General features: G+C 63.1%; 55 protein-coding genes and 1 tRNA gene (2 of these 56 only partly in view). 21 read left to right on the top strand and 35 right to left on the bottom strand.

Annotated features, from left to right (window positions below; genetic code table 11):
* Positions 1-1,154, bottom strand: partial view of a hypothetical protein gene (locus C444_RS15495; protein WP_004593946.1) — the 5' portion only. The gene continues 157 nt to the left of window position 1, outside the view; only the first 1,154 of its 1,311 coding nucleotides appear in the window; it begins with the start codon at positions 1,152-1,154; its stop codon lies beyond the left edge, outside the window.
* A 126-nt stretch (positions 1,155-1,280) separates the two neighbouring features.
* On the opposite strand from C444_RS15495, the gene C444_RS15490 reads away from it, so the two are divergent.
* Positions 1,281-1,829 carry a hypothetical protein gene (locus tag C444_RS15490; RefSeq protein ID WP_004593945.1) on the top strand — a complete coding sequence of 183 codons (549 nt, stop codon included), beginning with the start codon at positions 1,281-1,283 and terminating at the stop codon, positions 1,827-1,829.
* Between the two features lie 94 nt (positions 1,830-1,923).
* Positions 1,924-2,391, top strand: a complete 468-nt coding sequence (locus tag C444_RS15485; protein ID WP_004593944.1) for a DUF5812 family protein — start codon at positions 1,924-1,926, stop codon at positions 2,389-2,391.
* 25 nt (positions 2,392-2,416) lie between these two features.
* Here the strand turns inward: C444_RS15485 and C444_RS15480 are convergent, their stop codons facing one another.
* Complete coding sequence (locus tag C444_RS15480) at positions 2,417-2,731, bottom strand: hypothetical protein (protein ID WP_004593943.1); 315 nt, start codon at positions 2,729-2,731, stop codon at positions 2,417-2,419.
* A gap of 100 nt (positions 2,732-2,831) precedes the next feature.
* Between C444_RS15480 and secF the strand changes: the two genes are divergently transcribed.
* Positions 2,832-3,719, top strand: coding sequence for a protein translocase subunit SecF (secF, locus tag C444_RS15475; protein WP_004593942.1), 888 nt, complete (start codon positions 2,832-2,834; stop codon positions 3,717-3,719).
* Positions 3,716-5,335 (top strand): preprotein translocase subunit SecD family protein, encoded by a 1,620-nt coding sequence (locus C444_RS15470; RefSeq protein ID WP_004593941.1) that lies wholly within the window; start codon positions 3,716-3,718, stop codon positions 5,333-5,335. The genes secF and C444_RS15470 overlap by 4 nt, the downstream gene beginning before the upstream one ends.
* 150 nt (positions 5,336-5,485) lie before the next feature.
* Here C444_RS15470 and rnhB read toward each other — a convergent pair whose 3' ends face one another.
* The 3 genes from rnhB to C444_RS15455 form a co-directional block, all read right to left on the bottom strand.
* Positions 5,486-6,121 carry a ribonuclease HII gene (rnhB, locus tag C444_RS15465; protein ID WP_004593940.1) on the bottom strand — a complete coding sequence of 212 codons (636 nt, stop codon included), beginning with the start codon at positions 6,119-6,121 and terminating at the stop codon, positions 5,486-5,488.
* 57 nt (positions 6,122-6,178) lie between these two features.
* Entirely contained in the window at positions 6,179-7,456 is a 1,278-nt protein-coding gene (locus tag C444_RS15460) for a tRNA pseudouridine(54/55) synthase Pus10 (protein ID WP_004593939.1), read from the bottom strand.
* A gap of 85 nt (positions 7,457-7,541) precedes the next feature.
* Positions 7,542-8,651: a mechanosensitive ion channel family protein gene (locus tag C444_RS15455; protein ID WP_004593938.1), complete on the bottom strand. Its 1,110-nt coding sequence runs from the start codon at positions 8,649-8,651 to the stop codon at positions 7,542-7,544.
* Between the two features lie 89 nt (positions 8,652-8,740).
* On the opposite strand from C444_RS15455, the gene C444_RS15450 reads away from it, so the two are divergent.
* On the top strand, positions 8,741-9,553 hold the full coding sequence (locus C444_RS15450) for an undecaprenyl-diphosphate phosphatase (protein WP_004593937.1): 813 nt from the start codon (positions 8,741-8,743) through the stop codon (positions 9,551-9,553).
* A 55-nt stretch (positions 9,554-9,608) separates the two neighbouring features.
* A complete protein-coding gene (locus C444_RS15445; RefSeq protein WP_004593936.1) occupies positions 9,609-10,475 on the top strand; it encodes a CheF family chemotaxis protein in 867 nt (288 codons plus the stop codon).
* 215 nt (positions 10,476-10,690) lie between these two features.
* On the opposite strand, the gene C444_RS15440 is transcribed toward C444_RS15445, so the two are convergent.
* The 8 genes from C444_RS15440 to acs (C444_RS15405) form a co-directional block, all read right to left on the bottom strand.
* Positions 10,691-10,915 carry a hypothetical protein gene (locus C444_RS15440; RefSeq protein ID WP_004593935.1) on the bottom strand — a complete coding sequence of 75 codons (225 nt, stop codon included), beginning with the start codon at positions 10,913-10,915 and terminating at the stop codon, positions 10,691-10,693.
* Between the two features lie 216 nt (positions 10,916-11,131).
* On the bottom strand, positions 11,132-11,347 hold the full coding sequence (locus tag C444_RS15435) for a hypothetical protein (protein ID WP_004593934.1): 216 nt from the start codon (positions 11,345-11,347) through the stop codon (positions 11,132-11,134).
* A 52-nt stretch (positions 11,348-11,399) separates the two neighbouring features.
* Positions 11,400-11,873, bottom strand: a complete 474-nt coding sequence (locus tag C444_RS15430; protein WP_004593933.1) for a universal stress protein — start codon at positions 11,871-11,873, stop codon at positions 11,400-11,402.
* Positions 11,874-11,877: 4 nt separating this feature from the next.
* Positions 11,878-13,548 carry a sodium:solute symporter family transporter gene (locus C444_RS15425; RefSeq protein ID WP_004593932.1) on the bottom strand — a complete coding sequence of 557 codons (1,671 nt, stop codon included), beginning with the start codon at positions 13,546-13,548 and terminating at the stop codon, positions 11,878-11,880.
* Complete coding sequence (locus C444_RS15420) at positions 13,545-13,979, bottom strand: DUF4212 domain-containing protein (protein WP_004593931.1); 435 nt, start codon at positions 13,977-13,979, stop codon at positions 13,545-13,547. Before C444_RS15420 ends, C444_RS15425 begins: the two co-directional genes overlap by 4 nt.
* Before the next feature lie 45 nt (positions 13,980-14,024).
* Entirely contained in the window at positions 14,025-16,019 is a 1,995-nt protein-coding gene (gene acs, locus C444_RS15415; protein ID WP_004593930.1) for an acetate--CoA ligase, read from the bottom strand.
* A 70-nt stretch (positions 16,020-16,089) separates the two neighbouring features.
* A complete protein-coding gene (locus C444_RS15410) occupies positions 16,090-17,781 on the bottom strand; it encodes a bacterio-opsin activator domain-containing protein (protein WP_004593929.1) in 1,692 nt (563 codons plus the stop codon).
* A gap of 140 nt (positions 17,782-17,921) precedes the next feature.
* Entirely contained in the window at positions 17,922-19,865 is a 1,944-nt protein-coding gene (gene acs / locus C444_RS15405) for an acetate--CoA ligase (protein WP_004593928.1), read from the bottom strand.
* Between the two features lie 165 nt (positions 19,866-20,030).
* On the opposite strand from acs (C444_RS15405), the gene C444_RS15400 reads away from it, so the two are divergent.
* From C444_RS15400 to glmS, 3 genes are all read left to right on the top strand, one after another.
* A complete protein-coding gene (locus C444_RS15400) occupies positions 20,031-20,891 on the top strand; it encodes a CheF family chemotaxis protein (RefSeq protein WP_004593927.1) in 861 nt (286 codons plus the stop codon).
* Between the two features lie 158 nt (positions 20,892-21,049).
* The gene (gene glmU, locus C444_RS15395; protein ID WP_004593926.1) at positions 21,050-22,240 is read left to right on the top strand and encodes a bifunctional sugar-1-phosphate nucleotidylyltransferase/acetyltransferase; all 1,191 of its coding nucleotides are present in this window, start codon (positions 21,050-21,052) and stop codon (positions 22,238-22,240) included.
* The gene (gene glmS, locus C444_RS15390; RefSeq protein WP_004593925.1) at positions 22,240-24,030 is read left to right on the top strand and encodes a glutamine--fructose-6-phosphate transaminase (isomerizing); all 1,791 of its coding nucleotides are present in this window, start codon (positions 22,240-22,242) and stop codon (positions 24,028-24,030) included. Before glmU ends, glmS begins: the two co-directional genes overlap by 1 nt.
* A 750-nt stretch (positions 24,031-24,780) precedes the next feature.
* On the opposite strand, the gene C444_RS15385 is transcribed toward glmS, so the two are convergent.
* Together C444_RS15385 and aglF are read right to left on the bottom strand one after the other, a co-directional pair.
* Positions 24,781-26,196: a sugar transferase gene (locus C444_RS15385; RefSeq protein ID WP_004593924.1), complete on the bottom strand. Its 1,416-nt coding sequence runs from the start codon at positions 26,194-26,196 to the stop codon at positions 24,781-24,783.
* Between the two features lie 314 nt (positions 26,197-26,510).
* Entirely contained in the window at positions 26,511-27,266 is a 756-nt protein-coding gene (gene aglF / locus C444_RS15380; protein ID WP_004593923.1) for a UTP--glucose-1-phosphate uridylyltransferase AglF, read from the bottom strand.
* An 88-nt stretch (positions 27,267-27,354) separates the two neighbouring features.
* On the opposite strand from aglF, the gene aglM reads away from it, so the two are divergent.
* The gene (gene aglM, locus C444_RS15375; RefSeq protein WP_004593922.1) at positions 27,355-28,662 is read left to right on the top strand and encodes a UDP-glucose 6-dehydrogenase AglM; all 1,308 of its coding nucleotides are present in this window, start codon (positions 27,355-27,357) and stop codon (positions 28,660-28,662) included.
* Positions 28,663-28,667: 5 nt separating this feature from the next.
* Here aglM and C444_RS15370 read toward each other — a convergent pair whose 3' ends face one another.
* The 8 genes from C444_RS15370 to C444_RS15335 form a co-directional block, all read right to left on the bottom strand.
* A complete protein-coding gene (locus C444_RS15370) occupies positions 28,668-29,162 on the bottom strand; it encodes a hypothetical protein (protein WP_004593921.1) in 495 nt (164 codons plus the stop codon).
* Positions 29,155-29,628, bottom strand: coding sequence for a hypothetical protein (locus tag C444_RS15365; RefSeq protein ID WP_004593919.1), 474 nt, complete (start codon positions 29,626-29,628; stop codon positions 29,155-29,157). Before C444_RS15365 ends, C444_RS15370 begins: the two co-directional genes overlap by 8 nt.
* 68 nt (positions 29,629-29,696) lie before the next feature.
* Positions 29,697-30,458 (bottom strand): hypothetical protein, encoded by a 762-nt coding sequence (locus C444_RS15360; RefSeq protein ID WP_049909553.1) that lies wholly within the window; start codon positions 30,456-30,458, stop codon positions 29,697-29,699.
* A 380-nt stretch (positions 30,459-30,838) separates the two neighbouring features.
* Positions 30,839-32,440: an STT3 domain-containing protein gene (locus C444_RS15355; protein ID WP_239641312.1), complete on the bottom strand. Its 1,602-nt coding sequence runs from the start codon at positions 32,438-32,440 to the stop codon at positions 30,839-30,841.
* A 49-nt stretch (positions 32,441-32,489) separates the two neighbouring features.
* Positions 32,490-33,485 (bottom strand): NAD-dependent epimerase/dehydratase family protein, encoded by a 996-nt coding sequence (locus tag C444_RS15350; protein ID WP_004593917.1) that lies wholly within the window; start codon positions 33,483-33,485, stop codon positions 32,490-32,492.
* Positions 33,478-34,410 (bottom strand): NAD-dependent epimerase/dehydratase family protein, encoded by a 933-nt coding sequence (locus C444_RS15345; RefSeq protein WP_004593915.1) that lies wholly within the window; start codon positions 34,408-34,410, stop codon positions 33,478-33,480. Before C444_RS15345 ends, C444_RS15350 begins: the two co-directional genes overlap by 8 nt.
* Before the next feature lie 2 nt (positions 34,411-34,412).
* On the bottom strand, positions 34,413-35,585 hold the full coding sequence (locus tag C444_RS15340; protein ID WP_004593913.1) for an NAD-dependent epimerase/dehydratase family protein: 1,173 nt from the start codon (positions 35,583-35,585) through the stop codon (positions 34,413-34,415).
* A gap of 123 nt (positions 35,586-35,708) precedes the next feature.
* On the bottom strand, positions 35,709-35,960 hold the full coding sequence (locus tag C444_RS15335) for an NUDIX hydrolase (RefSeq protein ID WP_004593911.1): 252 nt from the start codon (positions 35,958-35,960) through the stop codon (positions 35,709-35,711).
* Positions 35,961-36,113: 153 nt separating this feature from the next.
* On the opposite strand from C444_RS15335, the gene C444_RS15330 reads away from it, so the two are divergent.
* Positions 36,114-36,186: transfer RNA gene (locus tag C444_RS15330), tRNA-Pro, on the top strand.
* 167 nt (positions 36,187-36,353) lie between these two features.
* Here the strand turns inward: C444_RS15330 and C444_RS15325 are convergent.
* A complete protein-coding gene (locus C444_RS15325) occupies positions 36,354-37,871 on the bottom strand; it encodes a hypothetical protein (RefSeq protein WP_049909552.1) in 1,518 nt (505 codons plus the stop codon).
* A 124-nt stretch (positions 37,872-37,995) separates the two neighbouring features.
* Here C444_RS15325 and trmY point away from each other — a divergent pair, with 124 nt between their 5' ends.
* Positions 37,996-38,592 (top strand): tRNA (pseudouridine(54)-N(1))-methyltransferase TrmY, encoded by a 597-nt coding sequence (trmY, locus tag C444_RS15320; protein ID WP_004593907.1) that lies wholly within the window; start codon positions 37,996-37,998, stop codon positions 38,590-38,592.
* 131 nt (positions 38,593-38,723) lie between these two features.
* Positions 38,724-40,832 carry a hypothetical protein gene (locus C444_RS15315; protein WP_004593905.1) on the top strand — a complete coding sequence of 703 codons (2,109 nt, stop codon included), beginning with the start codon at positions 38,724-38,726 and terminating at the stop codon, positions 40,830-40,832.
* Positions 40,833-40,847: 15 nt separating this feature from the next.
* Here the strand turns inward: C444_RS15315 and C444_RS23000 are convergent, their stop codons facing one another.
* On the bottom strand, positions 40,848-40,973 hold the full coding sequence (locus tag C444_RS23000) for a hypothetical protein (protein ID WP_275039451.1): 126 nt from the start codon (positions 40,971-40,973) through the stop codon (positions 40,848-40,850).
* Between the two features lie 94 nt (positions 40,974-41,067).
* Between C444_RS23000 and C444_RS15310 the strand changes: the two genes are divergently transcribed.
* From C444_RS15310 to tgtA, 3 genes are all read left to right on the top strand, one after another.
* Positions 41,068-41,613, top strand: coding sequence for an NUDIX hydrolase (locus tag C444_RS15310; protein WP_004593903.1), 546 nt, complete (start codon positions 41,068-41,070; stop codon positions 41,611-41,613).
* A gap of 44 nt (positions 41,614-41,657) precedes the next feature.
* Positions 41,658-41,915, top strand: a complete 258-nt coding sequence (locus C444_RS15305) for a hypothetical protein (protein ID WP_004593902.1) — start codon at positions 41,658-41,660, stop codon at positions 41,913-41,915.
* A 119-nt stretch (positions 41,916-42,034) separates the two neighbouring features.
* Complete coding sequence (tgtA, locus tag C444_RS15300; protein ID WP_004593899.1) at positions 42,035-43,507, top strand: tRNA guanosine(15) transglycosylase TgtA; 1,473 nt, start codon at positions 42,035-42,037, stop codon at positions 43,505-43,507.
* 24 nt (positions 43,508-43,531) lie between these two features.
* Here the strand turns inward: tgtA and C444_RS15295 are convergent, their stop codons facing one another.
* Together C444_RS15295 and C444_RS15290 are read right to left on the bottom strand one after the other, a co-directional pair.
* Entirely contained in the window at positions 43,532-44,407 is an 876-nt protein-coding gene (locus C444_RS15295; protein ID WP_004593897.1) for an NAD-dependent epimerase/dehydratase family protein, read from the bottom strand.
* A gap of 61 nt (positions 44,408-44,468) precedes the next feature.
* The gene (locus C444_RS15290; protein ID WP_193363360.1) at positions 44,469-45,614 is read right to left on the bottom strand and encodes an alginate lyase family protein; all 1,146 of its coding nucleotides are present in this window, start codon (positions 45,612-45,614) and stop codon (positions 44,469-44,471) included.
* 370 nt (positions 45,615-45,984) lie between these two features.
* On the opposite strand from C444_RS15290, the gene arcS reads away from it, so the two are divergent.
* From arcS to C444_RS22415, 4 genes are all read left to right on the top strand, one after another.
* Positions 45,985-47,772 carry an archaeosine synthase subunit alpha gene (gene arcS / locus C444_RS15285; protein ID WP_004593892.1) on the top strand — a complete coding sequence of 596 codons (1,788 nt, stop codon included), beginning with the start codon at positions 45,985-45,987 and terminating at the stop codon, positions 47,770-47,772.
* Positions 47,773-47,856: 84 nt separating this feature from the next.
* Positions 47,857-48,264, top strand: a complete 408-nt coding sequence (locus tag C444_RS15280; RefSeq protein WP_004593891.1) for a VanZ family protein — start codon at positions 47,857-47,859, stop codon at positions 48,262-48,264.
* Positions 48,265-48,302: 38 nt separating this feature from the next.
* Positions 48,303-49,379, top strand: a complete 1,077-nt coding sequence (locus C444_RS15275; RefSeq protein WP_004593890.1) for an archaeosine biosynthesis radical SAM protein RaSEA — start codon at positions 48,303-48,305, stop codon at positions 49,377-49,379.
* 77 nt (positions 49,380-49,456) lie between these two features.
* Positions 49,457-49,618 carry a hypothetical protein gene (locus tag C444_RS22415; RefSeq protein ID WP_167320814.1) on the top strand — a complete coding sequence of 54 codons (162 nt, stop codon included), beginning with the start codon at positions 49,457-49,459 and terminating at the stop codon, positions 49,616-49,618.
* Positions 49,619-49,648: 30 nt separating this feature from the next.
* On the opposite strand, the gene C444_RS15270 is transcribed toward C444_RS22415, so the two are convergent.
* The 8 genes from C444_RS15270 to C444_RS15235 all read right to left on the bottom strand — a co-directional run bounded on the left by C444_RS15270 (position 49,649) and on the right by C444_RS15235 (position 55,936).
* Complete coding sequence (locus tag C444_RS15270; protein ID WP_004593889.1) at positions 49,649-50,377, bottom strand: TOBE domain-containing protein; 729 nt, start codon at positions 50,375-50,377, stop codon at positions 49,649-49,651.
* 82 nt (positions 50,378-50,459) lie between these two features.
* Positions 50,460-51,224, bottom strand: coding sequence for an ABC transporter ATP-binding protein (locus tag C444_RS15265; protein WP_004593888.1), 765 nt, complete (start codon positions 51,222-51,224; stop codon positions 50,460-50,462).
* Complete coding sequence (locus C444_RS15260) at positions 51,224-51,910, bottom strand: ABC transporter permease (RefSeq protein ID WP_004593887.1); 687 nt, start codon at positions 51,908-51,910, stop codon at positions 51,224-51,226. The genes C444_RS15265 and C444_RS15260 overlap by 1 nt, the downstream gene beginning before the upstream one ends.
* A 32-nt stretch (positions 51,911-51,942) precedes the next feature.
* Entirely contained in the window at positions 51,943-52,908 is a 966-nt protein-coding gene (locus tag C444_RS15255) for a substrate-binding domain-containing protein (RefSeq protein ID WP_049909549.1), read from the bottom strand.
* A gap of 461 nt (positions 52,909-53,369) precedes the next feature.
* Complete coding sequence (gene purQ, locus C444_RS15250) at positions 53,370-54,047, bottom strand: phosphoribosylformylglycinamidine synthase I (RefSeq protein ID WP_004593885.1); 678 nt, start codon at positions 54,045-54,047, stop codon at positions 53,370-53,372.
* A 49-nt stretch (positions 54,048-54,096) separates the two neighbouring features.
* Complete coding sequence (gene purS / locus C444_RS15245) at positions 54,097-54,351, bottom strand: phosphoribosylformylglycinamidine synthase subunit PurS (protein ID WP_004518491.1); 255 nt, start codon at positions 54,349-54,351, stop codon at positions 54,097-54,099.
* 50 nt (positions 54,352-54,401) lie between these two features.
* Positions 54,402-55,061, bottom strand: a complete 660-nt coding sequence (locus C444_RS15240) for a DUF7504 family protein (RefSeq protein ID WP_004593884.1) — start codon at positions 55,059-55,061, stop codon at positions 54,402-54,404.
* Positions 55,061-55,936: a GAF domain-containing protein gene (locus tag C444_RS15235; RefSeq protein ID WP_004593883.1), complete on the bottom strand. Its 876-nt coding sequence runs from the start codon at positions 55,934-55,936 to the stop codon at positions 55,061-55,063. Before C444_RS15235 ends, C444_RS15240 begins: the two co-directional genes overlap by 1 nt.
* 120 nt (positions 55,937-56,056) lie before the next feature.
* Here C444_RS15235 and C444_RS15230 point away from each other — a divergent pair, with 120 nt between their 5' ends.
* Positions 56,057-56,682 carry the 5' portion of a formyltetrahydrofolate deformylase gene (locus tag C444_RS15230; protein ID WP_004593882.1) on the top strand. It continues 358 nt past the right edge of the window, so the window shows 626 of its 984 coding nt (coding positions 1-626); it begins with the start codon at positions 56,057-56,059; its stop codon lies beyond the right edge, outside the window.

Below are 56,682 nucleotides of genomic sequence, written 5' to 3'. Positions count from 1 at the left end.
AGGACGCAGGCAGCTTCCATCGCGTACAGGAGTTCGCCGACGCTTTCGGCGTCGAGGCGGTCGATTTCTATTTCGAGCGCCGGCCGGTCAGCCGCCGGCAGGCTCGCCACCGTCGCCTCGTACTCGGCGTCGATGAGGCCGCCGAGGTCGGTCCCGGCGAGGTACGACAGGTCCTCGTGGTCCGGGTCGGGAATCGCCACGTCGGCCCGCTCGCGCGGTCGGACGAAGGTGACGACCTTGTCGCGGTAGCCGGCGCGGTACAGCTGGAGCTGGGAGTGCTGGTCGGTCGCGCCCAGCGCCCGCGCCGGGGTCTGACCCCGCCCGTCCTTACCCAGACTCTCGGCCCAGAGCTGTGCGAACCACTCGCCGAAGGACTCTAGGCGCTCGGCGTAGGGCATGACGGCATTGACTTTCGCGCCCGCCTCTTCGAGTGTGTAGGCCATTGCGCCGTAGGCATAGGCCGGCGAGTCGTACAGCGACGGCGCGAGGTCGTCGGCCGCCTTCCGACCGCCGGCGAGCAGCCCCTCGATGTCGATGCCGAGGATAGCTGGCGGGACGAGCCCGACCGCCGACAGCGCGCTGAAACGGCCAGGGACACCCTCGGGCACCGGTAGCGTCGGCAGGTCGTGCTGGTCGGCCAGCGCCCGGAGCGGCCCGGAATCGCCGGTGGTCACGACGATGCGCTCGGTCCAGTCGACGCCGCGGTCCTCGTAGGCCTCGCGGACGACGAGGAAGTTCGCCAGCGTCTCCGCCGTCGTCCCCGACCGGGAGACGACGTTGATAGCAGTGTCAGCAAGCGAGAGGCCGCCGAGCGTCCGCCGGACGTGCTCGGGGTCGACGTTGTCAAGGACGACGTGACTGTCAGGGTCCTCAGCCAGCGCCTCGGTGATGGTTTTCGCTCCCAGTGCGGACCCACCGATGCCGACGGTGATGACCGACTCGGCGTCGGCGACGGGCGCGACAGCGTCACGGATGGTCTCGGCATCGGTTGCTTCGGGGAGGTTCAGCGACGCGTAGCCGAACTCGTCGTCATCCCGCCCCTGCTCGATTCGCTCGTGGGCCGCAGCCACCCGCTCGTCCAGCTCGTCAAGCGTCGCTTGCTCGACGCCCGGGTCGGCGACACTGGCGAGCGCGGCTCCGATATCGACGTGCATACTGGGGGTGTCGACGGGCGGGTACAAACAACTCCCGGAGAGCATGGTTGGCAGCAGGCGTGGCTCCGCTCTCACCGCTGGTCGGACAACACCGCGCTTAACCTCGCGCTCGCCTAACCCACAGGTATGACAGACGCGACGGCAGAGCAGTCCGTCACAGCCGACGCTGACAACGACCGGCCCGAACCGTACAACGGGCTCCCCGGTGCGTTCCCGTACGCCTTCCGGGCTAGCGACTCGCTGTTGTTCAAAGCCTACGTCCCGGTTGCACTGTTGCTGTCCGTGGCGATTACGCTCGTGTTCTCGTTGGGCCTGATTACGCAACTCGCCGAAACCGGGAGTGTCCGCGGCGGGACGTTCACTTTCTCGCGGAGCTTCTTCCTGTTCATTGGACTGTTACTGGTCGCGCCGCTGCTGGCCCCAGTCCTTTCTGTCGCCCGCCGCCACCGACGAACCGGGTCCTCAGTCGCCTACGACCGCGCCCTGGCCGTTTCGGCGTTCCTGTTCATCGGGTCGATATACCTCGCGCTGTTGACTTCAGCCCCGGCGGAGCTTCGTGAGCCGACACAGAGCGTTGTCGTCGGCTTCTTCTACTCGCTGCCCCCGCTTGCGGGCCTGGCACCGCCGCTGCTCGCGACACTCGGCATATATCTGACCCACCGGCTGCTGAGGTAGCGCCGCCGGCCCACGACTTGCAACTCCCACGGGATGCGACACAGTCCGGTCTCGGGTCGAAACGGGCAAGAACGCCCGCCACGAATCTGTGCCTATGACAGCTATCGAAGGGACATTTTTGGTCACGAACGCCGACGACGCGTCGGCGACGCTTCGGAACGTCGCGGACTCACAAGTGTTGACACTGTCGGACAATCCCGGCGTTGAGGCCGGCGAGGTAGTAGAGGGGACAGTCGAGCCGGTGCCGCCGATGGAGGTCACGTACACCGTCACCGAAGTCGCCGAGCGGCGACGCATCCCCGTTGAGACGGTCGATCTCGCACCCACGACACAGACGACCGAAATCGCGGCCGAACAGGCTCCCGGTGAGCTAACGACCGTCGAACGGGCCGGCGAGGGCGAGATACACGTCCTGACTGTTCCGGAAGATGAGACGGCCGAGGCCGCGGCGGATGTAGTCAAGGACGAGGCCACCGTCTCGCGGGCGGCCAGGCTCGGCGTCGACCGCGTCGAGGTCCGGACCGCAGAAGGCGTCGTCAGCGTGCGCTACCTGCCGGACTGACGCGCTCTCCATCCGCCCTCTCTTCCTATTCGGTCGGCCCAGCGGCGCTCTGGACCTGCCAGCCGCCGGCGACCCCGCAGGCCTCGCGCTCGGTGTACGCGAACTCGGTGTCTTCGGTCACCGCTGGGCCGCCCTCGACGGACTCGACTCGAAGCGGGAAATCTAGCGTGTCGCCACAGCAGCCGACGCCGACAAACTCCGTCCACACATCACCCGACGCGGCGGTGTCGTGTGTTTTCCTGAGGTACGCACGGAACGGCGAGCCGTCGATTTTGTCGCGGCCCCATCCGCTGAGGTCTGCCGGATACGAGAGTTCGACCCTGATTGCGCGCTCGGACATACCAGATATACGTGATAGAGTATCATAGATGTACGGCACAGCGGATGTCAGCGGCAGTGATTGAGAAGGCTTATTCGGGCCCGTCTCACATCGTTCGGTCATGTTCGAGTTCGAGGTCCCGGAAGTCGATTACACCCGGTATTCGAACCGCCAACTGGTGGCGGTTCCCCTGGCGGTGCTCGTCCTCTCGCTCGCCGTCATCGGCGGCTGGTGGGCGGTCACCGGGGCACCAGTCGACCGGGGCATCGACTTTACTGGCGGGACGGAATTAACGGTAGGGACAAACGCGACGCTCACAAACGAGGAAATCGAAGCCACATTTGACGAGCCGGTTGTTTCAGTACAGGGTATCACGACGACTTCGGATTCCACGTACGAGAGCCAATACGTCGTCACGTTCGACAACTCAACCAGCGTGTCTTCGGTTCGGTCCGCTGCCCAATCATCAGCAGAACTGTCGCTGCTGGGGAGCGGAACGACATCGCCGCTGTTTGGCGGTCAAAACCAGCGTCTCGCAGTCATCGGTGTCGGGGTCGCGTTCCTCGGGATGAGCCTACTCGCCTTCGCCTTCTTCCGCACATTTGTCCCGAGTATCGCCATTGTTATTTCGGCGTTTTCGGATATCATGATTCCGCTCGCGATAATGAATCTCCTGGGAATCAAGCTTTCACTGGGGATCGTCGCAGCGTTTCTCATGCTGATCGGATACTCTGTTGACTCGGATATTCTGTTGAACAACCATGTCCTCAGACGTTCAGGTGGGTTCTACGAATCGACCTACCGTGCGATGCGAACCGGTGTGACGATGACGTTAACCTCGATTGCAGCGATGACTGTGATGGCGGTCGCAGCCACAATCTTTGGGATTGGCCTGATGGCCGACATCGGCCTGATACTGGTCCTCGGACTGACGGCAGACCTAATGAATACGTACTTACTCAACGTTACGTTGCTTCGCTGGTACAAGTATGAGGGGGTGAACCGATGAGTACCCTTCGCGAAAACTGGCGAGTCGCTGTACTGGTCGTGCTTCTCTTAACCAGTGCTATCGCACTGTTTGTTCCAGGGGTCCCCCCGGGGACGAGTGCCGACGCAACTAATCAGGGGAGCACATCCGAGCAGCTAACGAACCTCAACTACGGTATTCAGCTCAGCGGTGGAACCCGTCTTCGTGCCCCCATCGTCGGCATCACCGCTGAGAACGTCAACGTCACGCAGGCGGATTCGACCCAGCTTGAGCAAACAGTGGCCGACGAACTTGACCTTGACACAGTAGACGTCCGGGTCCGACCGATCTCCTCTGAGCGAAGCACGGGGGCTGTCGAGGTCGTTACAAAGAACGTCACCCACCAGGAGCTCCGAACGGCACTTGAGAACAGCGGGTACCAGCCGACCAACGTACGTGACGGCGTAACTCCGGAGACGCGTCGGCAAATGGTCGAAGCCGTTGATGAGAAACTCCGGACCTCAGCGCTCAGCGGTGCGTCAGTCCAGATAGTCAACGTTCCCGGTGGACAACACTTCCTCAGCATTACTGCCCCAGACCGGGATCGAGAAGAACTCGTCGACCTGCTGAACGAGCGGGGGACGGTCAAAATATACGCTGTGTATCCCGGCGGTGAAAACGGCTCTTTCGTCCGCGAGGAGGTGCTCAAGCGTTCTCAGATGAGTGATATCTCAGCCGCAAACAGGGAAGGCGTTGGTTGGGCAGTGTACATCACAGTCAGCCCGGATGCTGCCGATGGGTTCGCACAGCGAATGGTTGATGCCGGATTCGGTGACGGGGCTCCCTGTGGAAACTACAACCACTCGGATATTCAGCAAACAACCGCCGGTGAGTCGGCTGACCCTGCACTTTCCAACGACGAACCCGGCTGTCTGGTCCATACGTTAAACGGTGAGGTTGTCACAGCCCGGGGCGTAACGCCGGGCCTTGGCAAGAGTTTCGCCGATGGCGACTTCGTAAACGACCCTGTGTACGTGATGCAAACCGGGAGTTCGGAAAATCCCGCTGAAACGGCCAACGAAATTGAACTGAACCTCCGGGCCGGGCAGCTTCCGGCACCTCTCGACCTCTCAGAAGACTCCGGCTCGTCGCTCGACCCGGCACTTGCCGAGCAGTTCAAGCAGAATTCGCTGTTGACCGGACTGCTGGCAGTCCTTGCGGTCAGTCTCGTGGTCTACATGCGGTACAAACGGGTTGAGGTTGTCGTCCCGATGGTAGTCACGGCGCTGTCCGAGGTGTTCATCCTCCTCGGGTTCGTCGCCTTCGTCCAGTACCCGCTGAACCTCTCCCATCTGGCCGGGTTCATCGCGGTCATCGGAACGGGGGTGGACGACCTCATTATCATCGCTGATGAAATCCTGCAGCAAGGGGAAGTCGAGACAGGACGCGTGTTCCAGAGCCGGTTCCGCAAGGCGTTCTGGGTCATCGGCGCGGCGGCGGCCACGACGATCATGGCGATGAGTCCGCTAATGGTCCTGCCACTCGGCGATCTCTCCGGGTTCGCTATCATCACCATCGTAGGCGTCCTCATTGGCGTGCTTGTGACGCGCCCGGCCTACGGTGACATCCTGCGAAACCTCGTACTGGACGAGGACTGAGACCGTCGGCTGTACGTCTTTCAAGAATTCCGCCACCGCGAGTACTTTCTCTCAATTACACCCAACAGTGTGACCGGTTCCCGCTTTCTGCCTGTTGTGCAGGACTAGTTCGTTTCGAGAACACCACGCTCACTGTCGGCCTGTCCTCGTTCAAAAGTCGCCCAGCGTCGCCTGTGACGCCGCCGCCAGCACGTCATCACACGTCGACCACGACCGGCGAGCACACGCCGGCAATTCGCCGTGGCTGTCGACGTAGTCCGCCAAGAAGGTCCGCGTCGTCGGGTCGCTGGGATAGCCCGACCCCACGTCACCGTACTCCTCGGCCAGTTCCGTGACGTGTACGTCGCGGGCCACCTTCGCAATAATCGAGGCCGCACCGACCAGCGGGTCCGTCTCGTCGGCCCCGTGTTCCGCAGTCACGGTCACGTCGGCGTCGACCGCGTCCGCAACCCGGCGACCGAACCGCGCCGCGTCTGTGTCGCCGGCGTCGACCGTCCCCGACAGTCCGTCTCGGGCCACCGCCGACAGCGCCTCGGCCTGCCCGTCGACAGTCAGCGTGTTCATGTCCGTCCCGTCGGCGTCGATGCGTTCGACCGGGATCTCGGCGACGCCAACGGCGTCCGCCGATTTGCGGATTTCCTCCGCCAGTCGCTCGCGTCGCTCCGGCTTGATGTCCTTCGAGTCGCCAACCCCATTGGGCAGGGCCGCGGGGTCGGCCCTGACGGCGGCGGCGAACATCGATCCCAGCACCGGTCCTTTCCCGGCCTCGTCGACGCCGAATCGCATGGCTATCATCTGGATGTCGGTGTAAAAACGGCTTCCGGTCGAACGACTCCAGGCGCGCTACTCTTTGAGGAACTCGTCTTTCGCGAACGGTTCGTCCTCGCCCTGCACGTCGATTACGTCGAGTGCGGTCACCACAGCGTCAGTGCCGAGCAGGCCGGCCAGGCTCGGCTCCGTGCGTCCTTCGTCGCTGGAGACGAGCTCCTTCACGTACAGGCCGCCCTCGCCGTGGATGCGGAGTTCGGCGTGGCTGTCGTCGGTCAGTTCGCCCGCGGCGTCGTACACCGTCCGCGTCCGGGTGATGTCGGCCCGTCGGTGGGTGACCCGCTGGGGGGTTTCCTGCTCGATGGTCGCCCCGTCCAGTTCCGCCAGCGCGTCTTGCAGTGCGTCGGCGTCGACCGGTGCCCCGAACTCCACGTCCATCCGGTAGGTCTTGGAGGCGTCCAGTTCCTTGACGCGCTCGACCATCTCGTGGGTCGCCAGGTGGAGGTCCGTCACTTCGACTTTGCCGTCGGCGAAGTCGTTGATATCTGCTTCGAGCGCGTCGGCGTCCACGTCGCGCTTTCGCGGTTCCATCACCTCGATGACGAACGGGCGGCCCGAATCGAGCATTCGGGCGTCGACGTCCTCGCGGCCGGCACCGTGGAACACCGCTTCTTCGCCGTCCATCGCCTCACGGACAACGGGCGCGGACAGCTGCTCGACGCTCTCGTCGTAGCGGTAGCCGCTGCCGCCACAGCCGTCGCAGGGCTCGCCCTGCCACAGCCCCGTGCCGTTGCAGTCGTTGCAGGGCCACTTCGTCTGGGGGATGTCGCGTTCGAGCTTTCGGTAGCGGCCGTAGACGAACGCTGAATTGACGTGGGTCTCCACCTCGTCCGTTGCGAGGTCGAGCGTGAGCTGGACTGCTGGACGGCCGAACTCCACCTCCGCGCCGGTCAGGTCCCCGATTCGTTTGCCCACTTCGCGGTTCAGTTCGGTCTTGAGCGCCTCGCCGGCGTCGGGTTCGAGGCCCACGTCCTCCCGGAGCAGTTCGTCGTTCTCTTCGAGCAACGGCGGCACTTTCGTCCCGACCTGGTAGGTGTCAAAGTCGTAGCCCCGGACCGCGCTGGCGGCCTGCTCGGCCCACCAGTCGAAGCGGTCGCACTCACCTTCACACACCCAGCAGTCCTCGCTGTCCTCGAAGGGGTCGTCGTCCGCAAGCGCGAGCGTCACCCGCAGGGCGTGGCCCCGTTCGGCGTTGGCCAGCCCGAAACTCCGGTCGGCGAAGAGCCGGCCGAGACAGGAATTACACAGCGGCCCGGTCGCAAGCGCCGCACGGGCGTCCTCAAGTATGCTCATTGCCTGAGCCGACGCGTCGCCACCGTAACTGCGTTTCGACCTCTCGGTCGCGTGGGCCAGGCGGAATCTGCGACCCCGCCCGCCATCACTCGCCGGTCACGCCGCCGTCGGCCGCGCCGCTCGACTGCGCTTGGTCGAACAGTTCGCCCGGAATCTCCTCGGCGGAGATTGAGACGGACCGCTGGGGGAACGGGATTTCGACGCCCTCGGCCTGGAACCGCTTGTAGATCGCGCTGTTGAGTTCGTGTGTCGCGCGGGCCGTCAGGGCCGGGTTCCCGACCCAGCACAGCAGTTCGAAGTTCAGCGCTGAGTCGCCGAACTCCCGGAACCGGACCCGCGGGTTCGGCCGGTCCTGGACGAGGTCCTCGGCCGCGGCCAGTTCGAGGAGGATCTCCTCGACCCGGTCGATATCCGTCCCGTAGGCGACGCCGACGGGGACGCGAATCCGGCGCTTGCGCCGCGGCGTCGACTCGTTGACGATGGCGGCGTTGTTGAGCTTCGAGTTCGGGACGGTGACGAGGATGTCGTCGCGGGTGCGGATGACCGTCGAGCGCACGGAGATGTCCTCGACGCGCCCGCGTTCGCCGGTCTCCAGGACGACGAAGTCACCGACTGCGTACGTTCCGTCGAGATACAGCGACAGCGAGCCGAAGAAGTTCGCCAGCGTGTCTCGGGCCGCTAGGCCGACGATGATACCCATAATCCCTGCTGAGGCCAGCAGCGGCGTCACGTCGATGTCCCACAGAATCAGCAGGAGCAGGATGCCACCGCCGGAGATGAGCGCGCTCCAGACGTTCTGGAGGATGGGAACCATCTGGCGGTCGATGTACGCTGAATCCGTCGCGAGAGCGGACGCCCGACGGCCGATGCGTAGCAACGTCACCATCCAGACGATGACGACCAGCGAGAGCGTCCCGGCCTCAAGCGAGACGGCGACGGCCGGTCGAACGTCGTAAATCTGTGCCCCGGCGTATGCACCGCCGAGGCCGACAGTGACGTACACGGCAGTGTGAATACCCCGGAAGACGATGTCGTCGACGTCGCCCTCAATGTGGGGCGTGACCCGCTTGAGCAGTCGGTCGCCGAGGACGCGGATGACCAGTGCGAACGCGACGCCGCTACCGACGAGCACCAGAAACCCCTGCCAGGCCGGCAGCCCCGACAGCAGGTCTACCACCCCGCTTCCCAGTTGCATACCTCCGTTTGGACACCAGCGCTATATATACTGTCACGTCGGCGGGCCGAACCGAACGGCCTTTGTCCCGCGGCGTCCGCTCCGTGGGTATGAACCCGATTCTCGTCGCTATTCTGCTGGGCCTGCTGCAAGGGGTGTTGGAGTGGATTCCGGTCTCCAGCGAGGGCGGCGTCGCCCTCGCGTCGACGGTGGTCACAGGCGTCTCACCCGCCGCTGCGACCCGCCTCGCACTCTTTCTCCATGCCGGGACGGCAGTTGCGGCCACGGCCTACTACCGCACCGAGGTCCGAACTATCCTGCACTCCATCCGGCAACTCTCCCGCCGCCCGTTCGCCGACGAGACAGCGGATCTCTCGTTTATCGTCATCGCGACGGCGGCGACCGCCGTCACCGGCCTCCCCGCGTACATGGCCCTCGACGCCGCTGTTTCGGAGTTAGAAGGCGGGCTTTTCCTAGCACTGGTTGGCGGCCTGCTCGTCATCACCGGCCTGCTCCAGCGCTTCGCCGCGGCGCTGTCGCTGGGTGAGCGCGAGATTCCGGACGGGATCGACGCCGTCCTCGTCGGTGTGTTGCAGGGACTGGCCATCCTTCCCGGCGTCTCCCGGTCCGGGACGACCGTGAGTGCGCTGTTGCTCCGGGGCCACGAGGGCGAGTCGTCGCTTCGACTCTCGTTTCTCCTCTCGATTCCAGCCGCGCTCGCCGCGAACGCACTGGTCCTCGTCGACGACGGCATCCCCGCAATCGACCCGCTACCGGCTGTCGTCGCCCTTGTCATGAGCGCTATCGTCGGCTATCTCACGGTTGACGCGCTGGTCCGACTAGTCCGAAAAGTCCCGTTCTGGGCTGTCTGTACCGTGTTTGGCGGACTCGGCGTCGTCGGTGGGTTGCTCGTCGCGCTGTGAGAGCGGTGCTGGAACTTATTTACCCTTCGGCGTCAAATCTCTAATATCAGCGGCCATGAGTGGTGACGAACGCAAGCTAGTCGACACGTCGGGGGACTTCCAGTACGTCGTCCGCGACGGCGACCCCGTGGCCGATCCGAAGTGGCGCTCCTGTCGACTCATCGTCACCAACAAGCGACTCGTTCTGGCGACGAACGGCTCGAAACAGCCCATTCCACACTCCAACATCACCCTTCCGTCGAACCCCGACGATCTGGTTCCCGATGGTGGGACTGGCGGCGCAACCGCGCTGGAGGTGGGTAACAACGTCCTCCTCGTTGATACGCCGAATCTGGACGACTTCGAGACGGAGTACGTCCGCGCGACGCTGCAGGGAGAGGTCATCCTCGCGCGACAGCAAGCGGTCGTCGGCGGCGTCGTTCAGGAGGACGCCGAGTGGAGCAAAGCGCGGTTTCAACTGGACGACGACGTCATTCGCCTCCAGTTCCCCGGCGGCAAGAGCATGTCCTTCGAAATCGAGGACGTCGGCACTATCGAAACCGGGACCAGTACGGTGATGGGCCAGGAGCGGGAGGTCATCGAAGTCGAACACACTGACGACCAGGGCCGCAGCGTCGAAACCCACATTTCGGGGATGGATCATCATACGCGGGCGCTGAAGACGCTGTTTACCCGCGTTATCGAGGACCGAGAGGACGATTACGAACTTTCGGAGATGGAGAGTCAGGTGTTGATGGCGCTGTACTCCGGTGTTTCACCGTTTGAAATGTCTGATTTCGTCGGAACGACGCCCGACGAGGTCGAGGAGATATACCAGAAACTGCTCGATATCGGGGCGGTTGACGAGGTCCGGGTTCGGACCGAGGTCGCGTTGAACGCACAGGGGCGAAATATGGCGAGTGAAGCAATGAGTGAGAAGTAGTGCGGCGCTACGCGCCACAGAACGAACGGCGAAGCCGTGAGTAGCGAGAGCCCGAGCGAAGCGAGGGGTCTCGAAACACGAACGGGGAACGATAGTGACCCGTGAGCAGTAGAGAGACGCGACGCGCCTCTGAACGAACGGTGCGCCAGTGTGACCCACAATGGCGATTCGTCTGCTGCGTCCCGTGGCCCGGCGAACTCGCGGGCTCCGCTGTTTTACTCGGGCAGGTAGTCGACGTCTTCGGCCTCCGTCACTGACACTCCGTCTGGGAGTTCTGACTCCGGGACCGGCGTCAGGGTGAGGACTTCGCCCGCCTCGGTCTGTACCCATTCCTGTCCTGTCGCTTGACTCCAATCGTGTGGTTCCCAGAACCCCGACTCAAAGCGCATCCAGATGTCGAGACCACTGTAGTACTCTCCCGTCGAACTTTCGTATATCATTGCTGACTCCACAGCAACTGCTGCTGTCGAACAGGTCAATGCATCTACATGGTATTATTACTACCGGCAGGGCGGAAATTCGCCGGGCTTGAGAATGGAAGGATGCTTGGATAGCACGGGTGCGACGGTGATTCGGCCACTGTATGCGTATATTTCACAGGGGTTCCGCGAACTGGCTGTGGATCCGTCACAATCGTGACTCAAGCGGAGGGCGATCTACTGCTGTTCCATCGCCATATCGAGCGACCAGAAGAAACCGTAGTACGCGACGACGCCACCGGCGAGCGTCAGGTAGTAGGCCCACTGGGGGCCCGACAGCAGGTCGAAGATGACGCTCACGGCGGTCACCCAGGCGATGGCGAACACGAGGTCGACGAACATCCCTCGTTTGTGGTCGCGCACATGGTTGCGGAGGGTGTCAACGACGCTCATCGTCGACCTCGCGTCGTCCGTAGCGGTCGTGGTCGGCTCAGTCCCATGCTAGTCACGCCTCGATATCCGTATCACCGTGGACGTCGACGACCAGCACCGGCAGCCGCGTCCGGCGCAGCACTTTCTCTGTGACGCTACCGAGGATGACACGTTTGAGGCCCGAGCGGCCGTGAGAGCCCATCACGACGAGGTCGATGTCGTTGTCCTCGACGAACTTTCGGATGGCGCGGGCCGGCTCGCCGGCGGTGACGTGCTCTTTAACATCGACGCCGTGATCGGCGGCGCGGTCGCGGACGTAGCCGGTGGCCTTGTCAGCCGCCTCTTTCACCTCGGTCATCTCGTCGAGGTTCCCCTGTCGGATGCGGTCGACCTGCTCTGTCCCCAGCGAGTAGCTGGTGGCGTCGACGTCGACGACGTACAGCGCGTGGACCGTCGCGCCGTACTTCGCGGCGATGTCGACCGCCTGATCGACCGCGTTTTCTGCGGTTTCGCTGCCGTCGGTCGGAACGAGGATGTTGTCGTACATTGGTTTAGTCGTCCGCGGGGGTACCGCCGCCAGTGTTGTCGCCGACGACGTCTGCGGCGGTCTCCTGTTGCCCCATCGGCTCGGGGCTGTGACACTGTCGAACCATCTTCTTCGTCTCCAGCGGCGGCTCGGGCGTCACCAGCGAGACGGCGATGGTGACGATGAACACGACCGGCGTCCCGATCAGCGCAGCGCCGATGGGCGGGACGTACTGGGCGTATATCGGAACGAGTGCGCCGCCTTCACCAGCGGCCGCTCCGAGCGCGCCGATGTAGTTCGGCAGGACGCTGTTGATAATCGAGGTAATCCAGATGAGCAGACCGAGCACCATCCCAGCCAGTGCGCCCTGACGGTTCGTGTTCTCCCACCAAAGACCGAGGAAGAACATCGGGAACAGGACGACGCCGGCCAGCGAGAACGCGTAGGCGACCAGTTCGCCGATGAGCGCCGGTGGGTTGAATGCGGTCACCGTCACCAGCGCGCCCATGCCGATGATCGTTCCGCGACCGATGAGCACCTGCTGGCGCTGGGTCGCGTCGGGGTTGATCAGTTCTGTGTAGATGTCGTGTGCGACCGCGGAGGAGGCCGTGATGAACAGCCCGGCGGTCGTCGCGATGGCGGCCGCCATCGCGCCGGCCGCGACGAGGCCGACGAACCACGTCGGGAGGTTCGCGAACTGCGCGGCGAGCACGACGATCACGTCGCCTTCAGCGCCGGACATGCCGCCTTCCGCGGCATAGGCGCTCGCACCGGTCGTCGCCTGAAAGAGGTCGACGCCGAAGGCCGCCATCGCTGGCGAGGCCCAGTAGAGCAGGAGGATGAAGAACAGCCCCCACACGCAGGACCAGCGAGCGACGCGCTCGCTCCGGACCGTGTAGAATCGGACGAGAACGTGCGGGAGGCCACAGGTCCCGACGATGAGCGAGAACGCTGTCGCGATCCAGAGGTAGAACGGCTGGTTCACGAACGGCGCGGAGAACTCGCGTCCGAGGTCGGCGATCAGCGCGCCGTACTCGATCTGTGGGAGCACCGTCGAGTACCCCTGTGAGAAGCCGACGACGTACACGCCTGCGAGGAACGCGACGATGAGGATCGTGTACTGGACGGCCATGTTCTTGGTCGCACCCAGCATCCCCGAAAGCGCGAGGTAGCCGACGGTGATGGTCATCATCACGACGATCATCGGGATGATATCGAGCCCGAAGACGTACTGCCCGACCAGCCCCATGCCGCGGGCCTGGCCGACGGAGTAGACGTACGCGATGAGCAGCGTGGTGAACGCCGCCAGCGCGCGGGCGGTCGGTGAGTTGAACCGGTCGCCGACGAAGTCCGGTGCGGTGTACTTTCCGAACCGGCGCATCTGTGCCGCAAGGAAGATGAGCAGGACGAAGTAGCCGGTCGTCCAGCCGACGATGAACGCCAGGCCGTAGAAGCCCGACAGCGCCACCAGTCCTGCGAGCCCCAGATACGAGGCGGCGGACATCCAGTTCGCGCCGATGGCCATTCCGTTCTCGATGTTGCCGATGCCGCGGCCCGCGACCCACATCCCCTCGGTGTCGGCCACCTTGAACACGTAGCCGATGACGAGGAACGACGCCATCATCAGAAAGACGATAATCGCCGGGACGAGCTTGAACGAGATGTCGAGCGCCTCTGCCTGTAGTGGGACCGTCACTGCTCGACACCCCCGTCAGTGGCCGCTGTCTCGCCCGCCTCGGGAGCCGTGTTATCGACGGAATCGGAATCGATCCCATACTTCTGGTCGAGACGGTCCCGGTAGCGCGTGTAGACGACCGCCAGTATGAGCGCGCCCGTCGGCGCACCGAACGAGACGAGGAAGTAGTGCAGCGGGAAGCCGAACAGGGGCGTCTGCACGGTCATCATCTCCGGGGCAAGTGCGGTCAGCGTCACCGGGCCGAACACGACCAGTGCCCAGAGCACGAAACTGCTCCAGATGATCTTCAGATGGTCGCGCATGAACGGCGTGCTCGGTCGTAACAGGTTCACCTCCCTGTCGAGGTAATCGATGTCATCGTGGGCGGCCGCCGTACCGCCATCTGATTGGATAGTTGACTCTTCTCGGTCTGCAGGCGTGTCTCTTGACATGAGTTTGGAAGCTTGAAAATTCGTGGTGCTGTTCGCTGCTACGGCTCAGTCACCCTGGACTTTGGTCTCGATATCACTGACGACGTCAGGGTTTCGCAGCGTACTCGTATCGCCCAGTTCTTCGCCGTTCGCGATGTCTTCTAGCAGGCGGCGCATGATCTTTCCGGAGCGGGTCTTCGGAAGCTCGGGCGTGAAGATGACCGCTTCCGGTCGGGCAATCGGTCCGATAGCGTCCTCAACACCGTCGATGATCGCGCTTCGAAGTTCCTCGTCTTCCTCGTAGCCGTCCTCGGTGATGACGTAGGCGTACACCGCCTCGCCCTTGATATCGTGGTCGCCACCGACGACGGCGGCTTCAGCGACACCTTCTACGCCGACGATGGCACTCTCGATCTCCATCGTTCCGAGACGGTGGCCGGAGACGTTGATAACGTCGTCGACCCGTCCGAGCACGGTGATGTAGCCGTCATCGTCGATTTTCGCGCCGTCCTCTGGGAAGTACACCCAGTCGTCGGAGTCGTCACTGTCGGTATCTGAGTACTCGGCCCAGTACTCGTTGATAAAGCGTTCGTCGTTCTTGTACAGCGTCCGGAGCATCCCGGGCCACGGTTTGTCGACGGTCAGGTAGCCAGCACGACCGGGTTCGACTTCCTCACCTTCGGTGTCGACGATACGTACGTCGTTACCTGGCAGCGGCGGCCCGGCCGACCCCGGTTTCATGTCCTTGATGCCGGGCAACGTCGTTATCATCATGCCGCCGGTTTCGGTCTGCCACCAGGTGTCGACGACGGGACACTCCTCGTTGCCGATGTGCTTGTAGTACCATTTCCAGGCCCGGGGGTTGATGGGCTCGCCGACAGTGCCCAGCAGGCGCAGGCTGGAGAGGTCGTGTTGCTCGGGGTACTGCTTGCCCCATTTCATGAACGCGCGGATGGCCGTCGGTGCGGTGTACAGTTGGTCGGCCTCGTACTCCTCGACGATATCCCAGAGGCGGTCCTTGTCGGGGTAGTCCGGCGTCCCCTCGTACATCATCGTCGTGGTGCCCAGCGCAAGCGGGCCGTAGACAATGTAGGAATGGCCGGTAATCCAGCCGATATCGGCCGAACAGAAGTACGTGTCCTCGGGTTTGATGTCCAACACTGCCTGGGAGGTCCAGGCCGCCCAGGCGAGGTAGCCGCCGGTAGAGTGTTTGACACCCTTCGGTTTCCCGGTGGTCCCGGAGGTGTACATGAGGAACAACATGTCCTCGGCATCGCGGTCGACCGGATCGACCGTTGCGCCTTCGTTGTCCGCGATGACATCCTCGAAGGCGACCTGGTTGTCCGCGTAGTCGTGGTCGAAGCCGTCGCCGTCCATCAGGCGCTCGGCGACGATGGCGCGTTCGACCTCATGGTCGACGCCGCTCAGTCCTTCGTTGGCTTTGTCGAGATGGTCGAGCGGGTCACCGCGGCGGTAGTAACCGTCGCAGGTGACCAGATATTCCGAGTCGGCGGCGTTCATCCGCGTCGCGAGCGCGTCCGCGGAGAAGCCGGCGAACACGACGGAGTGGGGTGCGCCGATGCGGGCACAGGCCAGCATGGCGATGGGGAGCTGCGGAATCATCGGCATATACATCGTCACGATATCGTCCTCGCCGACGCCCATCTCCCGCAGGCCGGCCGCGAACTCGTTGACTTTCCGGTGGAGTTCCTCGTAGGTGTAGGTGATGTTGTCCTCTTCGACTGGCTCACCTACCCATTCGATAGCGGCCTCGTCGCCGCGTTCGTCGAGGTGCCGGTCCAGACAGTTCGCCGAGGCGTTTAGCGTCCCGTCCGTGAACCACTCGTAGAACGGCGGGTTCGAGTCGTCGAGTACTTGGTTGTAGTCTTCCTTCCAGTCGAGAAGGTCGGCGGCCCCCTCCCAGCACTCCGGCCAGTTCTCTTCAAACTCGTCGTAGATACCCTCGTCTGTGACGTTCGCCTGCTCGACGAACGACTCCGGGGGCTCGAAAACCTCCTGCTCCGCAAGCCGCGCTTCTAGCTGGACATCTTCATCTGACATGGTCTATCATCGATATTTCACAGCGGCCATATAAACTGGGGGTCTAACTACGATAACACGAAACAGGGTGTCAGTTGTCGACCGGCCGCCGCGGTTCCGTCGGCCGGTCGTCGAAAAACGCGGTAAGGACCTTCTGCTGGGCCTTCCGGAGGTGGTTGTGCAACGTCGGTGACGAGACATCAAGCGAGTCTGCCAGCTCCTCGGCGGTCGAGCCGCGGGGCCACTCGAAGTAGCCGCTGTGGTAGGCCGCCTGGAGAACGGTCTCTTGCCGGTCTGAGAGAGTGTCGGTTAGTCGGTCACGGAATCCAGTGTCCGTCTCAGCCGGCCGTTCTGTCTCCCGCTTCGCTGCTAACGATGTCTCCCTGTAGGCGTCAGTGACGGCGTTGACCGTTGGTCTGATATCGGCCTCTCCGGGGAGCTCGACTGCGATAGTTGCGACACCGTCAGTGGCTGTCACAGACCGGATTCGCCCGCCACTCTCGACCAACTGGAGCGCAGGCGTATCGGTGACGATGACCTCCAGCAACACGCCGTCGCTGTGCTCTTCGAGGAGTCTAGCGTCGGCCACGCCGTCGTCGTCGTCCGCATACGAGAGTATCGCGTCAGCCGAGGCGCCTTCGACCATCAGGTAGTACAGCAGCGACTGGCCTGCAACGGGGACGACGCCGGACAGCTCGACCGTACACTGTAGTGCCTCGGAGACGCCGGCGGTAAAGGCTCGCTCGTCCCCACAGTGGAACTCCAGCTCGGTCACCGTGTCGGCAAGTAGGAGGCGCTTACGCTCGGCAGCGACCTGTGCGTGGCCGACCTGTACACCGAGCGCGGACAGTACGGCACGTTCGGTGTCAGTAAGGCCCTCACCCGCCGCGATTCCGACGACACCGGAGACGGTGTTTTCTCTGACGAGTGGGACCAGAGCAACTGGTCCAGTGTCATCGTCGACGACACGAACCTCACCAACGTCAAGCAAAGCGGTAACTGACTCGATGTGGGCCTCGATCTGCTGCTGGACAGCCGTTTCCGAGATTTCTGCCGTCACGCGCGGTGTCAGTCCGTCGCCGGTCCGCTCGGCGAGCCAGGCGAACTCGAAGCCCGCTGTCTCTGTTAGGTGGTCACAGACCGTTGCCGCCATCGCCTCACTGGTCGCGGCGGTCGCAAGCGCCTCGCTGACCGCCGTAATCCAGTCGATGGTTCGTTGCGGCTCACTTGCGGCCGCCTGCCCGCTGGACCCGTCGACGGCTGCGATGATAGTTTCGCGGTCTGGCTCGTCAAGCAGGGGGTCCAGCCGGTCGAGTCGGTCCCAGCCACCGAGTGCACAGACGACGTCCGGCGGAACGCCATCGTCCAGCAGGCTTGCTGCGAACCGCCATCGGAGGTCGCGTGATGAAACCTCCTTCAGGTGTGGTGTCGTCTCAGCGGCTCGGTCGGCTACCTCATTGACCAGCATCTGGAGCCGACGTGGGGAGACGGAAAACAGCGGCTCGTCGTCGTCCATTCCGGCCGAATTCGTGTACTTCCGCATGTCGTGTTCGACCGAATCCGGGAGGTACGTCTCGCGGACTACTTCGCCGCCCTCCCGAACAGCCAGCAGGCGATATCCCTCGAACTCGGTGATATCGGTCAGCCGCACGGCCGTCATCTCTGCCGGGCGGAGTCCGACCTCCGCGCCGAGCCGGAGCACGAGATCGGACCGGTGTGTCTCAGCTGCGTGCCGGAGCTGTTCGTACCCTCGCTCACCGATCCGGTCCGCTGCGCCGTCCATGTGTTTCGGCAATTCACAGAATATCGAAATAAGTATTGCGCCTCTGGCGCGGATACCAACGAAAATCAAACAGTAACACGGTCACTAAAGACACCACTGCCGCGATTACGCTTCGGGGGAATAGAAAAAGACGAAACGACTCAGTCCCTTCTCGTCGTCGACTGGATTTCGCCGAGGATTTCGGGGTTACGGAGCGCGCTGGTATCGCCCAGTTCCTCGTCGTTCGCCACTGCGGTTAGCAGGCGGCGCATAACTTTGCCCGAGCGTGTTTTGGGGAGGTCGGGCGTGAACACGATCTCCTTTGGGCGAGCGATACCGCCGATAGCGTTGACGATAGCGTCTTCGATGGCTACTCGGAGTTCACTCTCAGTGTAGCCGTCCTCCGGGGAGGCGAACGCGTACACCGCCGTTCCGGTCGTCTCGTCGTCGGCACCGACGACGGCGGCCTCTGCGACGCCGGTAACGCCGGCGACTGCCGACTCCAGTTCCTTGGTGCTGAACCGCCGCCCGGCGACGTTGATCGCGTCGTCGATCCGACCGAGGAACGTGATGTAGCCATCATCGTCGACTGAGACGCTGTCTTCGGGGTAGTACCGCCACCCTTCGGCGTTGTCCGGGACGCTGCCCCAGTCTGTTCCGTCCAACAGCGCCCGCGGCATCCCAGGCCAGGGTCGCGTCACGACGAGTTCACCGGCCGTGTCCGGCTCGGCCACCGTACCTGAACGGTCGACGACGGACGCCTCGATTCCCGGTAGCGGTGTTCCCGCGGCCCCGGGTTTCATCTCGTCGACGCCAGGCAGCGTCGACACGAGCACCGCGCCGGTTTCGGTCTGCCACCAGGTGTCGACGACGGGACACTCGCCGCCACCGATGTGTTCGCGATACCACTCCCAGGCGCTCGCGTCCATCGGTTCGCCGACGGTGCCCAGCAGGCGCAGGCTGGAGAGGTCATGCTTCGCGGGGTACTCCTCGCCCCACTTCATGAACGCCCGGACGGCCGTCGGTGCGGTGTAGAACACGTCGACGGCGTACTTTTCGATGAGCTTCCACAGCTGGTCTTTGTTGGGATGGTCCGCCGTGCCGTTGTAAAGCACTGTTGTCGTTCCGAGCGCGAGCGGGCCGTAGACGATGTAGGAGTGGCCGGTAATCCAGCCGATGTCGGCCGAGCACCAGTAGGTGTCTTCGGGCTTGATATCGAGAACTGACCGGGCGGTCCAGGCGACGTGGGAGAGATATCCACCGGTCGTGTGCGTGACGGACTTCGGTTGCCCGGTCGTCCCCGACGTGTAGATGCGAAAGAGCGGGTCGTCCGCCGCCCGCGAGACGGGCTCGACTTCGGCCCCCTCGTGTGCTGCCAGCAGGTCGTGATAGTCGTCGTAGTCATCGCCTAAATGTACGTCACGGCCCAGCCGGTCAAGTACCACGACCGACACGTCGTGGTCGACGGCGATTCGCGCGTTATCGGCCTTGTTCTTCTGTGCGACGGCGCTACCGCGGCGGTAGTAGCCGTCGCAGGTGATGAGGTACTCCGACTCGGCCCGCTCCATCCGTGTCGCCAGTGCGTCCGCGGAGAACCCGGCGAAGACGACGTTGTGTGGGACGCCAAGGCGTGCACAGGCAAGCATCGCGACCGGGAGTTCGGGCACCATCGGCAGGTACAGCGTCACCACGTCGTCGGTGTCGACACCGCGCTCCCGCAGCGCCGCAGCGAAGGCGTTGACCTCCCGGTACAGTTCGAGGTAGGTGTAGGTGCGGGATTCGCCGTGGTGACCCTCCCAAACCAGTGCGAGTTGGTTCTTCCGCTCGGGGAGATGCCGGTCGAGGCAGTTGTATGCGGCGTTTAATCGCCCACCGGGGAACCACTCGAACGGCGGCCCGTCCGTCCCACGGAGTACCGTGTTGAATGGCTCTGCCCAGTCGAGTAACTCGGCGGCCTCGCGCCAGCAATCGGGCCATTCCCGTTCGAAGCGGTCGTAGACAGCCGGGTCAGTCACGTTCGCCTGTTCGACGAACCAGTCCGGTGGTTCGACTGTCTCTCGCCCCGTCTGGGACTGTCCCCGATCCGGTTCGTCACCCCGTGTCATCAATTGACGATACATCGCCGCACGCAAAAAATATCCTATCTAATTGTGTACGATTCCGCTGTGAGCAGGCTGCCAGTGCAGTCGGCCGTTCTCACTTTCGACACTGGCGACGGAACTTATATTGAGTCCTGCGGACAACGGATGTACGAGAGGCCGGTACGGGGTATGAGCGACACTGAAAAGAAGATCGCCGATACGAAGGGGCAGTTCCTTCAGGCGGTCTCACAGGGCCAGCGCCTCACTGACGCCGAGTGGCGAAACTGTCGCATCGTCCTCACCACCGAGCGAGTCGCCCTGCTGGGCGACGACAAGCGACAGATTTCACTCACCGACATCGACCGTATCGCCGACCGATTCGACGTAAACCAGCAGAGCGCCGGTGTCTCCGACTACGTCGCGCTCTACGTCGGCGAGGACGTCATCCTCGTGTCGGCATCGGATCACGAGGCGTTCGAGACCGATTTCTACCGGGCGAGTCTCGACGGCGCAATCGTGCTGGTCCAACACCCGGCACTGAAAGGCGGCGTCGTCCAGTCCGCCGAGTGGACGAAAGGCAGACTCAAAGTGACCGACGAGGCGCTGAAGCTCGCGATGGCCGACGGGCAAGCGGTTGTCGTCGACCGCGCCGACATCGGCGACCTCACTGTCGAAGAGAAACAGGTCAGCGGTGAGGAGCGGACGGTCATTCAGGTCGAGCACAGTGAGGACGACATCAGCGTCGAAACACACCTCGCGGGCGAGGAGTTTCACGCCACTGTTCTCCGGACGATGCTCGAAGAGAGCGCCGAACAGAACCAGGCCGATTTGGACCTGAGTTCGACGGAGAAACGTGTCATCATGGCGCTGCACTCCGGCGTCTCGCCGTTCGACATCCCCAACTTCGTCGGCATCGACGTCGAGAAAACCGAGGAGATCTTCGACCGACTGATCGAACTCGACGTGATAAGCGTGCTCCGGGAACGGACCGAAGTGAATCTGACGACGAAGGGGCGTCGGGTCGCCGGCGAGCGGATGGGCGAGCAGTAGCCTGTAATCCGGAACCAGCGAAGCGTCGCGAGGGCGAATACCTCGGATTCTTTACTTATTTGGTTTCGACACCACAAACTGGACATGCGTGGCGAGTAGACACCGACGAATCTCAGTAAGGCCGCCATATTGAAGCCCCTCCTCCGTCTGCATCAGGTATGCACATCGATACGGCTGTGGTCCTCGCTGCGGGTGAGGGGACTCGCCTCCGGCCGTTGACGCGCAACCGGCCAAAACCAATGTTGCCAGCCGCAAACCGCCCGATTCTCGAACACGTCTTCGACGCGCTGGTCGAGGCGGGCATCGAGAAACTGGTCGTCGTTGTCGGCTACAAGCGCGACCGCGTTCAGGACCACTTCGGTCCGACGTACCGTGGCGTTCCGATTTCCTACGTGAGCCAGACGAAACAGCTCGGCAGTGGGCACGCACTCCTTCAGGCACGGAGCGTCCTCGACGGCCCGGTTCTGGTTATGAACGGTGACCGTCTCGTCGATGCGGCCACTATCGAAGCGGTAGATACCTCCTACGCGGAGACTGGGCACACAAGCATCGCTGTCATCGAACGACAGGACACCAGTCGGTACGGTGCTGTCGAGGTACAGGACGGCCATATTGTCGACATCGTCGAAAAGCCACAACACAGCGAGTTCAGGCTCATCAACGGCGGCGTGTACGCCTTCGACGGCGACATCTTCGAGGCCATCGACGAAACGACGCGGCACGCCGGCGAGCTGGCGCTGACCGACACCATCGAGCTGCTGCTGGAATCTAACCGAATCCGGGCGGTCGAGGTCGACGGAATGTGGGTCGACGCGACCTATCCGTGGGACCTGCTGACCGTCGCCCGCGAGGTGCTAGCGCGGGGGCGCGTCGTCGAATCAGCCCACGACGAGCAGGTTTGGGTCGATAACTCCGCACGCGTCCACGACGAGGCGACCCTCCAGTCGCCGGCCGTCATCGGCCCGGACTGTGAGATCGGGCCGGACGCTGTTATCGGTCCGAATGTCGCACTCGGGCGCAACGTCACTGTCGGGGCCAACAGCGTCATCCAGCACACTGTCCTCGACGCTGACACGCGTGTCGACCCGAGTTCGACCCTCGTCGACACTGTCACCGGTCAAGACGTGAACCTGGGCGTCAATACGGTCGTCCCCGGCGGCCCAGCCGATGTCCAGGTCGGCACAGAAGTGTTCGAGGACCAGCGGCTGGGCGCCGTCATCGCCGACCGTGCTGTTGCGCTCGGGGACGTGAGCTTCGTCTCCGGGTCGCTCGTGGGCCCCAACGCTCAGATCGCCACTGGCGTGACAGTCGATGGAACCGTCCGCGAGGGCGCGGAGGTGGTCCGCTGATGTGTGGGATCATCGGCTGTGTCGGCCGCGGCGACGAGACGCTCGACACGCTCGTCCACGGCCTTTCGAAACTGGAGTACCGCGGGTACGACTCCGCTGGCGTCGCGCTTGCAAACAGCCACATCGACCTGTGCAAACACTCCGGCAAAATCGCCGACTTGCGTGAGGCCCTCTCCGAACGAACGCTCTCGGGGTCGGTCGGTATCGGCCACACCCGCTGGAGTACGCACGGACCACCAACCGACGAGAACGCCCACCCGCATCAGGACTGCACCGGCGACGTCGCGGTTGTCCACAACGGTATTATCGAGAACTACCAGTCGTTACGGGACGAACTCGTGAGTGCCGGCCACACCTTCACATCTGATACCGATACGGAGGTCATCCCCCATCTCATTGAGGACGCGCTGGACGCTGGAGCCGACCCCGAAGACGCCGTCAGAGAGACGATCAGCCGACTCGAAGGCAGTTACGCCGTTGCCGTCGTCATCGCCGGTTGTGACTCGGTGTTCGCCGCACGGAACGATTCGCCGCTCGTCTTGGGCATCGACGACGACGCGACCTACCTGGCCAGTGATGTGCCCGCCTTCCGGGATTTCACCGACAAGGTCGTCTACCTCGCCGACGGCGAGTTCGCCCGACTCAACGGTGCCGGATGGACCGTCACTGATACCGACGGCAATATTATCGAGAAAGACATCGATACCGTCCAATGGGACCCAGAGGAGACCGGTAAGAGTGGCTACGACCACTTCATGCTCAAAGAGATTCACGAGCAACCCCGCGCGCTCCGGCAATGTTTGCGGGGCCGGGTCGACGAACTCGCCGGCACGGTCGACATCGGCGACCTCGGCGACCTCTCCCCGACCGGCGTCCAGTTCGTCGCCTGCGGGACCTCCTACCATGCAGCCCTGCACGGTGCACAATTGTTCCGCGAGGCGGGCATCCCTGCCCAGGCGTTCCTCGCCAGCGAATACGCAACAGGCACGCCACCCATCGGCGACGCACTCGTCGTGGGCGTCACCCAGAGCGGCGAAACCGCGGACACGCTTTCGGCACTTCGGGCGGCCCGCCGGCGCGGCGCGCGGACGCTGGCCGTAACCAACGTCGTCGGCTCTACCGCGGCCCGCGAATGCGACCACGCTCTGTACATCCGCGCCGGTCCGGAAATCGGCGTCGCCGCGACCAAGACCTTCGCCTCCCAGATAGCCGCGCTGAACCTGCTCGCGCTCGGAACGTCCACAACCGGCGACGCCCGGCAGGTCATCAGCGCACTCCGCGACCTCCCCGGCCACGTCCAGGAGGTCCTCGACGAATCTGCCGCCCAGGAGGTCGCTGAGTTATATCAGGACGCCAACGCCTACTTCTTCATCGGCCGCGGGTATCAGAATCCCGTGGCGCTCGAAGGTGCGCTGAAAATGAAGGAGATCACGTACAAACACGCCGAGGGCTTCGCTGCAGGTGAGCTGAAACACGGCCCGTTGGCGCTGGTAACCGAGAACACACCGGTGTTCGCTATTGTGACCGGTGACGACGAGCGCGCCCGCAAGACGATCGGGAACGTGAAAGAGGTTGAAGCACGCGACGCCCCAGTGGTCGCGATTACGGACGGCCAAAGTGATGTCGAGCGGTATGCTGACCACGTGCTCGAGATTCCGGCGACGCATCCGCGAGCCGCTGCGGTGCTTGCGAACACGCATCTGCAACTGGTGTCGTATCACACAGCTGCGCTGCTGGGGCGGAACATCGACAAGCCACGTAATCTGGCAAAAAGCGTGACAGTCGAGTGACCAGCGTGTAGGCGGCTACTCGCGCTGGTGGTAGTTTTCTGGTGATTCCGGTTGTTCGAGGAACTTTGCAGCATGGCTGTTTTTGATCCAGAGAGGACCTTTTGAATGGACTGGGCCATTGAGTCGAGACCGGCATCTTTCCAGAGTCGTGTATCCTGAGGTGTGACAGCGTCGAGAACAGCGAATAACGGACCGACAGTGTGTGTTTTACGTAGATTGATGACGATGATCGCTTGCTCCGGTTCTGTGATGAGTCAGCGGTAGATTCTGGATGCTCTAGTTATCTTGAATAACCGAGCACAAATACTGCTGAGCGTCGAGTGCTCGAAACTCTATAAAAGCTCATCGGGAAGTGACTTGAGAGTTGAGTTCTCGCCAGCCGACTGGAGACGCTGTTTTACCATTATGACGTCTCTGTGACCTTCATCGATAGCCTGAAACCACGGTCGGTTTGATCGTTACGGTACCTCGTTCCAGTGTCACGACGCATCCCTGCTGGAGTGTCTGGGCTCTTCGCTTGGTCTCTGTAACTTCACAACAGGCCTCTGCCGATCGTTTTTATGCAGTTTCTCGTTGATCTGGTGTCCTTTCTCACGAACGGTGTGAAACTGTTTACGCTCTTCGTAACAGGTACTCTGTACTACTCGTGACAGATCTGAATGGTTTTGATACGGCGATAACAAACTCTTCGAGGGTATTCGATTGTAGAACCTGTTTCCGATCGAAGTATTCCGCGGCGTGTAAACGGTTCTACGGGTTTTTGTACGCAACTATTATGTCGATAATGACACTCCAGATCTGTCTCGAAACGAGTTTCATATCGTAAGTAAACGACTGGTCACGCACGTACTCTAGGTCGTATCGCAGCTTTTCGCCGGGTTCCTTCCCAGTCACGTGATTGACTTGGGCAGGCCCGGTCAGGCCCGGTTTGACGAACCATCGTTTCTGCCAGTCAACGACACCGGTCTGGATATCCGAGTCTAGTTCCGGGCGTTCGGGCCGTGGCCCGACAACACTCATATCACCTCGCAGTATCGACCAGAGTTGTGGGATCTCATCTAGGTGTGTCTGTCGCAGCACTCGACCAACCGATGTCACGCGTGGATCGACCTCACCCGCATCCTCGTCACTGATTTTCACGCCGGTCTCGTTTTCGGCGTTCTCGATCATTGACCGGAACTTGTAGATGGAGAAGGTTTCGCCGAACACTGCTGTTCGGTCTTGCCGGTACAGTATCGAGCCGCCGTCCTCCAGCTTTATTGCGACTACAATTCCGATGATCACCGGCGATAGCGCGACCAGTCCAGCCGATGCGAACGCGATATCGAACGCGCGCTTGAGAATGTAGTCCTGTATGTCCCATGGTTCGACCTCTACGTCGACTAGCGTTCCGACCCCACTGCTGGTGGTCAGTACGGAGTCTGTATGGTCCCGGTGGACTTTCGCGTTGACGCCGTATTCGTAACAGGCGTCGAGAGCGCCGAAGAACTCTGCCCGGTCGGCGTGTTCAAACGCCAGCACAACAGTGTCGATATCATACTCGACGAGTACGTCCTCGATTCGCGAGAGGCCACCCAGCCGTTCCAACCCGCTGGGGTTCGTTCCGCCGTCAGCGATGGCTTCGGTCCGTTCGATTGCCGTCATAACACTCGTTGGGCAGAGATAGCCCAGAAGTGTCCCGTCGACCTCACTTGCGACTTCCTCTATCACCTTGAGGTCGTCCCCAACGACGATGGTTCGTTCGCCGTTTGACGACGGTCGCTTGCGAATCCACACGAACCACGAGGGCAATGCGACTAGTAATAAGGGAGTCACTAACACGACAGTCAAGCGCGGCAATCGATACGTGTAGTCAAAATAACCGATTGTCGCCAGGACAAGAACTGCTACGAGCACCCGCTTCTGGGCCAGTGCTATAGCGTCGAGAATTCTTCGCGGACGGGGTTTGTACAACGGGAGGAACACACTAACGACGACTGCGATTGTGACCAACAGTTCAAACGTGAACTCTGACCCAGTTGGGGGGTCAGTCGGTAGCCGATTGAACACCGGGATGGTTGTCGCTATCGACTGGATGGTTGCGTTGTTGACAAGCGCGACGGCGGCCGCTGTCAGCACGACGACGCCGGCTACACTTGCAACCCGATACCGCCAGCCACTATCCATTATCAGTGTGATTACCGAGTTCCGGGATAAGTCCTGCGTCCCGGGACTCAAATATAGAAGCTACTGTGTGAGGACACGCAGTCCAACCGCCCTGAATTCGCGAGTTGACGTATCCACAGCAAACGTACCAGCGCAGTTGTGTCGGCTATCACAACGTCGCTCTAACTCGCGTTGTGCCCGCTCCCTTTGGTGCTGTACGATGGATCTCGTCTCACGATGGTGTCCAGCCTTCCGATTGAAATACCGTACAACTGTGTGGCCTACATGGCTGTGTGGTTACACTAGTTGCTGGTGGGACGACCCGCTTTAGTCTCTCACTCGCTTGCAGCGATGTTCTCGGCGGATCTCTCCGGGTCAACCTCGCCCTGTAGCCGTTCCTCGGCCTGATCTCGGTCCTCGGGATAGCCGATATCGTTCCGCCAGCCATCCATGCGGATCGCGTCGATCGTTCTCCCGGAGTGCAACAGGAGGTCAATCGCATCACTGATTTCGTACTCGCCGCGGTTGGAGGGTTGCACCAGATGGCAGGCGTGGAAGATGGCCGGCGTGAACGTGTAGAACCCGGTCATCACTAGGTTTGACGGCGGCTCCTCCGGTTTCTCGACAACTTCGGTGATCTCGCCGTACTTGTTGGTGTCACAGACACCATACCGCCCGGCCTCATCCCATGGGACTTCCTCAACGAGGAAAGCGGCGTCAGCACGTTCCTCCGCCTGACGGTTGACGACATCTCGGAGGTTCGCTTCGAAGATGTTGTCGCCGAGCATCAGCATGAAGTCGTCATCGACGTGCTCCTCGACGGTCAGAAGCGCGTGTGCGAGCCCGTTCTGTTCGCGCTGGTGGGTGTAGGTGATCGGGACACCATCGAACTCGTCCTCGTAGTGATTAATGATGGCCTGCTTCTTGTAGCCGACAACTACCAGTAGTTCGTCAGCGCCTAGTTCGATCAACTGTTCGAAACAGTGGGTCAGAATCGGTTTCCCTGCGACCTCTACCATTCCCTTCGGCTTGTCTTCGGTCAGCGGGCGGAGACGGGTCCCTTCACCAGCAGCGAGTACGACAGCTTTCATATATCTCAATTCGTTGGCCGTCCGATAAAACTCTTGTCGAATTATAAGATCCGAATTATAATATCCGCTCCTTGACTACTGCCGCTCGATGAACGTCAGTATTGTCGGGAGCGGATACGTCGGGACGACGGTCGCGGCGTGTCTTGCGGATCTCGGGCACGAAGTCGTAACGATAGACATCGACGAAGACATCGTTGATGCAATCAATGACGGCGAGTCACCGATACACGAACCTGGGCTTGATGAACTCGTCGCCGAACACGGTGGTGGGCGACTCCGGGCAAGTACCGACTACGAGGAAATACTCGACACTGAGCTAACGATGCTAGCGCTCCCGACGCCCTCCAACGACGATGGAAGCATCGACCTCCAGTTCATGGAAGCCGGTGCTGCATCCATCGGTGAGGCGCTGGCCGGTGCCGAGCGCTCGGCCGACGACCCGCACCTCGTCCTCACGAAGTCCACTGTCGTCCCGAACACGACCGAAGATCGGCTCGCGCCCCGTATCGCCGACGCCGGTCTCGAACGCGGGACGGACTTCCTCGTCGCGTCCAATCCCGAATTCCAGCGCGAGGGGACGGCCGTCGTGGACTTCCTGAACCCCGACAAGCTCGTCTTCGGGACGGACGACGACCGAGCCACGGACCTGCTCCATGACCTCTACGCGCCGCTGCGCGAGGCTGCTGACGGCGACGTGCCGGTTGTCGAAACCGGTATCTCCGAGGCCGAGATGATAAAGTACGCCAACAACACGTTCCTCGCGACGAAAGTCAGCCTGATAAACGACATCGGAAACATCTGCAAGGAGTTCGGCGTCGACGCCTACGAAGTAGCCGATGCTATCGGACTCGACAACCGCATCGGCGAGCAGTTCCTCCGGAGCGGTGTCGGCTGGGGCGGCAGTTGCTTCCCGAAGGATACGGACGCCATCATCGCTGCAGCGCGGGAGCAGGGCTACGACCCTGCTGTCCTCTCGGCGGCCGTAGAACTGAACGACGCCCAGCCAGAACGGCTCCTCTCTCTCCTCGGCGACCACGTCGACGTGTCCGGGCAACGCGTCGCCGTTCTCGGGTTGGCATTCAAGCCCGGGACGGATGACATTCGGAACACGCGAGCGGTTCCAGTCATCGAAGGGCTGCAGGAGCGTGGCGCAGACATCGTCGCCTACGACCCCGTTGCGACCGAGAATATGCGCGAGCGCTACCCCGACATCGAGTACGCCGACACGGCCGCGGCCGCCCTCGCGGGTGCCTCCGGCGCTGTTGTCGTCACTGACTGGGACGAGTTTGCGGCGCTCGATACTGAGTTCGACGAAATGGCCGACCCTGTCGTCGTCGATGGCCGACGCATCATCGAGCGGCGCGACGGCATCACCTACGAAGGGTTGACCTGGTAGCGAGGTCAATTCTGCGCTCGAATCCGCCTGTCGAGGATCGCGACCGTACCGGCCGTAAGTAGCGCTACGACAAGCACGGTCGGGTCCGAAGACACGTACAGGCTCGGTGTCGGCGGTCGCCAGTTCGTGAACGGATACAGCCAGGCGTTTGCTCGTCCATCAGCGTACACTCGCATCCCATCAAACAGCAGCGACGTGAGGCCGCCGAACGTCACGAGGCCGAACACTCGCATCCAGTGGTGTCTATCGAATGCAACGGTGATGATCCCGGCCAGTAGCAGGACTCCGCCGAGTGTCGAGAGCGGATCGTACGCAAACGGGACGCCGAGGAGAGCCTCCACTGTGCTGTCGTCAAGCACAATCTCGACTTTCACCAGATCGGGAATCGCCGCACCGCCAATTCCGACAACAATCCAGCGCCGGTCGAGCCAGTCGGCGCGCCAACTCGTGACTGTGAGGAGAATGTACGGAACGAGAAAGTGGGTCAGCAGGTCAGCCATCGCGGGCCTCCAGTGTCCACGTCTCTCGGTCAATTCGCCAATACCGGAAGAACAGGAGCAGGAATCCGAGTGCGCCGACGGCCGAGGCGCCGTACTTGTAGAACTCGGCCCACCGACTGCTGCTGACGACTTCGACGTGCTCGGCCGCTATCGTCTGATCGGGTTTGAGCGTCCCGTACACCTGAACGACGCCACCGGGTTCGACGGCTGTTTTCATCCCGGTGACTCTGAGTACGATTTCCTCCCCATCGCTCTCGGCTTTAATCTCCATCTCGTCTTCGCTGGTCTCTGTCACCGTGCCAACCACCATGAGGTCTTGTCCGACGTACGATTCGTACCCGGCCGAAAGGTCCGTAGCATCCGGATACGGTGACCATCTATCTTCCGTCACCTCCGCGTGGACGAACAGTCCCCCAAGTGTCAGACACAGCACGAGCACGATGACGACACGAACCCAGACGCACACACCCTCTGTTCTTTCGGTGGGTACAATGGTCGTTTCGCTTCAGACCCACAGCGCGCCTGTCTCCGAAATCACTCGACAGTGACGTTGCCGCCATTGTACACCATCTGTTCTGTGACTTCGATCGTCGTTTCATTTCCGTTATCGGTCGTCACGGTGTACGTCCCGGGATTTGCGACGGTAACAGTGAAGTCACCGTTCTGGTTGGCTGTCGTCTGGCGCTCGTAGTCGACCTCTCTCTCTGAGACCGCGACCGTCGTTACGACCGAGACGGTCGAGTTCGGGGCTGCGGTCCCCTGTATCGCTCCACCGGGAACGACCGCGAACGCCTTGTGGCTCCCGTCGTCGCTCGTGAAAAGTGGTCGGTAGTGAGCCAGCCCGTCTACATTTCCGTTCCGGCTTCCGAAGTGCTGGTGCAACCGAGCGTACATCGTGGTCGGTTCCTCGACGTCGTTCTCTGTCGTCACGACGTACCCGACCCGGTTGGAAATCCGATCGTGGGCCGCACTAGGGTCTGTCGCTGCGACGAACGGCCCGTATGTCTGGCGAGCGTAGCCGTAGCTCCGGGACTCACCGTTGACGAAGTAGTTGTACACTCGGTTCTGTCCCCAGCGGCTGAGGACGTAGCTTTCGGGGTATTCGAGTCCGCGCTCTGCAGCGTCTGCCTCGATTGCAGTCGCCGCGTCGTATGTCCCGTCATCGACGAGTACCTGACTCGTTTTGACCGGAACCTGCACCATCCCGAGGGCCCCGAACAACAGAAACAGCACGAACAGCGAGGCAACCGCGCGGGTGTCCGGAACGAGTACGTCCCGTAGGTCCCTATCACCCATTCGTCTTTAGCTAACACCAGTAGTAATTCTTGGAAATGAAATTATAACTGTGGATGTTAGGAGAACCAATTCCGTCGGTCGAGGNCATTCGTCTTTAGCTAACACCAGTAGTAATTCTTGGAAATGAAATTATAACTGTGGATGTTAGGAGAACCAATTCCGTCGGTCGAGGTGCTGTCCCTTGTGAAATCCTGCGATGATCAACAATAGCATCGGTGGTTTTCGTCGTTTTGGTGTGGTGTATGGGCGAAATTCGACCGAAAATCACGGTCTAACAGTATTACTGTGAGTATTAGCTAAAGACGAATGNTCGTCGTTTTGGTGTGGTGTATGGGCGAAATTCGACCGAAAATCACGGTCTAACAGTATTACTGTGAGTATTAGCTAAAGACGAATGCCCTATCACCAGTCGTCAGCACCGGACGGGCGAGATCGACCCACGAGGCGACCCAGACGAATGCGAGGCCGGCGAACAAAGCAAGAAACGGGGCCAGTTCGCCGACGAAACGGACCTGGATCACGGCGAGGGCGAACAGTACCCAGGCGTAGCTACTGGCGACGAGCCAGCCGCTCCGGTCGTTCCGAGCGAGGTCGACGCCCCAGACCATCGCCGGGAGCGCCAGGAACAGCGTCAGACCGAGCAGAAACAGGAAGCCGAAAGCGTCCGCGCTGAATAGTCCATATGTCTCAGCGATCCCGTCGGACCGAAACAGGAGGCTGAGACGCCTGTTGAACGTACCCCACTGTTCTGTGAAGCCAAAGCGGAAGAGGAGGAGACCGACGACACCAAGCCCGATATCGACCGCCGCCAGTTGCTCGGTAGTACCACCGACGCGCCTGACTGTTTCTGCTGTCGTAATGATGACGGCAGTGCCCAGCGTTAGCAGTGCTGGCGCACTGGCAACGAGCGCAGTTTGCCAGCCGGTGACAGTATGGGCACTCCAAGCGAGTATCGCCCCGAGGCTAACGCCGGCAAGGGCTGGCGCGCTCCTGACCAGTGCCGACCGGTCGTTAGACACGTCAAGAAATGTCTGGCCTAATACGACCAGACTGACTGGCAGGACAAGCAACGGCCCGGCCTCCCACGCGAGCACCTGGCCGGCAGTCCCGACACCGATGCCGACTGCGGCGATCCACGGCTGTGGTCGACGAAGCGACGTTCGCTTTGTGGCGGTCGTTAGCGCGACTACGAGTGCAAGGGCGGTGAGTCCCAGCCAGGGATAGTCGAAGGCGTGGTGATCCGCGAACCCCAAGCTCGTCCGGAAGGCGTGGCCGGGAATGAACGCGAGGAAAAGGACCGATGCGAGGCCGACACGCCGGTCGCTGGACACTCGAACTGCGAGCAAATAGAGCAGGACGCTCGTGACGAGTGCTGACACGACCGGATACCAGGCGAGAACGTGGCCAATGACTGTTTTGCTCCCGCCGAAGAGGCTGGAAACCCACCAGAGCGTCGCGATAGTGAGTGGCTCCCCTTTAGTTAGTGCCTCTGGCAGCACGGAGAGCGCCCCGAAATCGGCCGCGCTGCCGGCGTTTGCCGCGACCTGTTCGACGTGGTACCTGTAGTAGTAGGGGTCGTTACTCGATAGAACGATGTCGCCGCCACGATATATCGACCCGATGACGTACGTTCGGGCGACGAAGACGACCGCTAGGGCGGCGACAAGCAGGCCAGTTGCTCGCGCGTCGAAATCAAATCGTAGCACATCACGGAAAGCCGTCCCGTACCCGCTGTCACTACTGACCTTGGATTCGTCGCTAAGCGCGGCTCGCACAGCATCGGGATCAGCGACGCGGTACTCGTCACCGTCTTTCTCGACGATGCCCGCGGAGACGAGTTCGCCGAACTGGCCCGAATCGATGGGAATGTCGTCGAAGGTCCAGCCATCCTGTTTGTCATCGACGGCCAGAACCGCTTCTGTCGCGGATTTCAGTTCGGGCCGGTCATTGAGTACCGCTCCCGTCCCGGGCGTATCGCTCATGTCTCCTCTCTTTCCGGTCTGGCGAATAAATCCATCGGGACTCGCTGTCCTACGCGTCCGCCGACTGCAGCGCCGCTCGGATGGCCGATTCCACGTCGTGGTCCGACGTCCATCCCAAGGTGTCGGTCGTTCGCTCGGTGTCAACCGGGAAGGAGTCGACGAGCGTCTCGTCGTCGCCCCGGGGGTTCTCGACGAGTTCCACGTCGGCATCGATGTCGGCGACATCAGCGGCGATATCTTTGACAAGGTTGGCGACGGTGTGGACGCTCGGGTCCTCGTCGCTGGCGATTTCGTACTTCTCGACGCCGGTCTCGCCACGGTCCAGCTGCTCCAACAGCCGCTCGCAGCTGTCGACGTAAGCCCGGGCCACGTCCTTGACGTGGATGAAGTTCCGGGACTGCGTCCCGGGCTCGTAGACCGTCAGCGTCTCGCCGGCGAGCGCGCGGTTCACGAAGAAATTGATGACGGTCCCCTTCGAGACGGTCTGGCCGTCCAGTTCGTGGCTGCCGTAGAGGTTCGAAATCATGAACTGGTGGGCCGGGAATGCACCGTCGGCGTAGGTCTCGATGGCGCGCTCGTTGAGTAATTTCGTCCGGCCGTACCAGTTCAGCGGGTCCCGCAGGTGATCGACGGTGATGGGGAACTCCTGTGGGTCGCCGATGACGGCCATCGAGAATGGGAAGATCAGCGCCGCGCCGGTCTTGCGGCAGAACCAGGCGACGTTGTCCGTTCCTTGTACGTTGACCTCGTAGGCCAGATCCTGCTTTTCCTCGCAGTCGTCGACGCCGGACACCGCCGCGAGGTGCATCACGACGTCGGCCCCGTCTAGCGCTGCTTCCAGACGGTCCCGGTTCCGGATGTCGACGTGTTCGATGTCGACATCGCCGACGGACCGCACGGTACCGAGATAGAAGTTGTCGATAGCGGTAATCTCCCAGTCGGGGTGGGCCTGCTGTAGTTCGTAGATGACGCGGCTGCCGATGTAGCCCGCTCCGCCGGTGACGGCGATGTGGGGCCGTTCGCTGGTAGGTTCTGTCTCAGACATTGGTGGTGAATTTCTCCGCGAGGTCGCGGACGCCCTCGCGGAGCGTCCACGATGGTTCGAAGTCGGTCCGACTCAGTCGGTCGAAGTTGACGTGATAGGACGGCCCAGGATGTTCGTCTTCGAGGTAGGTCACATCGACCGGGGCGACCTCGTCGGCGACGATATCGGCAATTTCAGATATCTGGTAGTTCGCATCCGTCGACCCGACGTTGTACACTGGTTCGTCCCAGGACTCGGGGTCGCATGCCGCCTCCGCATAGGCGCGGGCGGCGTCTTGGACGTGGATGAACGGCCGCCAGTTCGAGCCGTCGCCGTAGACGGTGAGCGGGCGGCCTGTGAGCGCGCGGAATACGAAGTAGTTCACGACAAGGTTGAACCGGATGCCCGGCGAGTGGCCGAAGTTGGTGGCCATCCGCAGGGCGATGCCGGTCATATCGAACTCCTCGCAGTACTCCCGCAGCAGCGTCTCGGACTGCAGTTTCGTCTCCGCGTAGGGGTTGATGGGGTCCGGGTCGACTGTCTCATCAATGTCGGTGCTGGTCGCGCGGCCGTAGACGTTGCACGAGGAGGCAAAGACCACGTGGTCTACCCCGAGTTTGCCGGCTGCAGTCAGGACGTTCTCGGTGCCGTCGTAGTTGATATCGAACGTCTCGTCGCGGCGTTCGTGTGTGCTCGACGCACCGGTGACGGCCGCCAGATGGATGACGCGGTCGACACCGCGCATGGCGCTTTCCACGTCACCGTACTCGCGGACATCGCCCCGGCGGAATTCGAGCCCGTCCCCGAGCGTCCCCAGCAGCGCCCGCGGCGACCCCGAGGAGAGGTCGTCGAAGACAACGACGTTGTCTACACGCTCGTCTGCCCGCAGCAGCGGTATCAGCGCGCTGCCGATGTAGCCACAGGCCCCGGTGACCAACACGTCCATCGTCAGTCCTCGCTCAGGACGCCCGGCAGGAAGCGGTCCTCGTGGGCCTCGATGGTGTCGGCGTAGCGGGTCAGCGTCTCGAAGATGTCGCCGACGCCGTCCTCGAAGGACTGGGACTGGCCGCCGATGAGGTCGGCGTACCGGTCGTTCTCGATCTCCATCTTGTGGGTCTCGTCCTCGTCGCGGGGGTTCTCGAAGTGCTCGACATCCACGTCGAGGTCGTACTCGCTGCCCACGTCGGCGATGGTCTCGGCGATTTCGACGATGCTGATGGCCCGCGTGACCTGGTTGTACACCGTCAGCCCCTCGGGGCGCTCGTTGGGGTCGGTCAGCGCAACTTCGGCCAGCCCTTCGACGGCGTCTTCGAGTGAGATGAACGGCTTGCGCTGCTCGCCTTTACCGTACACAGTGACGGGATAGCCTGCGACGGCCTGCGCACAGAAGCGGTGCGTGACCGTCCCGAAGTAGTAGTCGAAGTCGAAGCGGGTCTTGAGCCGGTCGTCTTCACGGGTCTCCTCTGTCTCGGTCCCGTAGACGATGGCCGTCCGCACGTCCGAGATCGGGATGTCGAACTGCGTGTGGGCCAGCCGCATATTCTGTGCGTCGAAGCCCTTCGTCGCGTGGTACCAGCTCCCGCCCATGTTGGGGAACGGCACGTCGTCGCGCTCGCCTTGGTTCTCCATCGCCGCGCCGCCCTCCGGAATTGGGAACTCCGGCGCGCCGTAGACGCCCGTCGTCGTCGTCTCGACGAAGTGGGTGTCGGTGAGGTCGTGTTCTTCGAGGCCCCACAGGAGGTTCCGCGTCGCCTGGAGGTTGTTATGCTGGGTGTAGTTCGCCCGTTCGCCGTTGATCTGGGAGTACGGCGCGGACGGCTGGGCGGCGGTGTGGACGACAACCTCGGGTTCGTGAACCGTCAGCAGCTCGTCAACGAAGGACTTCTCGGCAAGATCGCCCTCGACGAATGAAAGGTTCGTCAGGCCGTGGACCTCGCGGGCCGCGTCGAGGCGCTCGTCGATGCTAGCCACTGGTGTCGCGCTCGTCGCGCCGACGTCCTCGACCCACTCCCGTCGGCCGAAGTTGTCGACGAGCAGCACTCGGTCGTCCGTTTGGTCCGCGATTCGCAGTGCGGCCGGCCAGCCGACGTAGCCGTCACCGCCAGTGATGAGGATCGTCATAGTTACTCAGATAGTGAGTAACTGCGATGGGTAATCAATCTTCTGTTCAGTTACCTGCTAGTCTCGTATAGCCCGACTGCTCTTGAGACATGTATCCGGCCATAAAACAACAATTTGCACCCGCTACTGGCCGATATCGAACTGCTCGAAGGACTCCGTGACGTACTGGTTCGTGTCCCCTGGTGGTTCCGTGACGACGCGATAGGCGTCGTGCTGGTCGTCGAGTGTAATTTTCGCCGCGTCGTCCAGTCGTTCACCCCTATGGAGGCGGCTCCCCGGCCAGAACCACTCGCCTTTGGCTGGCTCGTTCTGTCGTCGTGTGAGTACGATGCCGTCCTCGTATTCGACAGCGAAGTCGACACAGGGCTGGGGCATGTTGTCGACTCAGGTCGCGAACGTCGCTGCTGGAATGCGTTCGTCGTGGATCTCCATGTCTTTCGCTTGCGGACTGCTGATGAAAGCACTCCCTATCTCGCTGTTTCGCAACCGTTAAAACTGCCCCTGTCTTCTATCCGATTGCTATCGCACGGGCCGGTGGGGTAGCCTGGTATCCTTCGGCCTTCGGGTGGCCGTAACCGCGATTCGAATTCGCGCCGGCCCACTTTTCCAACTCAAACCAGTGAGTGACATCTTTCGGTTTCCAGATGGTCGTAACGCGTTCCCGTGAGCGAAGGAACTGTGCGCTTGCGGCGCTTTGCTCCGCGGCGGTTCAAATTCGAACTGACCCCGGTTTCAATTACAGCACCAAGATCGCTCTCCACACGATTCTTAGCCTGTGCTCCGACCCCGATCGACTTTGTAGGCCTGCCCGCGGAACTCGAACCGGCGACTGTCCGAATCGTATCCAAGTACGCCGTCGACGGCCTGTTCGTCGGTCTTGACGACGACGCGGCTCACGTCGTCTGTCAGGAACGGGAGGGCGTTACGAAGTCCGCCCTCGTACGTGGCGAACCGACCACTTGTCATCACCTGTTCGGCGATGATCCGCTCGCTCGCGCTGTCGGCGTGAGTCAGCGAGAACGTCGCATCGGCAGGGCGTTCCCCATCATGGCGGTCAGTCGTCACCGTGACGGTATCGCCATCACGCGCCGTCGACACGCTGTCGGTCGGTGTCACAGCAGCCCGGCCACCGATCAGTTCGACCAGCGCACCGCTTTCGGTCGTCGTGTGCCCGTAGCCGGCGACGACGGCGTACTCGCCGCCGCCGAGGTAGCCTTGCGTGAGGCCGTCACAATGGCAGTCGCCGGTTCCACAACCGACAGCCTGTCGGTTAAACGCCCGGAGGCCCCACTGTTCCCGGCCGCCCGGAACCAAGATACGACAGTCAGCGGTGTGGCCCGTCGGTGCAATGTGGAACCACTCGCCGTCGACGAGTTTGTAGAGGTCCCAATGGCCACACTGCAGTCGCTCGTGGCTGTTATTGACCATCTCGAAGCCCACCTGTGCGTCCAGTTGTACTCGCTCGGCGGTTGGACGAACGAAGGCCGGGGTCGTCTTATCTGCTTCGTGGAACCATTGGACGCCGCCATCGCCGGGAAACGGCGGCAGCGAGCGCCCAGCGAACCGGGACTCCGTTTCCGGGCCGGGATTTCGCGTATCCCAGACGGAGATCGAGAGTGACTCGTCCCGTCCGCGGAACTCGTAGGTCCCGGTCGGCCGCCCGGACTGGCCCGGTTCGCCGACGAGCGCGTACTCCAGTTGGACCCAGTCACCAGGGTCCAGCCGGTGCGTCTCTGGCATCCACGGGCCGACGTCGTCGACGCGCCAGTACCCTTCCTCCGTTCGGCCGAGCGAGGGCACTTCCACAGCGAGTTCATTGTTCTCCGTGGGTGCGAGATGGAGGCGCGCTTCGTGGTCATAGCCGCTGGGTTGGCGGCTGTGTGTCCGTCCGACCCCCGGAATCCACTCGATTCTGAACGTGTTCTCGAACTCGTTGCCGTTCTGGAGCCAGCCGCGAAGCGTGGCCGGATGGCTGTCGGTCGCCGTCCGGTCGAACCAGAGCCCGATTCGCGCCCCATCGTCGGTATGGAGTCCTGGCGAACTGAGCGCGTAGGTCCGCGGCCCGGTTGCCAGTTCGACGACGGTCGTCGGGTCCTCGGGTCTGGGTGGATCGTCGGTGTCTGTCGGTGTCTCTGTCCCGCTGTCGCTCGCCTCGGTCGGTGACTGGACCGGGCGCGGTGCCGGCGTTACCTCGTCGGTTTCGTCGGTGCCGAGGGTACCGAACGAACAGCCGGCGAGCCCGGCCATCGCACCCGTGACCGACGCGAGGAGGGCGCGTCTGTGCATGAATGAGCGATTCGTCGCTCCCGGTAAACCCTTTCTGGACGCTCAGACGGCGTTTGTAGCGTTCTTCCCTGTCGGTGCTGACAGCAGTCGACGGACGTAAATCGCCGTGGGGTGACGACTCAGTATGCGCCAGTTCGTCATCATCGGCCACGACGCCCCGACGACGCCGGAGTTCTCGCTCGACGACCTGGCCGGCGCTGCCGGCCGGCTCGACGTGCTCTGTCGGTGCGTCACCAGCGCGTTCTTCCTGAGCCACGCTATCCGGGAGGACGTTCGGGTCCACCTCATTCTATCGGACGAGTACACCGTCACGTTCGAGGGGAGCGACCTCCGCCGGCTGAATCCGGACGAGCGGTCCACGGCGGCACTGATCCGCAAGGCGCTAGAAGAGCGCGAGGAAGCTATTGGTCACATCCCGGTCGAAACGTCGCCGGGGGTGTCGCTCACAAGGCGTGGGTTCGAGGGGACGCTTGACGACGTGGCGAGCCGCGGAACCATCGTCCAGTTGCACGAGGACGGCGACCCCGTCGTCGACGTTGCCCCGCCGTCGGACCCGGTGTTCGTCCTCTCCGACCACCACGACTTCCGGGAGGAGGAAGGGGTGCTGCTGGCTGATCACGCGGACGAGCGCGTCTCGCTTGGCCCGAAGGCGCTCCATGCCGACCACTCGATCACGGTCGTGCACAACTATCTGGACACGGCGGGGTTCGAGCGGTATTGACGGGGCACGCTGGGAGACTGCCAGAAGGGTTTTCCTCCGCGGTTCGCTGATTGGTGTATGGAATTATTGGGTTCGGAAACCGGCGCTCGCCGGTGTTTCAAACGCCTGACACGCTGTCGACAGAGGTACCGATGAGCGAGCGCGATCGGCTCTCTCGACGCGCGGTCCTGCAGTCGGTCGCCGGGGCCGGCCTCGTGTCCATCGCTGGCTGTTCGGCACTCGAAGGCGGGCGCGACGGCACGGCTACGCCGGTCGACGGCAAGCGGGCCGCGGAGCTCGCGCGCCGGTTCGCACCGACGCTGTACTTCGACCAGGCGGAACCGTGGTTTCCGACGGACCCGCGGCCGTACACCAGCGAGCAGGACGGGGAGACCGTTGTCGACGGGTTCGACGCGTTCAACGGGTATCACGAACGGATGACCGACGGCGAGCCGCCGGACCCGACGGTGTTCTACCACGCCGTCGAGTACGAGCGCTCGCCGCTCGCCGTCGTCCAGTTCTGGTTCTACTCGGCGTTCGACCAGTTCACGACCAACTTCCACTGGCACGACTGGGAGGCACTGCACGTGTTCGTCGACACGGAGACGGGCGACCCGCAACTGTACGTCGCCAGTTCCCACTCCCGGAAGGTACCCAACAACGAGTTCCTCGACCCGGACCCGGAGATGGTCCCTCGCATCCTCTCTGAACTGGGCTCGCACTCCAGCGCGCTGTCGGTCAACGACGTCCGCGACCGGTTCACCCGGTTGCCGGAGGGGGACCGGTTCGCTGACATCACGAACAGCGCCGTCGAGACCATCGAGGACCTCGCGGAGATCCCCGTCGCCTACGGCCTCCCGCGCGACGAGGGCTCCCGGCTCCCCTATCTCGTGCCGGAGTACGAGGGCGCGCCGCTGTACGAACACGAGCGGCTCCCGTCGGTCAGCCGCGAGGACCTCATCTCGGAGTCGCTCACCGTCCGCTCGTTCGACAGCCTCACCGAACCGCCGACGGACCTGCCGACGCGGGAAACGGGGCTCGTGTTCCAGCACACCGACCGCGGTGAGGCCGACCCGGACATCGAATACGATCTCGTGCCGAGCAGTGAACTGGAACACATCGCCGATTTCACCGGCCCGCAGTTGAGCTTCGAGTTCGCTGTGCCCGAGTTCGCCGAGGACGCCGTCGCGGGCCATATCACGACGACGGGCGCGCCCTGGGATCAGCCCCGATACGAGAACCCCGCCGCGGACATCTCCGAGCCGAACCACCGGGCGGCGCTGGCCGAGCGCTACGACGCCATCGGCGCGCCGGCGGAGATACGGACCGTCGTCGCCAGCCTCTCGGAAGCCGTTTCGAACGACGACGCACCGGAAGACGAGGGGCTCACGACCGAGGACACGGCCGTCGAGTCCGTCGCCCTGCTGGAGAGCGACCCAGAGGCCGTCCCGACCTTTTCGGGACTGGCCGTCGTTCAGGACGTGCCCGCGGGCGACCATCGGTTCACCGTCAACGGGGCCGGCGTCGCGCCACACAGCGAGACGGTGTCTGTCCCCGACGCGGAGACGGCCGACGGGCCGACCAGAGCCGGGGTCGACGGCGAGGTCTCACTCGTCGCCCGGGAAAACGCCACCCGCCTCGAAATCGATCCGTCGGGGACTGACAGCGATCTCACCGACCTCGCCGTCGAGGACGACTTCGCCGGGCGGCTGTACGATGCACCGCTCTCGGAGCCCGACGCCGTGTACGTCCACGGCGGCGGCGCGTACACGACGGAGGTCCGGGACCGCGATGACGAGGTCGGCGCGTTCCGGGTGAATCCGGATTCTGAGGCCGACACTGCCACACAGATCGAACAACCCCGAACCGGCAAGGCGTCGCTGGCGTCGTTCCTCGTCGATATCGCCGAGGAAACGCGGCAAGCGGTGCTCAACGAGATGGACGACGACGGTGATGATGATGGCGATACAGAGAACGGAAGCAGCGGCAGCGGTGGCTCCGGGAACGCTATCCAGGGACTCGAACGCGCGCTCGCCGCTGTCGTCGAGGCCGCCAGGCGGGCAACCAAGCGCGCCGAGGCCGGCGACCGCGGGAATGCCGACAAACAACTCCAGGTCGTCGCCGACCGCCTCCAGCGCGTCGCGGCCAGAATCGAGGAGGCCAGCGACGACCTGTCCGACCCGCTATCGAACGCGGCCCGGAAGCGTCTCGAACAGGCAGATAGGCGGACCAAGCAGGCTCAGGCCGCCGACAAACTGTAGGTCACCGTCACGCTCTCAGAGCCCGAACCACCGAGCTAGCGCACCGGCCACGAGGACCAGTCCCCCGGCGATGAACGTCCCGGGGACCGGGAGGACGAACAGCACGATACCAAGCAGGAGGCCGATAATCGAGATTCTCATGTCATCTGTGCGTAGGCCGGCACGTCTCATTCGTCCGGTGCTTGCATTTGCGTGGACCCGTGCGGACTTTGCCGGTGGAGGACACACTGCCGGTATGGACGAGGAACTCGCTTGGGAGACGCTCGGTGCCGAAACCGCCTACGCCTGTCCGGGCTTTGATGTCATCCGCGAGGCCGTTCGCCTCCCTGACGGGACGGAGGGGGAGTTCGACTACGTGCGAAACGGCGATAGCGTCGTCATCCTCCCGTTCACTACCGACGGCGACGTAGTCGTCATCGAGGAGTGGCGACAGCCGATCCGGCGGGTCAACCGCGGCTTGCCGGCCGGAACGATGGAGGCCGAGGACGACGATCCGCAGGTCACCGCCGCCCGCGAACTCCGCGAGGAGACGGGCTACGAGGCAGACACGCTCGACCACCTCTATACGGGCGAACCGGCCAACGGTAATACCGACTACGTGTTCCACTACTACGTCGCACAGGGGTGCGAGGCCACGGCCGACCAGGACCTGGACCACAACGAATCGATCCGCGTCGACACCACCGACTTCGACTCCCTGGTCCAGTCGGTGCGCGACGGAACGCTTCGGGACGGTCGCGCTGCCTTGGGTATCATGTACTACGCGCTGTTCGAGCGCTGAACCGACGACAGCTTGAAACATTGTGGAGTGTTATCTAGTAACATATGGCCTCGATTGCACTCGACGAACAGACGGAGCGCCGGCTGGATAAACTGCGCGCGGCCGTCCGCCGCCGGACCGGCCAGCCGATTTCGCGGGCGGAGTTGCTCGAACGCCTCGTCGAGGACGCCTACGGGTCCCGCGGCGAGGTGGTCGATATGTTCCGGACGTCACAGGCGTACGTCGCCGACGAGGAGACCGGGACCGTCCATCGGCCCGAGCGCAAACTGATACCTGGCGGACCGGAGCGACCCGACGAATAGCGACGCTGTGCCGGCTGGCCCGTCGTTCGGCCAACTGCGGTTATCGGTTTCCGCCAGCGACGAACGGCCAGCCACGGGGGAACACAACCCTTAGGCGCGCCGGCCGACGACGACGTGTAATGACGAATTTCGAGGTCCGCCAGTACGACGCAGCGGGCCGGCTGGGCGAGCTAACGGTACCACGGGCCGGTGTCACCGTCGAGACGCCGACGATCCTGCCGGTGGTCAATCCCCACGTCCAGACGGTCGCACCGGCAACGTTGGCGTCGGAGTTCGGGGCGGAGATACTCATCACGAACAGCTACATCCTGCACGGCTCCGATGACCTCCGTGAGCCCGTACTGGAGCAAGGCCTCCACGACCTGCTCGGGTTCGATGGGGCTATCATGACCGACTCCGGGTCCTTCCAGCTCGCCGAGTACGGCGACATCGACGTGACCACTGAGGAGATACTTGAATTTCAGCACGAAATCGGCTCGGACATCGGGACGCCGGTGGACATCCCGACGCCGCCGGACGTGGATCGCGAACGGGCGACCGAAGAACTCAAAACGACACAGGAACGGCTCGAACACGCTGCCACCGTCGACACCGGCGAGATGCTCGTCAGCGCGCCGGTTCAGGGCGCGACATATCCGGATCTGCGGGAGCGTGCCGCCGCAGACGCCGTCTCGACCGGACTTGACGTGTTCCCGCTGGGAGCCGTCGTCCCCCTGATGAACGAGTACCGCTACGCCGACCTCGCTGATGTCGTCGCGGCCTGCAAGCGTGGGCTGGGGGAGGTCGGTCCGGTCCACCTGTTCGGCGCGGGCCACCCGATGATGTTCGCGATGGCGGCGGCGCTGGGCTGTGACCTGTTCGATTCGGCGGCCTACGCGCTATACGCCCGCGATGACCGGTATCTCACGGTGCAGGGGACGGAACTGCTTGACGAACTGAGTTACTTCCCGTGTCACTGTCCAGTCTGTACAGACCACACACCAGCGGAACTCGATGCGATGGACGCTGACCAGCGTGAGGAACTGCTCGCGCGACACAACCTCCACGTCACCTACGGCGAAATCCGGACGGTCAAGCAGGCGATTCGCTCGGGTAACCTCATGGAACTCGTCGACAGCCGCGCTCGCGGCCATCCGGCGATGCTCGACGGCTTCCGCGCGCTGCTCGACCACGCTGAGCAGCTCGAACGGACCGACCCCGTCTCGAAGGACGCCTTCTTCTACACCTCACACGAGAGCGCCCGCAGACCCGAGGTCCGACGCCATCAGGACCGGCTGGAGCGTCTTCCGGTCGAGGGCGACGAGGTCCTGCTGACCGAAGGCAGTTCCAGCGCACAGTACGATGAGAGCTGGGGCGTTCTGCCCCCGTTCGGTCCGTATCCGCGAGAACTCGCCGATACCTATCCGCTGACTGCCGAGGTCCCGGACCGAACCGACCGAGCGGCCTACGAAGCCGCAGCGACGGGGGTCCGGCGGCTGGTCGAACTCCATCCTGACGTGTCCTTCACGCTGGTCCACGACGACTGGCCGGCGACGGCGCTCGACCGTGTTCCAGAGCGCGTCCGCCTCCGGGACCTGCACGCCCGCGACTGACGACGCAATTGTCTTGACCGCGAGTCAGACCGTCGGGACGTCCACGTCTTCATCGGCGGCCTCGCGCCAGGAACGGGTCGGTTCCCAGCCCAACAGCTCCGTGGCTTTGGCCGTCGAGTACGCCGCGGCGTCCCCCTCGACCGTACAGTCATCCGGAACGCTACCGTACTGCTCTTGCATGAGGTCGACCAGCGGCCGGCCCAGCGCGTTGTCGGGTCCCACGCAGTTGAACGCCTCGTGACCGTCTATCTCGGCCCTGAGCGCGGCCTCTACGAGATCGACCACGTCCCGTACGTCCACGTACGACCAGTAGTTGCCCGCGCCGGCTGCGAGGTCGTCGACGTACTCCTCGTCTCGACAGGGGTACTCACCGGGAATCTGTATCCACGAGGGGCGAATCGATGCCACCGAGATACCGTCTCGACGAGCGATTGTCTTCCCGATCTCCTCGGTGACGACCTTCGAGAGCCCGTAGTCGTCTTCGGGCCTGCGCGCGTGCTCTTCTGTGATCGGGAGTTCGTCCGGCACGGGTGTCTCCTCGGCGAAGAAGAAACCGTATGCGCCATCTGAAGAGCCCTGCACCACGTCAGCGCCGACGCGGCCAGCCGCCGAGAGGACGTTATGCGCTGCCAGTGCGTTGTTTTGAAACAGGTCTACTCCAGGGTGGTTCCCGGCGACCGGAATCGCCGCCCAGTGGATCACCGCGTCCGGGTCGCTGGCGGTGAGCGCGTCGAAGACGCTCCCGGCATCTGTCAGATCGAGCGCTTGGTAGTCGACGGCCGGATGACCACCCTCGTCGGGGAGTCGTCGGTCAAGAACTGTTACGTCGTGCGGTCCGGCGAGGCTGTCGACGATCCAGCGACCGGAACTGCCTCGGCCACCGGTTACGACTACATCCATACCGGCTCTGGGGCCGCTGCCATCCAAAGCGTGGCGGTGTGCGTTCTCGGGAACGACGCCGTTACACGTCCAGCTGGAACCGCTCACCGTGTGTGAACGTCGTCCAACCGAGAATGCGTTCGTCCCGATGCGGCCGGTCGGGGTTGTCGATTGCCGCCTGCTGTGCCGAGACGTATGTCGGGACGTTCTTCACCGGCTGTCCGCTCTGTTTGAGTGCTTCCAGATACGCGTCTTTTTCGTAGTACGAATAGGCCACCTCGTACAGCGAGGACGCCGATTCCTGTTTTCTGGCGGGGAAGCCGTCATTGTTGACGAACCGGTCGGGGTCGCCCTCGCCCATCGCTTCCCATGCCTCTGGGTCACCCACGTATGGCGCGTGGGCGTCGAGAATCCGCTCGATCGCCCCTTTGTCGCCGTCGAATTTCTGGTACTCGTACAGCGTGGGGCCATCGAGCTTGTCGGCATAGAGTCGGCTGAGTTCCGCGGCGGTGACCAGTGCCTTCGCCGCGTACAGCGAGTACGCCAGACTCGATGCGCGAATGATCTCGTTCTCCAGCAAACCGTCCTCGCGGAGTTGGTTGAAGCCGGTCTCACGGTTCCGTTGCATAGCGTTTCGGAACCGGTCCCAGTCCCGGAGATACACAGCCCCGGCGGCGTGGGTCATCTCCTGCCAGTTGAAGATGTTCTGTTGCCCCATCTCGGTCGGAACATTATGCCCAACGTCGTCTAAGAACGTCTGGACCCACTTCTGTAGGTCGGTCTCCGAGCCGACGCTGTCATCGTTCCACGCCTCGTGGCCGCGAACGAGTTCCGCACCCCACCACATTTTCGGGAGTGTGATGTACTGTTCGATGCTGTTTGTTTTGACGGGCGCCATGTAGGTCTCCGACCGCAGGAACCAGTGGTCAAGCAGTTCGATAGCTTTCTCGGCGTACTGGTCCGCGCCGGTGTACTGATAGGCGAGGCCGAGGTCACGGATCCGATCCCCCGTCCTGATGGCGGCGACGTAGTCCTTGCGTTCTGCGGGGTTTTTGGGCCCTTTCGTTTTGAACTCGTGACCGTCGCCGTTGTCCGTGACACTCTCGGGATCCGCTGCCATCGCATCACGGACATCGTTCATAAAGGCCTCGTGGGCCCCTGTCCACGGGCTGTCTCCGTTCTCGATACGGGACCGTATCCCAGCCAGTGTGTCGAGATGGACGAACATCGCGGGCCTGCTTTCCGTTGTTGACTCGGATATCTGTTCAGTTGGTGTCGGTTCCATCTCCTCCGTTGCGGCTCTGGCGTCGGAGTTGCCCGACGGAAGGACAGTCGAACAGCCACCCAGCGCTGCGGCTGCCCCCGAGAGGGCGATCAACACGTCTCGTCGTGTCTGTCGCTGCACGAGTGGCCGGTCGTCTCCTATAGATTTAGTTAGGGTCCAGTTAATCAGTGGATAGCGACCTGTTCGCGATAATCATGGCCACATAACTACCGACCGGAGCGACGTATGCTGAATTTGAACCGCCCTTCGGTCACGGGGGGGCGGTGCTGGTCCAAAGGCAAGATAGTTGGTTGCGCGTGGCTGACGCCATTGCATGACCGACTACTTCGAGGTCCACGAGCGCGACAGCGCCGCGCGAGTGGGTGAGTTACGCCTCGCCGACTCCGTGACGACGCCGGCGCTGGTCGACGACGTGGACACCGAGACGCCGGGCAACTGTCGACATGTCCTTGATGACGCCGGAAGCCGCTGGTCCACCGAGCGAGACGCCCCCGACGGCGACGACTCGCTGCTCACCGTTTTGCCACATCGTGGACTCCCCGCCGGCACCCCGGATGAAGTCGCCGAGGCCTTCGCCGTCGACTATCCAGATGTCACGTTCCCGAGCGCGGCCGTCGTTTCGCCCGATACCGCGGCCGACCACGGCAGTGACGCCTACGTGCTTGCCGGTGCGCCCGGCTACGTCGGGCACGCGTCGGCGTTCGTCGACGCCGTCACCACTGTTCGGGAGAGTATCCCCGCCGACACCGCGCTCTACCTGCCCGGCGTCGCCACGCCGCGAAATGTTGCGACGCTCGTCTACGCCGGTGTCGACCTTGTCGACCCCGACCGCGCCGTCATCCGCGGGACCGAGGGCCGCTATCTCACGACCGACGAGGCGTACTTCCTCGAAGACCTCGATGAACTCCCGTGTGCGTGCCCGGCTTGCCAGCAGCCCCGCGAGGAGTTCGACCGCGAAGACTGCGTCGAACACAACGTCAACGCGCTCGCTGCGGAACTCCGGCGCGTCCGCCGCCGGATTCGCGACGGTCGCCTCCGTGACTACGTCGAGGGACAGGCCAGACAGGACAACTGGCTCACCGCGACGTTCCGACGGCTGGATCAGGAATACGGCTACCTAGAGGAACGAACGCCGCTCATCCGACGGGCCGACCTCTCGGCGGCCAGTGACGACTCGCTCCGGCGGGTCGAGATTCAGCGCTTCGCCGAGCGGGTCACCGACCGCTACGTGCCGCGTTTCGACGACCGGCCGCTCGTGCTGGTTCCCTGCTCCGCGCGTAAGCCCTACAGCGACTCCCAGAGCCACAAACAGTACCACGACGCCATCAAGTGGCGCGCCCACGTCGTCTCGATGACCTCACCTATCGGCGTCGTCCCACAGGAACTCGAACTCACCTACCCCGCCCAGCACTACGACTCCGTCGTCACGGGCAACTGGACCGCCACCGAGATCGAGTTCGTCAGCCGCGTGCTCGAACGCTACTTAGAAGGCACCGACTACCCGGAGATTATTGCCCACGTACCCGGCGAAGGCTACCGCGAAATCTGCGAGCGCGTGGCCGATTCACTGGACCGGGAGTTCATCTATACGGTCACCGACCACCCGACGACGGCGGATTCACTGGGGAACCTCGCTGCCGAACTGGAGGGCTGGGACCGCTATCCGAAACGAGAACGCGAACACAACACCATCCGTGCTGTCGCGGACTACCAGTTCGGCGAAGGCGCGGGCGACGAACTGTTCGACGACCTCTCGACGCAAGGCCGGTATCCGCAACTTCGTGCTGACGACGCAGACGGCGAGCAGTTGGCCGCGCTCGCCCAGCAGTATGGCGTGCTCTCGCTGACCACCGCCGGAGCGCGCCGTTGGGTCGAGAGCGACGTACCAACGAAAACCGTCGAAATCGAGCCGTTCGTCCCCCACGGCTCGGTGCTTGCGCCGGGCATCACCGATGCTAGCGACGATATCCGTGTCGGCGACGACGTGGTGATTCGGGGCGATGCGGCCTTTGGCGTCGGTCGCGCTCAGATGAGCGGCCCGGAGATGCAGTCCTCGACTCGCGGTATCGCCGTCCAGATGCGCCACACCGAAGAGCAGTAACACCGCATCTACCGGCTACCGGGGACTCGGCTGGCATCTCCGTCTGATCGCGCGACTTTTTTGACGGCCGCGACAACCGCCGATATGGACTGGTCGGGACGGCGTCGGTACCTGCCCGCTGTCGGGTTCTCCCTGTTGATACTCGTCACCTCGCTGCTCCCCATTCCCGAGGGGCCGAGCGAGCAGATCCCTCTGTTGCTCGGCGTGCCACTCGACAAGTGGGTTCACGCGGCGAGCTACGGCACGCTCACGGCGGTGCTGGCGTGGGGGCGACGCGCACACGGTTGGGTCACGGTGGCGGCGCTGGCGGCCGTCGCGGTTCTCTTTGGGGCCGGAGTGGAACTCTTCCAGGGATTCGTCCCCTCGCGCGGAACCAGCGGCGCTGATTTCTTCGCTAACTCCGTCGGGGCCGCGATGGCCGGGTTGGTGTGGTTCGTGACCCACCGAACCGGCGTACTTTCCAATCAGACCGACCCACAATCCCGGCGGTAACGAAGCGGCTTTACGCGCTCATCGGCTACCTCGCCCCAATGAGCAAGCCCAGTCCTGAAGTCTACGAGGAGGGCAAGGGCATGGACGCCCACAACTCCGTGATGCGTGACATCCGGTCGCGCAACGACTCCACCTACGACCCTCGCGAGCCGACCCGCGTGTGGCTCGACGAGGACAACACACCCGATGGTGTCTACCAGAGCCTGACTATCATCCTGAACACCGGCGGCTGCCGGTGGGCCCGCGCCGGCGGCTGTACGATGTGCGGTTACGTCGCCGAGAGCGTCGAAGGTGGGACCGTTGCCCATGAGGACCTCATGGCCCAGATCCAGCACTGTCTGGACCACGAGAGCGAGAACAGCGACGAACAGAGCGGTCTCATCAAGATCTACACGTCCGGGAGCTTCCTCGACGAGCGCGAAGTCCCGGCGGAAACACGTCAGGCTATCGCCGAGACGTTCGCGGACCGCGAGCGGATCGTCGTCGAGTCGCTGCCGGACTTCGTCGACGAGGAGACGGTCGGCGACTTCGTCGACGTGGGTCTAGAGACGGATGTGGCGGTGGGTCTGGAGACGGCGACCGACCGCGTGCGCCACGACTGCGTGAACAAGTACTTCGACTTCGCCGACTTCGAGGAAGCCTCCGAGGCGGCACAGGACGCCGGTGCCGGCGTCAAGGCGTACCTGCTGATGAAGCCGCCGTTCCTCTCCGAAGCCGAGGCCGTCGAAGACATGAAGCGGTCGGTGCGCCGGTGTGCGGCCGTCGATGGCTGTCACACCGTCTCGATGAACCCCTGTAACGTCCAGCGCTATACGATGGTCGAGGAGCTGTACCACGACGGCGGCTACCGGCCGCCGTGGCTCTGGTCGGTCGCCGATGTGCTGGAGTCGACCGCTGACGAGGACGTCATCGTCGTCTCGGACCCCGTTGGCCACGGCAGCGACCGCGGCCCGCACAACTGCGGCGAGTGTGACGACAAGGTCCAGCGCGCTATCAAGGACTTCGACCTCCGACAGGATCCGTCGGTGTTCGAGCAGGTCAGCTGCGAGTGCGAAGCGACGTGGGACGCCGTCATCGAACGCGAACGCAGCTACTCGCTCCCGCTCGCCCGGTAACCCCGGGATCCCTCGGGAACCGTGTGACGGCCTGTCGACCAACTCTTATCCGGCTCTCGCACCTAAGACTGTTCGATATGACCCCGAACGGTGACCAGGACAGGCGCAGTTTCAATACACGCGGGACGGTTACGGAATGTGACCTGTGCGGTGAACGGCGGCAGTGTATCGATGACGATGGGATGGTCGCCTGCAGTGCCTGCCAATCCGACCTGCTGCCGTCCGGCTGGGGTCTCTGAGGCTGTTGCCGGAGGACTTTTTCGGTTCGCTCACGGCGAGTCGTCCGACCCTGGCTGTTCGATAGCCGGAATGACGCCAACGGTTGCGGTCGCTTTGAACGAGGCGACAAGCTCCGCACCTGTAGTGATGTCGAGTTTCTCGAGGCTCGTGTCAGTCACCAGCGCCGACAGCGTTGTGTCCGGGTCGACCGCCAGTGCGACCAGTGCGATAGCGGTTCCCTCGTCGATACGCTCGACGGTGCCTGCGAACTGATTCCTCGCACTCGTCCCCGCCGGTTCGGGGGCCTCGTGCGGTGCGTTCAGCGTCACCGTGTCAGCACGGATACCGACCTCCACCGCGTCGCCGGGACCCGCCTCGGTGTCGACGATGGCTCGGACCGTCCCCGGCGGTGTCTCGACGGTTGCCAGTTCGCCGTCCCGGTCTACGACCGTCCCCTGAAGGACTGTCTCCGCTGCCGTCGCCACCCCGTCGAACTCGGCCTGCAGTCGCTGAAAGCGGGCCAGCAGTTGCTCGGCAGCGGTCGTCAGTTCGCTGCCGCCGCCACCGCTCCCACCGCGACTGCGGTCGACCAGTGGACCGAACGCGTCTTCCAGTTCCACGATACGGCGCTGGGCGTGGGCGTAGGATCGGTTCAACGCGTCGGCGGCGGCGTTCAGCGATCCATGGGCGGCGACCGCCTGCAGGAGCGTTCGGTCGCGGGCGGTCAGCGCCACGTCGCCCTGCTCCAGTTGCACTTCGACGTCCGCAGTCGCATCCATATCTCGACAATGTCGTTCCCCGATAAAGGTATTGCCGCCGACCGACCCTGTCTCACACTGGCCGGAGTTCGGTAGGAGGCTCTCAGTAGACCAGTTCGCCCGAGATGAACTTCTGGGTGCGGTGATCCGACGGGTTCTGGAAAATCACTTCCGTCGGGGCTATTTCGGTTATCTGCTCGTCGAGTAGCACTGCAACCCGGTCCGCGACCCGCTCCGCCTGGTGCATGTCGTGTGTCGCCACCACGACGCCGATACCCCGGTTCCGGGCCTCGGCAATCGCGTCCTCGATAACTGCGGTGTTCCGTGGGTCCAGGTCCGATGTCGGCTCGTCGAGCAACAGTATGTCCGGGTCGTAGGCCAGCGCGCGAGCGAACGACACCCGCTGGGCCTCGCCGCCCGAGAGCGAGTCCGCGTGCTGGTCCATCTTGTCGGTTAGCCCGACGACATCGAGGGCCTCGCGAACGGCGTCCGCGGTGCCGTTCGAGCGAACTACCGACTGTAGTTCGTGCTGCAGCCGGGCTGCCCACGACTTGCGGATGCGAAGCCCGTATTCGACGTTGCGAGCGACCGGTGCGTCGAATAGGCTCGCCTCCTGAAACACCATGCCGATGCGTCGGCGCAACGAGAGCCGCGTCGCCTCGTCGACGGCCCACACGTCCGTGCCGTCAAAGGTGACCGTCCCGTCGTCAGGCTCTAATGAGAACGCAAGCAGTCGGAGCAGCGTCGTCTTCCCGACGCCCGACGGGCCGATGACGGCGACGACCTCGCCGGGTTCGATTCCGACCGAGAGATCCCGGAACACGTAGTCGTCCCCGTAGGCGTGTGACACGTCCGTGACTTCGAGCATTATCGCTGTACCCCCTGGTCGCCCAGCCGGACGACGATAGCGTTGACCGTCAACACGAGCGTGACCAGCACGGCCCCGAGGATCATCGCCGTCTCGTACTGCCCCTGCCGGGCTTCAAGCTGAATCGCGGTCGTCAGCGTTCGGGTCTTCGAGATGCCTCTCGCGCTCGTGATGTTGCCGCCGACGATGAGTACGGACCCGACTTCGCTGATGGCACGGCCAAAGCCCGCAAGCACTGCCGTCGCGATGCCGTATCGTGATTCCTTGAGCACGACCAGTGCTACGTCAAGGCGTGTTCCGCCGAGAACGTGTGCGGCGTCGCGGACGTTCTCGTCGACGCCGCTGATGGCCGCGAGGCTGATGGCCGTGATCGGCGGTGTTGCCAGGACGAACTGAGACATGATCATCGCCTCCTTGGTGAATATCAGCTCTAGATCCCCCAGCGGTCCCTGGTTCGAGACGGTGAACAGTACGAGGAGACCGACGACCACGCTGGGAAACCCCATCCCCGTGTTGATAACTGACTTCACGAACTGCTTGCCAGGGAAGTCGGAAAACCCCATCACGACGGCGATAGGGAGACTGAAAAGCGTGCTCAGCGTCACGGCGATGACGCTCACGTACAGCGAGACGTAAATGATACTCGACACGTAGCCTTCCCGGAACGGAAGGTCGACGACGGCCATCGACAGGTATCCGACTGACTCGAGGGGCACGCTTACTCGTCGGACGAGTCGCTACTCCACCCTTCCGGAACGTACTGCTGGAAGTCTGGGTTTTCCGAGACCGCTTCGGGGAAGAACAGCTGTTCGCCGTTGACCTGATAGTTCGCAATCGCGTCCTGGGTGCCGGGGCTGGTGATCCATCCGATGTATGCCATCGCCAGGTCGTAGTTCGCGTTGTCGTGGACGCCGGGGTTGACCGCCATAATCCCGTAGGGGTTCGCGAGGATTTCCGGCCCGTCCTCAATCGGCCCCTGTACCAGAATGACGAGGTCGATCTCCGAGCGCTGAGAGATGTACGTCCCGCGGTCCGAGAGCGTGTACGCGCCCTGCTGGTTGGCGACGTTCAGTGCCTCGCCCATTCCGGTCCCGGTCTCCTGGTACCAGTCGCCGCCCGGCTCGGTTCCCGCTGCTTCCCAGAGGTTGAGTTCCTTGGTGTGGGTGCCGGAGTTGTCCCCGCGCGAGACGAACTGGGCCTCCGACTCGGCGATAGTGGTCAGCGCCTCGGTCGCCGAACCCATGCCCTGAATCCCCGCCGGGTCGTCTTCGGGGCCGACGATGACGAAGTCGTTGAACATCAGGTCCCGACGGTTGACTCCGTACCCGTTGCGCATGAACTCGTCTTCGAGGCCGCGGGCGTGGACCATCACTATGTCCGAGTCACCGTTGCGGGCCGATTCGAGGGCTGCACCGGTCCCCTGTGCGACTGCGTCGACCGACACGCCGTACATATCCTCGAAGTCGGGGTGGATCTCGTCGAGCAGGCCCGTATCGTACGTGCTTGTCGTCGTCGTAAGCGTCAGGGTCTCCCCAGCCACCCCTGGCTGACCGCCGCCTCCGGATTCCATTTCGGTTTCAGCTTCGGTCTGGCCGCTGCTTTCCCCGGACTGGGCACACCCGGCGGTAGTTGCTAACGCCCCTGTTCCTATCGCTGCAATGAACTCTCGTCGTTGTATCGGCATGGATATAGCGTTGGCCCAACAGTAAATATAATTTATGATGGATAAACCGACGTCTCTGTTCTGGTAGATCCGTATGGGCGAAAGCGGTGGCGGCCCCCCTCGCGGTTCGTCGTTCTGAGAGGCACCAGCGACAGCGTAGCCACTCGTGGTCGACACGAAACAAGCCGAGCAGGGCTGTCCCCGTCAGCGCCGATTCATCGATGAGAGCAGACGCGAGTGACTGATGCACTCTATCGCCACCAGCCACGGGCAAATGCGTTCTTCTCCTCGATTACACTTCCACTCCGGTACGCGTGTGTTTATACGGCTTGACCGCCAAAGCGGACATAGGGGCCGCCGGACTATGTCACACGCTCCGCTGGTCCCTTCCCCTTTGAAATAAAACCAGATAGCTGTGCGGCCGTTCGGATGTATCCCAGTCGGTTATGAAACCGCCACAGTAACAGGCGGGTCTGCGAACGCTAGTCAGCGAAGCCTGTGAGCACGCCGCGGCCATCGGTCCGACCGAGGTCCGAAAGTGTCGCCCGCTCCGGGTGGGGCATCATGACGGCGACGTGCTCGGCGTCGCCGGTGACGCCGGCCACGCTGTGCTTCGAACCGTTCGGGTTCGCCTCGGGGGAGACCGTCCCGTCCTCGTCGCAGTACCTGAACAGAATCCTGTCCTCGGCTTCGAGTTCGTCCAGTCGGTCGTCGGAAATCTCGTAGCGGCCCTCGCCGTGGGCGATGGGGAGCTCGACGACATCTCCCTCCTCATACTGGCTGGTCCAGGGCGTGTCGGCGTTCTCGACGCGCAGGTAGACGTGTTCACACTGGAACCGGGCGCTCTCGTTGGTCGTGAACGCGCCGGGGGTCAGCGACGACTCGCAACCGATCTGTGCGCCGTTGCAGATGCCCAGCACCGGCGTGCCCTCGCTCGCGGCTTCGCGGACCTCGGCCATGATGGGCGAGCGGGCGGCCATCGCGCCGGCACGGAGGTAATCGCCGTAGGAGAAGCCGCCGGGGAGGACGACGCCGTCGACGTCCGCCGGAAGGCCGTCCTCGTGCCAGACGAGTTCGGCGTCGAAGCCCAGCGATCCCAGGGCCTGGACGGCGTCGCGGTCGCAGTTCGAGCCGCCGAACTGGATGACGGCAATAGTCACGCGAGCCACCCCGTGGAACAGGCCACTGCCGCCAGCAGTGAGGTGACGGTCATTCTGCCTCGGTCACCTCGATGTCGTAGTCGTGGATGGTGGGGTTCGCCAGGAGCCGCTCGGCCATTTCCTCGGCACGTTCGGCCGCGTCGTCGGCGCTGTCGGCGTCGAGGTCCAGTTCGAACACGTCCGCCGAGCGGAGGTCGTTCAGGTCGAAGCCGAGGCGTTCCAGTGAGCGTTGTGTCGTCTCGGCCTCGGGGTCGAGGACGCCCCGCTTGAGCCGGACGGTGACGGTCGCGGTAAAGGCAGTCATTACTGGCAAGCGAGCGGGCAGCGGAGAAAACGCTTGTGTTCTCCCGACAGTCACGTCCCGACCGGCGTCCAGTTGGTCGGCTGGTCGCGCAGGCCGGTCACTCGGAGATCAAGAGCACCCCGGTCGGCGCGAACGTCGACCCGCCCGTCGAAAAACTGTGCCACGCTTTCGACGACCTGCTCCTCGTGGGCGTTCGGGTCGAGCACGCAGATACCCAGCCCGTCGGCAGTTCCGATCCGGCCGGTGATCGTGTTGAGGAACCGGTACACCGCTCTGACATCGTCGCTGTAGACGAGCAACGGCGTCAGCGTGATGATCCCGGTCCGGACCCGCGTGTAGCCACTGGCGTACGTCGATTCGTACTGGCCGGAGTACTCGATACCGATACCGGTCAGGTCCGCTGGCGTACTGACCGTAGACACGCTGTCTTCCGGCAGGTCGCCGCTCTCCTGAGCGCAGTCGATAACACGGACTCGCTCGCGGTCGAGCACGCCGCCGTGGCGCTCGAAGTCCTCCAACATCGTCGTTGCGTCCTTGTCCGTCGCGACGAGGACGGTACCGCCGTCGGCGTCGGAGCTACAGAGCAGTCGCAGTCCCATCTCCCGCGCGCCGCTCAGAACCGGGCCGGTCACGAGCAGACTCGTCCCCGGTCTGACCGGATTCAGTGGCAGTCCGTCGAACGTGTATCGGTCGTCCCGTCGCTGCGACATCAGGCATCCTCCTGCAGTCGGCGTCGCAACAGCAGTTGTTCCTCGACCTCGTCAGCGAACCGCTGGAGGTCGTCTAGCTCTGTCTGCGTGTAGCGTCGCGGCTCGCCGTCGGTGCAACAGACTGCGCCGATCGCATTCCCCTGCTTGTCTGTGATTCGGACGCCGGCGTAGGACCTGATATCGAGCTGTTTCAGTGCGTCTACCTCGGCGAAGCGGGGATCTTCGTGGGTGTCTTCGACGACCATCGTCTCGTCCGAGAGAATTGTGTGGGTGCAGATGGCGTCCTCGCGGGAGAGGGTCCGCCAGTTGGCACCCTCACACGCCACGAACCGCTCCTCGTGTTCGTCCATGAGGCCGACGAAGGCCACGTCGATGTCGAAGTGGCTGGTCATGAGCGCCGTCAGCCGGTCGAACGCGTCAATCGCTGCCAGCTGGTCGACGTCGTACTGCTGGACGGCGGCCAGTCGCTCCGTCTCGGTCTCTGGAACCGGGTAGGCCGCCTGCGTTACCTCGGCGGCAGCCATGGCAGCCACATCCGCAAGCCGCTCCCGGGACTCCGGGACCATCCGCGGCACGTATTCGACGACCTGTTCGGGACCGCCGCGGGGGAGATCCGACGGTGCGTGTTCGGTATAGAGGATCACTACACAGGCTGGGTTCACCGAACGAACTGCGTCTACCACGTCGAACCCATCTCCGTCCGGGAGGTCGAAGGCCGTCACGACGCAGTCGACCGACCGGTCAAGTGCTGTAGTTAGCGTCCCGACGGACTCGACTTCCTCAACGGCGAGTCCAGCATCGGCAAGTACGTCGGCCGTCTCCGCACGCTCGCTGGCGTCTGGCTGCGCACAGAGAACGGTCGGCGAATCACTCATCACTGCCGTACATACACGGACCAATACACAAAGGGTTGGTGTCCACGCTCGGTGGAAAACGAAGGCTTTTGCCGAGGGACTGCCGACTCTGCGTCAAATGAATCACGACGCTGTCCGGAGGTGGGTATCGTGACTCGCGATCTGACTGAGATTACGGTCGTCGGTGAGGACGACACGGGTCTCATCGCTGAAGTGACGTCGCTCCTGTTCGAGCGCAGCATCAACATCGAGGACCTCGATCAGGCCGTCCGGGAGGGGGTCTTCCGGATGACCATGCGCGTCGATACCTCCGAGATGGTGACGACGGAGGAGAAGCTCCGTGAGGACCTCACCGAACTCGGCGACGGACTCGGCGTCGACGTGCAGGTCCGGTTCCCCGCCGACCGCGAGACCCAGACCATCGCCGTCCTCGTCACGAAGGAGTCCCACTGTCTGGAAGCTCTCTTCGAGGCCTGGGCCAACGGCGACCTCGGGGCCGACATCGAGGTGGTCATCGGCAATCACGACGACCTTGAACCGCTGGCGGCCAAGTACGATGTCCCGTTCCACGATATCGGCGACGAGAAGGGGACGCCGGACGAGGACCAACTGCTCGACTTGCTCGCGCAGTACGACGCCGACCTCATCGCGCTGGCCCGCTACATGCGCATCCTCTCGCCGGATGTCGTCTTCCGCTACGAGAGCCGCATCATCAACGTCCACCCGAGCCTGCTGCCCGCCTTCCCCGGCGCGTCGGCGTACATGCA

This window comes from Haloarcula japonica DSM 6131, assembly GCF_000336635.1.
In the GTDB taxonomy this organism is placed as follows: domain Archaea; phylum Halobacteriota; class Halobacteria; order Halobacteriales; family Haloarculaceae; genus Haloarcula; species Haloarcula japonica.
Note: the sequence above shows the minus strand (reverse complement) of the source record. Positions and strands in the feature narration are given on the sequence as shown.

Bases quoted from the DNA above. Each gene is read 5' to 3' on its own strand.
- C444_RS15490 (WP_004593945.1), top strand. From the start codon at position 1,281: ATGACAGACGCGACGGCAGAGCAGTCCGTCACAGCCGACGCTGACAAC.
- C444_RS15485 (WP_004593944.1), top strand. From the start codon at position 1,924: ATGACAGCTATCGAAGGGACATTTTTGGTCACGAACGCCGACGACGCG.
- C444_RS15480 (WP_004593943.1), bottom strand. From the start codon at position 2,731: ATGTCCGAGCGCGCAATCAGGGTCGAACTCTCGTATCCGGCAGACCTC.
- secF (WP_004593942.1), top strand. From the start codon at position 2,832: ATGTTCGAGTTCGAGGTCCCGGAAGTCGATTACACCCGGTATTCGAAC.
- C444_RS15470 (WP_004593941.1), top strand. From the start codon at position 3,716: ATGAGTACCCTTCGCGAAAACTGGCGAGTCGCTGTACTGGTCGTGCTT.
- rnhB (WP_004593940.1), bottom strand. From the start codon at position 6,121: ATGCGATTCGGCGTCGACGAGGCCGGGAAAGGACCGGTGCTGGGATCG.
- C444_RS15460 (WP_004593939.1), bottom strand. From the start codon at position 7,456: ATGAGCATACTTGAGGACGCCCGTGCGGCGCTTGCGACCGGGCCGCTG.
- C444_RS15455 (WP_004593938.1), bottom strand. From the start codon at position 8,651: ATGCAACTGGGAAGCGGGGTGGTAGACCTGCTGTCGGGGCTGCCGGCC.
- C444_RS15450 (WP_004593937.1), top strand. From the start codon at position 8,741: ATGAACCCGATTCTCGTCGCTATTCTGCTGGGCCTGCTGCAAGGGGTG.
- C444_RS15445 (WP_004593936.1), top strand. From the start codon at position 9,609: ATGAGTGGTGACGAACGCAAGCTAGTCGACACGTCGGGGGACTTCCAG.
- C444_RS15440 (WP_004593935.1), bottom strand. From the start codon at position 10,915: ATGATATACGAAAGTTCGACGGGAGAGTACTACAGTGGTCTCGACATC.
- C444_RS15435 (WP_004593934.1), bottom strand. From the start codon at position 11,347: ATGAGCGTCGTTGACACCCTCCGCAACCATGTGCGCGACCACAAACGA.
- C444_RS15430 (WP_004593933.1), bottom strand. From the start codon at position 11,873: ATGTACGACAACATCCTCGTTCCGACCGACGGCAGCGAAACCGCAGAA.
- C444_RS15420 (WP_004593931.1), bottom strand. From the start codon at position 13,979: ATGTCAAGAGACACGCCTGCAGACCGAGAAGAGTCAACTATCCAATCA.
- acs (WP_004593930.1), bottom strand. From the start codon at position 16,019: ATGTCAGATGAAGATGTCCAGCTAGAAGCGCGGCTTGCGGAGCAGGAG.
- C444_RS15410 (WP_004593929.1), bottom strand. From the start codon at position 17,781: ATGGACGGCGCAGCGGACCGGATCGGTGAGCGAGGGTACGAACAGCTC.
- acs (WP_004593928.1), bottom strand. From the start codon at position 19,865: ATGACACGGGGTGACGAACCGGATCGGGGACAGTCCCAGACGGGGCGA.
- C444_RS15400 (WP_004593927.1), top strand. From the start codon at position 20,031: ATGAGCGACACTGAAAAGAAGATCGCCGATACGAAGGGGCAGTTCCTT.
- glmU (WP_004593926.1), top strand. From the start codon at position 21,050: ATGCACATCGATACGGCTGTGGTCCTCGCTGCGGGTGAGGGGACTCGC.
- glmS (WP_004593925.1), top strand. From the start codon at position 22,240: ATGTGTGGGATCATCGGCTGTGTCGGCCGCGGCGACGAGACGCTCGAC.
- C444_RS15385 (WP_004593924.1), bottom strand. From the start codon at position 26,196: ATGGATAGTGGCTGGCGGTATCGGGTTGCAAGTGTAGCCGGCGTCGTC.
- aglF (WP_004593923.1), bottom strand. From the start codon at position 27,266: ATGAAAGCTGTCGTACTCGCTGCTGGTGAAGGGACCCGTCTCCGCCCG.
- aglM (WP_004593922.1), top strand. From the start codon at position 27,355: ATGAACGTCAGTATTGTCGGGAGCGGATACGTCGGGACGACGGTCGCG.
- C444_RS15370 (WP_004593921.1), bottom strand. From the start codon at position 29,162: ATGGCTGACCTGCTGACCCACTTTCTCGTTCCGTACATTCTCCTCACA.
- C444_RS15360 (WP_049909553.1), bottom strand. From the start codon at position 30,458: ATGGGTGATAGGGACCTACGGGACGTACTCGTTCCGGACACCCGCGCG.
- C444_RS15355 (WP_239641312.1), bottom strand. From the start codon at position 32,440: ATGAGCGATACGCCCGGGACGGGAGCGGTACTCAATGACCGGCCCGAA.
- C444_RS15350 (WP_004593917.1), bottom strand. From the start codon at position 33,485: ATGTCTGAGACAGAACCTACCAGCGAACGGCCCCACATCGCCGTCACC.
- C444_RS15345 (WP_004593915.1), bottom strand. From the start codon at position 34,410: ATGGACGTGTTGGTCACCGGGGCCTGTGGCTACATCGGCAGCGCGCTG.
- C444_RS15340 (WP_004593913.1), bottom strand. From the start codon at position 35,585: ATGACGATCCTCATCACTGGCGGTGACGGCTACGTCGGCTGGCCGGCC.
- C444_RS15335 (WP_004593911.1), bottom strand. From the start codon at position 35,960: ATGCCCCAGCCCTGTGTCGACTTCGCTGTCGAATACGAGGACGGCATC.
- C444_RS15325 (WP_049909552.1), bottom strand. From the start codon at position 37,871: ATGCACAGACGCGCCCTCCTCGCGTCGGTCACGGGTGCGATGGCCGGG.
- trmY (WP_004593907.1), top strand. From the start codon at position 37,996: ATGCGCCAGTTCGTCATCATCGGCCACGACGCCCCGACGACGCCGGAG.
- C444_RS15315 (WP_004593905.1), top strand. From the start codon at position 38,724: ATGAGCGAGCGCGATCGGCTCTCTCGACGCGCGGTCCTGCAGTCGGTC.
- C444_RS23000 (WP_275039451.1), bottom strand. From the start codon at position 40,973: ATGAGAATCTCGATTATCGGCCTCCTGCTTGGTATCGTGCTGTTCGTC.
- C444_RS15310 (WP_004593903.1), top strand. From the start codon at position 41,068: ATGGACGAGGAACTCGCTTGGGAGACGCTCGGTGCCGAAACCGCCTAC.
- C444_RS15305 (WP_004593902.1), top strand. From the start codon at position 41,658: ATGGCCTCGATTGCACTCGACGAACAGACGGAGCGCCGGCTGGATAAA.
- tgtA (WP_004593899.1), top strand. From the start codon at position 42,035: ATGACGAATTTCGAGGTCCGCCAGTACGACGCAGCGGGCCGGCTGGGC.
- C444_RS15295 (WP_004593897.1), bottom strand. From the start codon at position 44,407: ATGGATGTAGTCGTAACCGGTGGCCGAGGCAGTTCCGGTCGCTGGATC.
- C444_RS15290 (WP_193363360.1), bottom strand. From the start codon at position 45,614: ATGTTCGTCCATCTCGACACACTGGCTGGGATACGGTCCCGTATCGAG.
- arcS (WP_004593892.1), top strand. From the start codon at position 45,985: ATGACCGACTACTTCGAGGTCCACGAGCGCGACAGCGCCGCGCGAGTG.
- C444_RS15280 (WP_004593891.1), top strand. From the start codon at position 47,857: ATGGACTGGTCGGGACGGCGTCGGTACCTGCCCGCTGTCGGGTTCTCC.
- C444_RS15275 (WP_004593890.1), top strand. From the start codon at position 48,303: ATGAGCAAGCCCAGTCCTGAAGTCTACGAGGAGGGCAAGGGCATGGAC.
- C444_RS22415 (WP_167320814.1), top strand. From the start codon at position 49,457: ATGACCCCGAACGGTGACCAGGACAGGCGCAGTTTCAATACACGCGGG.
- C444_RS15270 (WP_004593889.1), bottom strand. From the start codon at position 50,377: ATGGATGCGACTGCGGACGTCGAAGTGCAACTGGAGCAGGGCGACGTG.
- C444_RS15265 (WP_004593888.1), bottom strand. From the start codon at position 51,224: ATGCTCGAAGTCACGGACGTGTCACACGCCTACGGGGACGACTACGTG.
- C444_RS15260 (WP_004593887.1), bottom strand. From the start codon at position 51,910: ATGGCCGTCGTCGACCTTCCGTTCCGGGAAGGCTACGTGTCGAGTATC.
- C444_RS15255 (WP_049909549.1), bottom strand. From the start codon at position 52,908: ATGCCGATACAACGACGAGAGTTCATTGCAGCGATAGGAACAGGGGCG.
- purS (WP_004518491.1), bottom strand. From the start codon at position 54,351: ATGACTGCCTTTACCGCGACCGTCACCGTCCGGCTCAAGCGGGGCGTC.
- C444_RS15240 (WP_004593884.1), bottom strand. From the start codon at position 55,061: ATGTCGCAGCGACGGGACGACCGATACACGTTCGACGGACTGCCACTG.
- C444_RS15235 (WP_004593883.1), bottom strand. From the start codon at position 55,936: ATGAGTGATTCGCCGACCGTTCTCTGTGCGCAGCCAGACGCCAGCGAG.